Source organism: Natrinema saccharevitans (assembly GCF_001953745.1).
Classification (GTDB): Archaea; Halobacteriota; Halobacteria; order Halobacteriales; family Natrialbaceae; genus Natrinema; species Natrinema saccharevitans.
Genome location: NZ_LWLN01000001.1, coordinates 2,777,187 through 2,833,505, shown reverse-complemented (window position 1 = coordinate 2,833,505; position 56,319 = coordinate 2,777,187). Strand labels below are relative to the sequence as shown.

48 protein-coding genes, 6 tRNA genes, 4 rRNA genes, 1 other RNA gene and 1 pseudogene (2 of these 60 running past the window's edge) are annotated in these 56,319 nt (G+C 63.4%); 37 read left to right on the top strand and 23 right to left on the bottom strand.

Annotated elements, in window-relative coordinates:
* Positions 1-452: the start of a hydroxymethylglutaryl-CoA reductase (NADPH) gene (gene hmgA, locus A6E15_RS14445; RefSeq protein WP_076147200.1), read on the bottom strand. The gene continues 775 nt to the left of window position 1, outside the view; 452 of the gene's 1,227 nt are visible here — the first part of the coding sequence; it begins with the start codon at positions 450-452; the stop codon falls past the left edge of the window.
* Between the two features lie 51 nt (positions 453-503).
* Complete coding sequence (locus A6E15_RS14440; protein ID WP_076147198.1) at positions 504-896, bottom strand: hypothetical protein; 393 nt, start codon at positions 894-896, stop codon at positions 504-506.
* 157 nt (positions 897-1,053) lie between these two features.
* Between A6E15_RS14440 and A6E15_RS14435 the strand changes: the two genes are divergently transcribed.
* Positions 1,054-2,037, top strand: coding sequence for an LLM class flavin-dependent oxidoreductase (locus A6E15_RS14435; RefSeq protein ID WP_076147196.1), 984 nt, complete (start codon positions 1,054-1,056; stop codon positions 2,035-2,037).
* A gap of 123 nt (positions 2,038-2,160) precedes the next feature.
* Here the strand turns inward: A6E15_RS14435 and gfo6 are convergent, their stop codons facing one another.
* Positions 2,161-3,231 (bottom strand): D-xylose 1-dehydrogenase Gfo6, encoded by a 1,071-nt coding sequence (gene gfo6 / locus A6E15_RS14430; protein WP_076147194.1) that lies wholly within the window; start codon positions 3,229-3,231, stop codon positions 2,161-2,163.
* 204 nt (positions 3,232-3,435) lie between these two features.
* On the opposite strand from gfo6, the gene nadA reads away from it, so the two are divergent.
* The 4 genes from nadA to nadC all read left to right on the top strand — a co-directional run bounded on the left by nadA (position 3,436) and on the right by nadC (position 8,317).
* Positions 3,436-4,569 (top strand): quinolinate synthase NadA, encoded by a 1,134-nt coding sequence (gene nadA / locus A6E15_RS14425; RefSeq protein ID WP_076147192.1) that lies wholly within the window; start codon positions 3,436-3,438, stop codon positions 4,567-4,569.
* Between the two features lies 1 nt (position 4,570).
* A complete protein-coding gene (locus tag A6E15_RS14420) occupies positions 4,571-6,136 on the top strand; it encodes an L-aspartate oxidase (RefSeq protein ID WP_076147190.1) in 1,566 nt (521 codons plus the stop codon).
* A gap of 121 nt (positions 6,137-6,257) precedes the next feature.
* Positions 6,258-7,415: an MFS transporter gene (locus A6E15_RS14415; protein ID WP_076148377.1), complete on the top strand. Its 1,158-nt coding sequence runs from the start codon at positions 6,258-6,260 to the stop codon at positions 7,413-7,415.
* A gap of 86 nt (positions 7,416-7,501) precedes the next feature.
* The gene (nadC, locus tag A6E15_RS14410) at positions 7,502-8,317 is read left to right on the top strand and encodes a carboxylating nicotinate-nucleotide diphosphorylase (RefSeq protein WP_076147188.1); all 816 of its coding nucleotides are present in this window, start codon (positions 7,502-7,504) and stop codon (positions 8,315-8,317) included.
* Between the two features lie 7 nt (positions 8,318-8,324).
* Here nadC and A6E15_RS14405 read toward each other — a convergent pair whose 3' ends face one another.
* Positions 8,325-8,849, bottom strand: coding sequence for a DUF7529 family protein (locus tag A6E15_RS14405; protein WP_076147186.1), 525 nt, complete (start codon positions 8,847-8,849; stop codon positions 8,325-8,327).
* Positions 8,850-8,981: 132 nt separating this feature from the next.
* Between A6E15_RS14405 and A6E15_RS14400 the strand changes: the two genes are divergently transcribed.
* Entirely contained in the window at positions 8,982-9,251 is a 270-nt protein-coding gene (locus tag A6E15_RS14400) for a hypothetical protein (protein ID WP_076147184.1), read from the top strand.
* A gap of 27 nt (positions 9,252-9,278) precedes the next feature.
* On the opposite strand, the gene A6E15_RS14395 is transcribed toward A6E15_RS14400, so the two are convergent.
* The gene (locus A6E15_RS14395; protein WP_076147182.1) at positions 9,279-9,989 is read right to left on the bottom strand and encodes a lipoyl protein ligase domain-containing protein; all 711 of its coding nucleotides are present in this window, start codon (positions 9,987-9,989) and stop codon (positions 9,279-9,281) included.
* A gap of 57 nt (positions 9,990-10,046) precedes the next feature.
* On the opposite strand from A6E15_RS14395, the gene A6E15_RS14390 reads away from it, so the two are divergent.
* Together A6E15_RS14390 and A6E15_RS14385 are read left to right on the top strand one after the other, a co-directional pair.
* The gene (locus tag A6E15_RS14390; RefSeq protein ID WP_076147180.1) at positions 10,047-10,940 is read left to right on the top strand and encodes a hypothetical protein; all 894 of its coding nucleotides are present in this window, start codon (positions 10,047-10,049) and stop codon (positions 10,938-10,940) included.
* 99 nt (positions 10,941-11,039) lie between these two features.
* Complete coding sequence (locus A6E15_RS14385; RefSeq protein ID WP_076147178.1) at positions 11,040-11,531, top strand: PaaI family thioesterase; 492 nt, start codon at positions 11,040-11,042, stop codon at positions 11,529-11,531.
* A 61-nt stretch (positions 11,532-11,592) separates the two neighbouring features.
* Here A6E15_RS14385 and A6E15_RS14380 read toward each other — a convergent pair whose 3' ends face one another.
* From A6E15_RS14380 to A6E15_RS14375, 3 genes are all read right to left on the bottom strand, one after another.
* Positions 11,593-11,832: a hypothetical protein gene (locus A6E15_RS14380; protein ID WP_076147176.1), complete on the bottom strand. Its 240-nt coding sequence runs from the start codon at positions 11,830-11,832 to the stop codon at positions 11,593-11,595.
* 215 nt (positions 11,833-12,047) lie between these two features.
* Positions 12,048-12,212, bottom strand: coding sequence for a hypothetical protein (locus tag A6E15_RS21065; RefSeq protein WP_175607271.1), 165 nt, complete (start codon positions 12,210-12,212; stop codon positions 12,048-12,050).
* 142 nt (positions 12,213-12,354) lie between these two features.
* Entirely contained in the window at positions 12,355-12,927 is a 573-nt protein-coding gene (locus tag A6E15_RS14375; protein ID WP_076147174.1) for a cysteine hydrolase family protein, read from the bottom strand.
* A 317-nt stretch (positions 12,928-13,244) separates the two neighbouring features.
* Here A6E15_RS14375 and A6E15_RS14370 point away from each other — a divergent pair, with 317 nt between their 5' ends.
* From A6E15_RS14370 to A6E15_RS14360, 3 genes are all read left to right on the top strand, one after another.
* Positions 13,245-14,912 (top strand): Hvo_1808 family surface protein, encoded by a 1,668-nt coding sequence (locus tag A6E15_RS14370; protein WP_076147172.1) that lies wholly within the window; start codon positions 13,245-13,247, stop codon positions 14,910-14,912.
* A gap of 69 nt (positions 14,913-14,981) precedes the next feature.
* Positions 14,982-16,442 (top strand): Hvo_1808 family surface protein, encoded by a 1,461-nt coding sequence (locus tag A6E15_RS14365; RefSeq protein ID WP_076147171.1) that lies wholly within the window; start codon positions 14,982-14,984, stop codon positions 16,440-16,442.
* A gap of 38 nt (positions 16,443-16,480) precedes the next feature.
* Complete coding sequence (locus A6E15_RS14360; protein WP_076147169.1) at positions 16,481-17,644, top strand: nicotinate phosphoribosyltransferase; 1,164 nt, start codon at positions 16,481-16,483, stop codon at positions 17,642-17,644.
* Positions 17,645-17,706: 62 nt separating this feature from the next.
* Here A6E15_RS14360 and A6E15_RS14355 read toward each other — a convergent pair whose 3' ends face one another.
* Positions 17,707-18,306 carry a TIGR00296 family protein gene (locus A6E15_RS14355; RefSeq protein WP_066299859.1) on the bottom strand — a complete coding sequence of 200 codons (600 nt, stop codon included), beginning with the start codon at positions 18,304-18,306 and terminating at the stop codon, positions 17,707-17,709.
* 178 nt (positions 18,307-18,484) lie between these two features.
* Here A6E15_RS14355 and rnpB point away from each other — a divergent pair.
* Together rnpB and A6E15_RS14345 are read left to right on the top strand one after the other, a co-directional pair.
* An RNA gene (gene rnpB, locus A6E15_RS14350) (RNase P RNA component) lies at positions 18,485-18,972 on the top strand.
* Positions 18,973-19,052: 80 nt separating this feature from the next.
* The gene (locus A6E15_RS14345) at positions 19,053-19,448 is read left to right on the top strand and encodes a hypothetical protein (protein WP_076148375.1); all 396 of its coding nucleotides are present in this window, start codon (positions 19,053-19,055) and stop codon (positions 19,446-19,448) included.
* 373 nt (positions 19,449-19,821) lie between these two features.
* On the opposite strand, the gene A6E15_RS14340 is transcribed toward A6E15_RS14345, so the two are convergent.
* A tRNA-Arg gene (locus tag A6E15_RS14340) sits at positions 19,822-19,894 on the bottom strand.
* 277 nt (positions 19,895-20,171) lie between these two features.
* On the opposite strand from A6E15_RS14340, the gene A6E15_RS14335 reads away from it, so the two are divergent.
* The 3 genes from A6E15_RS14335 to A6E15_RS14325 all read left to right on the top strand — a co-directional run bounded on the left by A6E15_RS14335 (position 20,172) and on the right by A6E15_RS14325 (position 23,184).
* A complete protein-coding gene (locus A6E15_RS14335; protein WP_076147168.1) occupies positions 20,172-21,635 on the top strand; it encodes a single-stranded DNA binding protein in 1,464 nt (487 codons plus the stop codon).
* Between the two features lie 66 nt (positions 21,636-21,701).
* On the top strand, positions 21,702-22,133 hold the full coding sequence (locus tag A6E15_RS14330) for a histone family protein (protein WP_066299865.1): 432 nt from the start codon (positions 21,702-21,704) through the stop codon (positions 22,131-22,133).
* Positions 22,134-22,137: 4 nt separating this feature from the next.
* Complete coding sequence (locus A6E15_RS14325) at positions 22,138-23,184, top strand: histone deacetylase family protein (protein ID WP_076147166.1); 1,047 nt, start codon at positions 22,138-22,140, stop codon at positions 23,182-23,184.
* Between the two features lie 78 nt (positions 23,185-23,262).
* Here the strand turns inward: A6E15_RS14325 and cca are convergent, their stop codons facing one another.
* A complete protein-coding gene (gene cca / locus A6E15_RS14320; protein WP_076147164.1) occupies positions 23,263-24,663 on the bottom strand; it encodes a CCA tRNA nucleotidyltransferase in 1,401 nt (466 codons plus the stop codon).
* A gap of 95 nt (positions 24,664-24,758) precedes the next feature.
* Between cca and A6E15_RS14315 the strand changes: the two genes are divergently transcribed.
* The 8 genes from A6E15_RS14315 (at position 24,759) to rrf (A6E15_RS14280) (ending at position 32,171) form a co-directional block, all read left to right on the top strand.
* A tRNA-Asn gene (locus A6E15_RS14315) sits at positions 24,759-24,831 on the top strand.
* Between the two features lie 187 nt (positions 24,832-25,018).
* Positions 25,019-25,603 carry a MogA/MoaB family molybdenum cofactor biosynthesis protein gene (locus A6E15_RS14310; protein ID WP_076147162.1) on the top strand — a complete coding sequence of 195 codons (585 nt, stop codon included), beginning with the start codon at positions 25,019-25,021 and terminating at the stop codon, positions 25,601-25,603.
* 410 nt (positions 25,604-26,013) lie between these two features.
* A tRNA-Ile gene (locus tag A6E15_RS14305) sits at positions 26,014-26,088 on the top strand.
* A gap of 801 nt (positions 26,089-26,889) precedes the next feature.
* A 16S ribosomal RNA gene (locus A6E15_RS14300) occupies positions 26,890-28,362 on the top strand.
* Between the two features lie 152 nt (positions 28,363-28,514).
* A tRNA-Ala gene (locus A6E15_RS14295) sits at positions 28,515-28,586 on the top strand.
* Between the two features lie 222 nt (positions 28,587-28,808).
* Positions 28,809-31,730 (top strand): 23S ribosomal RNA (locus A6E15_RS14290).
* 128 nt (positions 31,731-31,858) lie between these two features.
* A 5S ribosomal RNA gene (rrf, locus tag A6E15_RS14285) occupies positions 31,859-31,980 on the top strand.
* A 69-nt stretch (positions 31,981-32,049) separates the two neighbouring features.
* Positions 32,050-32,171, top strand: a 5S ribosomal RNA gene (gene rrf / locus A6E15_RS14280).
* Together the 16S, 23S and 5S rRNA genes with 1 tRNA gene alongside form the textbook arrangement of a ribosomal RNA operon.
* Before the next feature lie 115 nt (positions 32,172-32,286).
* Here the strand turns inward: rrf (A6E15_RS14280) and A6E15_RS14275 are convergent.
* The 3 genes from A6E15_RS14275 to A6E15_RS14265 form a co-directional block, all read right to left on the bottom strand.
* Complete coding sequence (locus A6E15_RS14275) at positions 32,287-33,633, bottom strand: ribonuclease J (protein WP_076147161.1); 1,347 nt, start codon at positions 33,631-33,633, stop codon at positions 32,287-32,289.
* Positions 33,634-34,078: 445 nt separating this feature from the next.
* Positions 34,079-34,354, bottom strand: a complete 276-nt coding sequence (locus A6E15_RS14270) for a helix-turn-helix transcriptional regulator (protein ID WP_076147159.1) — start codon at positions 34,352-34,354, stop codon at positions 34,079-34,081.
* A gap of 326 nt (positions 34,355-34,680) precedes the next feature.
* On the bottom strand, positions 34,681-34,875 hold the full coding sequence (locus A6E15_RS14265; protein ID WP_006182670.1) for a cold-shock protein: 195 nt from the start codon (positions 34,873-34,875) through the stop codon (positions 34,681-34,683).
* A gap of 456 nt (positions 34,876-35,331) precedes the next feature.
* Here A6E15_RS14265 and A6E15_RS14260 point away from each other — a divergent pair, with 456 nt between their 5' ends.
* The 4 genes from A6E15_RS14260 (at position 35,332) to A6E15_RS14245 (ending at position 39,192) form a co-directional block, all read left to right on the top strand.
* Positions 35,332-36,057: a queuosine precursor transporter gene (locus tag A6E15_RS14260; RefSeq protein ID WP_076147157.1), complete on the top strand. Its 726-nt coding sequence runs from the start codon at positions 35,332-35,334 to the stop codon at positions 36,055-36,057.
* A gap of 89 nt (positions 36,058-36,146) precedes the next feature.
* A complete protein-coding gene (locus tag A6E15_RS14255) occupies positions 36,147-37,244 on the top strand; it encodes an aminopeptidase (protein ID WP_076147155.1) in 1,098 nt (365 codons plus the stop codon).
* Positions 37,245-37,565: 321 nt separating this feature from the next.
* Positions 37,566-38,180 (top strand): DUF309 domain-containing protein, encoded by a 615-nt coding sequence (locus A6E15_RS14250; RefSeq protein WP_076147153.1) that lies wholly within the window; start codon positions 37,566-37,568, stop codon positions 38,178-38,180.
* A 139-nt stretch (positions 38,181-38,319) separates the two neighbouring features.
* Positions 38,320-39,192 (top strand): LLM class F420-dependent oxidoreductase, encoded by an 873-nt coding sequence (locus A6E15_RS14245; protein WP_076147151.1) that lies wholly within the window; start codon positions 38,320-38,322, stop codon positions 39,190-39,192.
* A gap of 1 nt (position 39,193) precedes the next feature.
* On the opposite strand, the gene A6E15_RS14240 is transcribed toward A6E15_RS14245, so the two are convergent.
* From A6E15_RS14240 to A6E15_RS14230, 3 genes are all read right to left on the bottom strand, one after another.
* Positions 39,194-40,165: an aldo/keto reductase gene (locus A6E15_RS14240; protein WP_076147150.1), complete on the bottom strand. Its 972-nt coding sequence runs from the start codon at positions 40,163-40,165 to the stop codon at positions 39,194-39,196.
* 64 nt (positions 40,166-40,229) lie between these two features.
* Positions 40,230-41,003, bottom strand: coding sequence for an NAD-dependent glucose-6-phosphate dehydrogenase Azf (gene azf, locus A6E15_RS14235; protein WP_076147148.1), 774 nt, complete (start codon positions 41,001-41,003; stop codon positions 40,230-40,232).
* A gap of 85 nt (positions 41,004-41,088) precedes the next feature.
* On the bottom strand, positions 41,089-41,448 hold the full coding sequence (locus A6E15_RS14230; protein ID WP_076147146.1) for a dihydroneopterin aldolase family protein: 360 nt from the start codon (positions 41,446-41,448) through the stop codon (positions 41,089-41,091).
* Between the two features lie 273 nt (positions 41,449-41,721).
* On the opposite strand from A6E15_RS14230, the gene A6E15_RS14225 reads away from it, so the two are divergent.
* On the top strand, positions 41,722-42,174 hold the full coding sequence (locus A6E15_RS14225; protein WP_076147145.1) for a DUF5790 family protein: 453 nt from the start codon (positions 41,722-41,724) through the stop codon (positions 42,172-42,174).
* A 23-nt stretch (positions 42,175-42,197) separates the two neighbouring features.
* On the opposite strand, the gene A6E15_RS14220 is transcribed toward A6E15_RS14225, so the two are convergent.
* On the bottom strand, positions 42,198-42,935 hold the full coding sequence (locus tag A6E15_RS14220) for a creatininase family protein (protein WP_076147143.1): 738 nt from the start codon (positions 42,933-42,935) through the stop codon (positions 42,198-42,200).
* Positions 42,936-43,088: 153 nt separating this feature from the next.
* Here A6E15_RS14220 and A6E15_RS14215 point away from each other — a divergent pair, with 153 nt between their 5' ends.
* Together A6E15_RS14215 and A6E15_RS14210 are read left to right on the top strand one after the other, a co-directional pair.
* Positions 43,089-44,021: a phosphatase PAP2 family protein gene (locus tag A6E15_RS14215; RefSeq protein WP_076147141.1), complete on the top strand. Its 933-nt coding sequence runs from the start codon at positions 43,089-43,091 to the stop codon at positions 44,019-44,021.
* Positions 44,022-44,083: 62 nt separating this feature from the next.
* Positions 44,084-44,428, top strand: a complete 345-nt coding sequence (locus A6E15_RS14210; RefSeq protein WP_076147140.1) for a DUF5789 family protein — start codon at positions 44,084-44,086, stop codon at positions 44,426-44,428.
* An 82-nt stretch (positions 44,429-44,510) separates the two neighbouring features.
* Here the strand turns inward: A6E15_RS14210 and A6E15_RS14205 are convergent, their stop codons facing one another.
* Both A6E15_RS14205 and A6E15_RS22055 read right to left on the bottom strand, forming a co-directional pair.
* Entirely contained in the window at positions 44,511-46,445 is a 1,935-nt protein-coding gene (locus A6E15_RS14205) for an ABC transporter ATP-binding protein (RefSeq protein ID WP_076147139.1), read from the bottom strand.
* 54 nt (positions 46,446-46,499) lie between these two features.
* Positions 46,500-46,952, bottom strand: a pseudogene (locus tag A6E15_RS22055) (DUF192 domain-containing protein); the annotation flags it as partial.
* A gap of 395 nt (positions 46,953-47,347) precedes the next feature.
* On the opposite strand from A6E15_RS22055, the gene A6E15_RS14195 reads away from it, so the two are divergent.
* Positions 47,348-47,421: transfer RNA gene (locus A6E15_RS14195), tRNA-Val, on the top strand.
* A 333-nt stretch (positions 47,422-47,754) separates the two neighbouring features.
* Here the strand turns inward: A6E15_RS14195 and A6E15_RS14190 are convergent.
* Positions 47,755-48,201: a DUF7344 domain-containing protein gene (locus tag A6E15_RS14190; RefSeq protein WP_076147138.1), complete on the bottom strand. Its 447-nt coding sequence runs from the start codon at positions 48,199-48,201 to the stop codon at positions 47,755-47,757.
* 220 nt (positions 48,202-48,421) lie between these two features.
* Here A6E15_RS14190 and A6E15_RS14185 point away from each other — a divergent pair.
* The 3 genes from A6E15_RS14185 (at position 48,422) to A6E15_RS20455 (ending at position 52,041) form a co-directional block, all read left to right on the top strand.
* Positions 48,422-48,495, top strand: a tRNA-Phe gene (locus A6E15_RS14185).
* 84 nt (positions 48,496-48,579) lie between these two features.
* Positions 48,580-50,214, top strand: a complete 1,635-nt coding sequence (locus A6E15_RS14180) for a DUF7845 domain-containing protein (RefSeq protein ID WP_084177372.1) — start codon at positions 48,580-48,582, stop codon at positions 50,212-50,214.
* Positions 50,215-50,523: 309 nt separating this feature from the next.
* A complete protein-coding gene (locus A6E15_RS20455; protein ID WP_139326605.1) occupies positions 50,524-52,041 on the top strand; it encodes a hypothetical protein in 1,518 nt (505 codons plus the stop codon).
* Between the two features lie 127 nt (positions 52,042-52,168).
* Here A6E15_RS20455 and A6E15_RS14170 read toward each other — a convergent pair whose 3' ends face one another.
* Positions 52,169-52,756, bottom strand: a complete 588-nt coding sequence (locus A6E15_RS14170; RefSeq protein ID WP_076147134.1) for a tyrosine-type recombinase/integrase — start codon at positions 52,754-52,756, stop codon at positions 52,169-52,171.
* 324 nt (positions 52,757-53,080) lie between these two features.
* On the opposite strand from A6E15_RS14170, the gene A6E15_RS20450 reads away from it, so the two are divergent.
* Positions 53,081-53,941: a hypothetical protein gene (locus A6E15_RS20450; RefSeq protein ID WP_139326604.1), complete on the top strand. Its 861-nt coding sequence runs from the start codon at positions 53,081-53,083 to the stop codon at positions 53,939-53,941.
* Here A6E15_RS20450 and A6E15_RS20445 read toward each other — a convergent pair.
* Positions 53,922-54,587 carry a hypothetical protein gene (locus A6E15_RS20445; protein ID WP_139326603.1) on the bottom strand — a complete coding sequence of 222 codons (666 nt, stop codon included), beginning with the start codon at positions 54,585-54,587 and terminating at the stop codon, positions 53,922-53,924. The two genes, A6E15_RS20450 and A6E15_RS20445, sit on opposite strands and share 20 nt — an antisense overlap.
* A gap of 563 nt (positions 54,588-55,150) precedes the next feature.
* Here A6E15_RS20445 and A6E15_RS14165 point away from each other — a divergent pair.
* Positions 55,151-56,319: the 5' portion of an AAA family ATPase gene (locus A6E15_RS14165; RefSeq protein ID WP_076147132.1), read on the top strand. The gene runs 178 nt beyond the window's last position; 1,169 of the gene's 1,347 nt are visible here — the first part of the coding sequence; the start codon lies at positions 55,151-55,153; the stop codon falls past the right edge of the window.

The window sequence follows — 56,319 nt, the reverse complement described above, 5'->3', positions numbered from 1 at the left end:
TGAGAGACCCAGTCGACCGTCTCGGCCGCCTCGGCGACGCCCGCGACCCGAAACACCGGGGCGCGGGTCATCCCGTTTTTCGTCACGCGGGCGTCGGCACCGCCCGCGGACCGGATCACGCCCAGCCCGCGATTGACCGACGCCAGCAGCGCCCCCTCGGTCGTCGCCAGCGGCAGGTAGTGGTCGCCGTCGGCCGCGCCGCCCGACACGGGGACCGGCCCCACGACGCCCATCGGCACCTGTGCCGCGCCGATCATGTTCTCGATGTTCGGCTCCGCTCGCTCGGCGTCGAAGGCGTAGTCGCCGATCGCCTCGAGGTCGGTCCCCGACTCGCGTTCGACCAGCAGCCGCCGGGCCGCGGCCGCGGTGTCGTGGTCGGCGTGGTCTTCGAGTTCGTGAAGCCGGAGGTCCCCCTCCTGAACCCGGTCGGCGAGGGTCTCGGGATCTGTCATGGGTAGGCCGAGACGGGGCCGGCCCCTAACAGTTGCTGATTGGCCGCGGCTTCAGTCGGAGCCGAGATCGAGCGAGAGGTCGCCGCCAGCGGCGCGATACCCCGCGACCCCCTCGTAACAGACCAGCGCCAACAGCGCGCCGGTCCCGATCGTGGCGATGACGAGTTCCCGGAGCCCCTCGGCCTCGGCGGCGAACGAGACCGCGAACACGGCCGTCGCGAGCGCGGCGAACCGGAGCCTGCTTCGGGGGCTGATCGCCGTATCGGTGACCGCGAGATACAGCTGCGGGACGGCGACGGCGACGCCGGCGAACAGCAGTACCGCGATCACCGGCCCGTCACGAAGCGAGGTGCCGAACTGCCCCTCGAGGACGACCGAGACGGCGACCGCGAGGACGAACACCAGCAGCGAGCCGAAGAGAACGCGGCCTTCGCGATCGATCATACCGGGCGGTCAACGCGGAGCCGGGTCAACGTTGCGCTCGGTTGCAGTTTCGGCGACTGACGGCGTCGCAGTCGCGGGCGAGTCGGGTCCCGCACCGCCGACCCGCGGGACCGCTCGAGGGGGTCGATTTTTGTCGCTGGAGGGAAAGGACGGGAGCATGGACGTCGGACTCATGGTGACGGACTTCGGTGACACCGATCTCGCGGACGTGGCCGTCCGCGCGGAGGACAGCGGGTACGACGCCGTCTGGCTCGGCGAACTCTGGGGGACAAGCAGCGTCGTGCAGGCGACCGAGATCGCCTGTCGGACCGACGAGATCGACGTCGGGACCGCGATCGTGAACGTCTACTCGCGGACGCCGGCCGTCCTCGCGATGACCGCCGCCTCGCTCCAGGACGTCTCGGACGGTCGGTTCACGCTCGGCCTCGGAACGAGTACCGCGGCCGCCGTCGAGGGACTCCACGGCATGGCGTTCGACCGACCGGTGCGACGCGCCCACGAGACGATCGAACTGGTCCGCGAACTGACCGCGGGCACCGGCGATCCGGTCGACTACGAGGGCGAACTGCTCGAGTCGTCGGCGTTCCCGTCGATCGAGGTCTCGGTCCCGATCTACCACGCCGGGCTCGGCCCGGCCAACCGCCGGGTCGTCGGCCGACTCGCCGACGGCTGGATCCCGCACAACGTCCCGTTCTCGCGGCTCGAAACGGCCTTCGAGGAGGTCGCGGCGGCCGCGCGGGAGCGCGATCGCGATCCCGACGCGATCGAGATCGCGCCGTACGTGCCGTCGGCGGTCAGCGACGACCCCGACGAGGCTCGCGAGACGCTGCGCCGACACGTCGCCTACTACGTCGGCAGCGGTGAGGGGTACCGCCGGGCGGTCGCGACCGCGTTCCCCGACGAGGCTGACCGGGTCGCCGAGGCCTGGCGGGCGGGCGAGAAGAGCGCGGCGTCGGCCGCAGTGACCGACGCGATGCTTTCGGAGCTGGGGGTGGCCGGCACCCCCGAGACGGCTCGCGAGCGACTCCGGGACCTGGTCGCCGAGACCGGGATCGACCACCCGATCGTCGTCGTCCCCGAGCCCGCTTCCGACGACGTCGCCGAGGCGACGATTCGGGAACTCGCGCCCGACCGGCTGTAGACGGCTCGAGGGCGGGACGGACCTCCCGCGACTCGAGCGGTCGCGCGATCCGGCGGTCGACGCTGACCAGCGACCGCGAGGACCGCTATCTCGGACCGGCGACGGACGTCCGTCGTCGGTCCGCTACTCGAGCCCCACTCGACACCCGGTCTCGGCCGATTCGTAGGCGGCCTCGATGACGCGCAGGTCCGCCAGCCCGTCCGCGCCGTCGGGTTCGGGAGCGGTACCGGTCAGCACGCAGTAGCCGAAGTAGTCGAACTCCTCGCGGACCTCGTCGACCGAGGGGCCGGTGTACTCCATGCAGACGTCCCCGCTCTCGACGACCATCTCCTGTGGGACGACGCCGCCGAACGGCGACTCGATGTTGACCGTCCCGTCGGTGCCGATCAGCTCGAGCCGGCTGGTGGCGTGGGCGTCGAAACTGGCGGTACACGAGGCCGTCGCGTCCGTGTCGAACTCGAGCTGAACGGCGACGTGTTCGTCGACGGCCGCGAAGGGGTCGCCGCTCGAGTGCGTGGTCGCGTACACGCCCGTCGGCTCGCGATCGAGCAGGAACCGGATCGTGTTGAGCGGATAGACCCCGAGATCGACCAGCGCGCCGCCGCCGGCGAGGTCGGGATCGAGCCGCCACGTCTCGGGCCCCGCGGTCTCGAGCAGCGGGTTGGAGAAGCAGCCGTGGAGCTGGACGACGTCGCCGATGGCGCGCTCGCGGACGAGATCCCGCGTGCGCCGAACCGTCGGCTCGGTCTGGAGCCGGTAGGCCGTCATCAGGGTCACGCCGGTGTCGGCACAGGTGTCGACGACCTCGCGGGCGCGGTCGACGGTCGTCTCGAGGGGCTTCTCGCAGATGACGTGCTTGCCGCGGTCGGCCGCTGCGATCGCGTACCGTCCGTGGGTCGCGTTCGGGGTCGCGACGTAGACGGCGTCGTAGGCGGCCGCGTCCTCGCCCGCGAGGAAGGCGTCGTAGTCGACGACGGCCTCGACGTCGTAGGTCTCGGCGACGTCGCTGGCGTCGTCGGGGGAACTCGTCACCAGCGTCGTCGTCTCGCAGTACGTTCCCTCGGCGATCGCCGGCAGCGCGCGCCGGCGTGCGAAGCCGCCGACCCCGACGACGGCGAGTCGAACCGCGCCCGTCGCCGCCTCGCGCTCCCAGTCCCGTCGCGTGAAGTCCGCGAAGGCGTCCTCGAGTGCCATACCGTCGCTACGACGGCGAGCGAAAAGGCTCCAGTGTCCGGATCGCGGACTGTCTCGAACTCGCACCGATCGGTACCGCTGAACAACCGACGGCTCGTTTTCGATCGTTCCACCAGCCGATGGTATTCCCTCGGAACGCCATATCGAAGGAAAAAGTTATTCAATAATGCCCTCTGAGTTGTCGTTACTCACAGGTGACCCAGGATGGCTAACATGGAAACGGCGGAGCTGGAAACTGACCTGAGTTTGTTCAAATACGACAATCTGGAGCAGTTGCCGCCCCAGTATCGGGAGTTGTCGGAGTCGGAACGAACGGACCGGATCGAGGCGGCGCTTTCCGAGTTGGGCGACGACGTCGTGATTCTGGGGCACAACTACCAGCGACGCGAGATCGTCGAACACGCCGACTTCATCGGGGACTCCTACCAACTCTCGAAAGAAGCGGCGAACGCGGACGCCGAGTACGTGATCTTCGGCGGCGTGACGTTCATGGCCGAGAGCGCGGACATCATCACGGACGACGACCAGTCCGTGATCCTTCCGAGCATGGAGGCCTCCTGTCCGATGGCGGGAATGGCCGAGGCCCTGCAGGTCGACAGCGCGTGGGCCGAGATCACGGCGGCCGCGCCCGACGAGGAGATCATCCCGATCACCTACATGAACTCCTACGCGGACCTGAAGGCCTTCTGTGCGAGCCAGGGCGGGCTCGTCTGCACCTCCTCGAACGCCCACGAGGCCTTCGAGTACGCCTTCGACAGGGGCGACAAGGTCCTGTTCCTGCCAGACAAACACCTCGGGGAGAACACGGCCCACCGGCTGGGCATGGAAGACGAGATCGCCGAGTGGGACCCCTGGGATCCAGCGGGGAAAGACGCCGACGAGGTCGCGGAGAGCGACATCGTCCTCTGGGACGGCTACTGTCAGGTCCACGAGCGGTTCACCGCCGACCACATCGCCGAGATCCGCGCGGATCACCCCGACGCGAAGGTCGTCGTCCATCCCGAGTGTCGCCGCGAGGTCGTCGAGGCCGCCGATCGAGTCGGCTCGACGAGTACGATCTGCGAGACCGTCGAAAACGCCGACCCCGGCGAGACGTGGGCCATCGGCACCGAGATCCACCTCACGAACCACCTCCAGCGCTGGCACCCCGAGGTGAACGTCCTCCCGCTCTGTGGCGACGCCTGCATGGACTGCAACGCCATGCGCCAGATCGATCCGAACTACCTCACCTGGGTCCTCGAGGAGCTCGCTCGAGGCCGGGAACACAACGTGATCGAGGTCGCCCCCGAGGAGAAGGAACTCGCGGAAGTGGCGCTCGACCGCATGCTCGAGATCTGAGATGACCGAAACGGACACCAGCACGGCGACGACCGACGGCGAGGTCACGGACGTCCTCGTCGTCGGCAGCGGCATCGCGGGCTGTGCGGCCGCCCTGTCGGCCGCCCGGGAGGGCGCGGACGTACTGCTCCTGACGAAAGCGACCGAACCCGACGACGCCAGCACCGACTGGGCGCAAGGGGGAATTTCCACGACCCGTGGCGATCCCGACTCGCTCAAGGACGATATCATCGACGCCAGCGACGGCACCGCCGATCCCGACGCCGTCGACACGCTCGTCGAGAACGCGGCCGACGCCGTCGAGGACGTCCTCGTCGACACTCTCGAGGTCGACTTCGACGAGGGCGAGGACGGCGGCTTCGACTACACGCGCGAGGCGGCCCACTCCGAGTACCGCATCCTCCACGTCGACGCCGCCACCGGCACGCATATCCTGCGGCCGTTCCTCAACTATATCGACGATCACGAGCGCATCGAGGTCCGCCAGGACACGGCGGCGCTCGAGTTGATCACCGCCGAGGGCCGAATTCACGGCGTGGTAAGCGACGCGGAACCCGAGGGACACCCGATCTACGCCGGCGCGACGGTGCTGGCGACGGGCGGGATCGGCGCGCTCTACGGCCGATCGACGAATCCCGAGGGCGCGACCGGCGACGGGATCGCCATGGCCGCCCTCGCGGGGGCCGACGTCGAGGACATGGAGTACGTCCAGTTCCACCCGACGGCGTACGACGGCGACGACCCCTTCCTGCTCTCGGAAGCCCTGCGCGGCGAGGGCGCAGTGCTTCGCAACGGCGGTGTCTCCGAGTCTTTCGACTCGGAGGCTCGGAAGACGGAGTCTTCCGGTGGCGAGCGGTTCATGGAGGACTACCACCCGCAGGGCGATCTCGCACCCAGAGACGTCGTCGCTCGCGCCGTCGAAACGGAACGCGAGGAAACCGGCGCGGTCGTCCTCGACGTGAGCCCCCTCGAGTTCGAGGCGGAGTATCCCGCCATCGCCGAGAAGTGCCGGAATCGGGGCATCGAGGGCGACGAGATCCCCGTCGCGCCCTGCGAACACTTCCTGTGTGGCGGGATCGCCGTCGACGACCGCGGCCGCACGTCGCTCGACCGGCTCTACGCCGCCGGGGAGTGTGCCCGTACCGGCGTTCACGGCGCGAACCGGCTGGCCAGTACGAGCCTGCTCGAGGGGCTCGTCTGGGGATTGCGTGCGGGTGAAGATGCGACCGGATTCGATCCGGAGCCCGTCGAGGCGCCCGAACTCCGGAACCGCGATCCCGACCTGCCCGACCGGTTCGCCGCCGAGAAGTTCACTCGACTCACGCGGACGATGGACGAGTACCTCGGCCTCGAGCGCGACCCCGCGGAGATCGCCCGCGCGAGCGCCGTCCTCCGGCGGCTCAAGGGCGAGGTCGACGCCTACGTCCGCACCCGGACGACACGCAGCCTCTACGAACTGCGCAACGCAAGCGTCGTCGCGCTGTTGATCGCGCGCGCGGCGAGCGAGAACACAGAGTCGGTCGGCTGTCACTACGTCGTCGACGAGGAGCGACCGCCTCGAGCCTGACCGGACGAGGGGTCGCACGGGTCGACCACCGGCGGCCGTCGTCGACGAGTCGGACGGCCACTGCTACCAGTGCCCGTTCCGCTTTCGGAACCCTTGAAATCACCTGTGGAGAATGTCGAGCGTGGCCCGCGCTCGACTCTTCGCCTCCCTCTGTGGACTCGTCTTCTTCGTCAACCTCGCCAGAATCGTCTTCGCACCGCTGCTCGACGTGTTCATCGGTGAGTTCGCGATCGGCGAGGCGACGGCCGGCCTCATCGTGACGCTCGCGTGGGTCGGGAGCGCCTCGCCCCGACTGCCCACCGGGTGGCTGCTCACGAAGGTCCCGCGACACCACGTCGTGATCGCCGCCGGGACGATCCTCGCGGTCTCGTCCGGACTCGCCGCGACCGCGACGACGGTCCGTCACCTCATGATCGGCGCGTTCCTCATGGGGATCGCCTCCGGGGTGTACTTCGTCTCGGCGAACCCGCTGTTGAGCGAGCTGTACCCCACGCGGATCGGCCGCGTCATGGGTATCCACGGGGCCGCCAGCCAGCTCGCCGCGGTGGTCGCCGCCCCGTTCGTCGCGCTCGCCGTTCTCGTCGACTGGCGGCTCTCGCTGTGGGCGATCGCCGTTGGCGCGGCGGTCGTCACGGTCTACGCGTGGTACGCCGCGAGCGGGACCGAGATGCCGGCGGCGGGACGGGACGACCGCGACTTCGTCGCCGGCGCGCTCTCGGAGTGGCGGATCATCGTGACGGCGCTTGCCATCGTCGGCGCTGCGTCGTTCGTCTGGCAGGGCGTGTTCAACTTCTACGAACTCTACATGCAGTCGAAGGGGCTCTCCGACCGCGCCGCGGGGACGATGCTCACGGTCGTCTTCGCCGCCGGGGTGCCCGCGTTCTTCTTCGGCGGCGACCTGGCCGACCGGCTCCCGAAGGTCCCGTTCCTGCTCGGGATCGTCGGTGCCTTCGCCGCCTGCCTGCTCGCGCTCACCGCCGTCGACGGACTGGTCGTGCTGGTCGCGCTCTCGGCGGTCATCGGGTTCGTCATCCACACGCTGTTCCCGGCCACGGACACGTATCTCCTCGACACGCTCCCCGACTCCGCGCGCGGTAGCGCCTACGCCGTGTTCAGTTCCGCGTGGATGCTCACGCAGGCACTCGGCTCGTCCGCGCTGGGGCTGTTCATCGAGCGGGGGTACACCTACGACGCCGTCTTCGCCGCCGCGGCGCTCGTTCTCGCCGCCACGATCGCGGCCCTCGTCGCCCTCGAGCGGACGGGCCGGCTCCCCGAGTAGTCAGTGGATCGCGGCGAACCGGTCGGTCTCGAGTCCGAATCGCGCCGAGCGGATCGCTTTTTTGCCGGGCGCTCACAGACTCCCGTATGATCACCGACGCGCAGGTCGAACGCTGGCTCCGCGAGGACGTGGGCCACCACGACGTGACCAATCGTGTCCCCGGCGAGACGACCGGGCGACTCGTCGCGAAGGAGTCGGGCGTTGCCGCCGGCCTCGAGGCCGCCGAAGCCGTATTCGACTACCTCGACGTGACCGTGACCGACCGCCTCGAGGACGGAACCGAGATCGAACCCGGCGACGAACTCTGCCGGGTCGACGGACCGGCACGGGACGTGTTGCGGGGGGAACGCGTCGCCGTGAACCTCGCGGGCCACGCGTCGGGGATCGCGACGCGGACGCGCGAGGCAGTCACCGCCGCGCGGTCGGAAGCCGACGACGTCGCCGTCGCCGCGACCCGCAAGACTACCCCCGGCCTCCGCGGGGTCGAGAAACGGGCGGTCGTCGCGGGCGGCGGCGACACCCACCGGCTCGATCTCTCCCACATGGTCATGGTCAAGGACAACCACGTCGCCGAGCTTGGCCTCGAAGAAGCGATCGCTCACTTCGAGGAGCGAACGTCGTTCGCGACGAAACTCGACGTGGAGGTCGAGCGCGTCGCGGACGCCCCGCGTGCGGCCGCAGCGGGTGCCGATATCGTCCTGCTGGACAACATGACGCCCGACCGGACGCGGGACGCGGTCGCGGAACTCGCCGACTACGACGGCGTGCTGGCCGAGGCCAGCGGCGGGATCACCGTCGCGGACGTGCCCGACTACGCCGCCACCGGCGTCGACGTGATCTCGATGGGGTCGCTGACTCACTCGGCGCCGTCGCTGGATCTCTCCTTCCGAACCGGAACCTGACGCCCGCTTACTCCTCGCTCCAGGCCTGTACGTCCGACTCCTCGAGAAAGAGCGAGGGATCGTCGTGGGAGAAGGTCACCCGGCCCGCGACGGGGTCGGCCGCCACGTGAACCAGCAGTTCCGCCTCGAGCAGCGCGGTTTCGAAGACGGACCGACACGCCGTGATATCGTAAACCAGCGGGACGAGGACGGCCGTCTCGGTCTCCTCGTCGCGTTCGACCGCGAGCGCCACCCGCCGGTCGCCGTCCCCCTCCTCGAGGGGCCGGTAGTAGACGTCGGCCGCGGCAATCGTCACGTCGCCGTCCTCGATCAGGCCCTCGACGAGTTCGTACGCCGACTGCGAGACCGCGACGTCGAGTCCGGTTCGGTCGTCGCTCTCGACCGGCGAGACGTCGGCCGGTTCGAGGACGACGGCGTCCCACCCTTCCTCGCGGTACTCCTCGGCGATTTCGGCCGCGTCCTCGAGGAGGTCGTCCCAGGCGGCGTCCGTCCCCGCCGATCCGCCGGCCGACTCCGAGCCGTCCGCCGTCATCGCCGCCCCTCCGGTCGCGTTCGTGTCGTCATGCCTGGGGAAACGACACGGAGACGAAAAACGTTACCTCACTTCGGCAGCCGTCGTGTCGATCGGGGAATTATTACGAACCGGCGCGTCGAACCGACGCGTATGTCCGCCCGTGATGACTCGGGAAACGAGCGCAAACCGTTTCCGAGACGACTGGCCGAACTCGGCGTCTCGATCGTCGTCCTGACCGGCGTGACGGTCGTGGTCGGCTACGGCGGCTGGGCCGTCCTGACGCTGCTCGCGAAACTCGGCGGCCCCGACCCGAAGACGGCCGACGGGGACCCTCTCAGGGAACGGCTGCTGGCCTGGCCCGACCGGAACCGCGAGTTCATGCGAAACGACGGTCGGGGGGTCCTCCCGCTGAAACCGTAGCCAGACGCGGACGGTCGACTCGCTCCGTCACGGTCCGGACTGCACGTCGTCGACCGAACCGACAGTCGCATCGCCGACCAGCGCGTCCTCGAGCGCCGCCCGAACGGGGCCGGGATCGGCCGGCCCGCCCGCCCCCGTGACGGTACCGACCGACGCCGGCTCGAGCGAGAGGTCGAGGGCGTCGTAGACGCCTTCGAGAACGTCCGCGAGCGCCGACCGGTTCGCGACGAGGACGACGCCCGCGACGAGCGCGGCGTCCTGCCGGACCCGCTGGGCGATCCCGACGAGTTTCCGTCGCCCGCCCTCGGTCCCGTCCGCGGCCGACAGCGAGTGGGTCCCGGGACAGAACGCGTCGTCGGGCTCGCCCCTGACCGCGTCACAGCCCAGCCCCTCGAGCGCGCGCTCGACGGCGGCCGTGGCGCGCTCGTAGCGGTCGGTCGTCCCCCGCCGATACTCCTCGACCGGCTCCGCGCGGGCGAAAGCCAGCGTCGTCTCGCCGTCGTAGGCGACCGCCCGCCCGCCGACCGACCGCTCGATCGGCGGGAAGCCCCGGTCGTCGGCCGCCTCCCGGGCGCGGTCGTAGCCCTCGCGTTCGGCGTCCCGACGACCGAACGCGACCTGTCGGTGGGGAACCCAGACCCGGACGGCGGGTTCGTCGTCGGCGGCGCTCGCGAGCAGTCGCCGGGTCGCGTCGCGATCGGCGTCGATCGAGTCGGCCCGTCCGCGAAGCACGCGCATACCGGTCGTTCGACTCGGTGGGTCTAAACGGTCACGCCACCCAGCGTCGGACGATCGATGGTCGTCACGCTCCCCGCAGCAGTCCTGAACCAGTACGAGCGCGTCTCGCTGTACAACTCGCCGTACCCCGCCCACGACGGCGGCTGTGCGATCGATTGCTATCCCGGGACGCGTTCCGACGGGCGGACGACCGCCGCGCCGAGCCCGATCGCCGGCACCGTCCGGGAGACCCGCACCGTCCGCGCACCGCCGAAACCCTACGCGCCCGACCACGACCACCTGATCCTGCTCGAGCCCGCGGCCTCGAGCCCGCTGGCCGGCCTCACGGTTCGAATCCTCCACGTCGAGCCCGCCGTCGCGGCCGGCGATCGCGTCGAGCGGGGCGACTCGCTGGGACGGCTCGTCCGCGCGGGCTTTTTCGCACCGTGGGTCGACAATCACCTGCACGTCGGGTTCCGTGGGCCGGACCAGAACCCCTACCGGGCGTCGGGGTCGCTCCCGATCGAACTCGGGGTATCGGTCCGGCCGCTCGAGTGGGACGGCACCGGCCGGGTCGTCTCGACAGGGGCGACCTACGCGATCCTCGATTCGCCGGTGCATCCGAACCCCGGCGCGGAATTCGCCGGCGTCCAGGCCGACGATGGCGGCGTCCTCGACGGCGGACTTCCACACTACGACGGCGGCGGACTGCTCGAGCACGGCGAGTCCCTCGAGGTCGACGAGCCGACCGAAACCGTCGTCTCGCTGAACGGCGACCGACTCGGCGTCGCGACCGGCCGGACGATCGCGTGGGACGACGTGACCGTCACGGTAAACGACGAGCCGATCGCCGGGCTGTCGCTGTTCTGTGCCCGCGACGGCGCGTTCGGCGCGAAGTTGATCCGTCCCGACTTCCCCCTCGCGGTCGGTGCGGACGTTCGGGTGCGGGTCCGCTCGAGTGCCGAGTGCTGATCGGCGGCCGTCTCCGATCACCGGCCCACGAATCAACGGCGGACAACGGGGCGGCCTGGAAACGTAGCTGTCAAGAGCGTCGCCGAGCGACGGACGGTCATGACCGAAGACGCGCCGACGGAGGACATGCTCGAGGAGTTCGACGACCGGGAGAGCATGCTGCAGTACTTCCTCGACGAGAACCAGGAGTTCCTCTCGTGGCTCGGGACGAGCATCGACCACGTCGGCGACGGGACGATGACGATGTCGATCCCTTACGACGAGAAACTGACGAACACGCGGCCCAACGCCGCCGACGACGAACGGGCGGACATGCACGGCGGCGTCGCCGCGACGCTGATCGACACCGTCGGCGGGCTCTGCCTGCGGACGGCCATGGACGACCCCTTCGGCGCGCGGATCGCGACGATCAACCTGAACCTCAACTACCTCCGGCCGGCGACGGGGGATCTCGTGGCGACGGCGGACGTCGTCCGTGTCGGCGGCAGCGTCGGGGTCAGCGAGATCGTCGTCGAGAGTACGACGCCCGACGGGGAAGCCCACGAGGTCGCGATCGGGCAGGGCGCGTACCGGGTGTTCCGGAGCGACTGATCCCGGTTTCGACCGTCGGCTGTTCTCTCGCTCTTTCCGATCCGACTGCCGATCGGCGCGCCTACGAGTCGGCGGTCAGTATCCGCAGTCGGGCGACGAACGCGACGGTCACGAGCCCGAAGGCGAGCGCCGGCAGGACCGCACTCGCCGAGACGTAGTACCAGAAGGCGTACGCGCTGCCCGCCGCACCGAGCAGGTACACCGGCAGTAACCGCCGTTCGTTCATTCGGCTGCTCCCCCCGCCGTCGACCCGCCGCTCGAGCGGCCCGCGGTCGTCGCGAGCGCCGATCGAATTCCGCACATGCCCGTGCGTTCGACCGACTGTGGGAAACAGCTTCGGATCGGCGGCCGGCGGCCGATCTCCGTCCGCTCGAGGACGGTCGCGTTCTCGCCGGGAGCGATGAGCGGGTCCTCGGCTCTCGGCGGTGCAGCGGACTCGTACGGTGTACTATCCCGATCCCGGTGGGACTCAGAGCGGCTCGCGGTCCCACCGACAACGACGGACGGGAGACCGTATCAGCCGTCGGCGGATACCATCCGCAGCCGAACGACGAGATAACCCGCGACGACGGCGAACGCGCCGGCGTACAGCCACGTGCCGTTCGTCACGGCGTAGGTGAACGCGACGGCGTTGAGCGCGATGCCGATCAGATACAGCGGGCGCAGTCGCCGCCGGTTCACGTGCCATCACCGTCCGTCGCCGACTCGAGGGGCGGACCGTTCGACCCGCCGTCGAGTCGCGATCGCGCGTCTCTCATGGGTGTCCCTTGGACCGACGGCCGTGAAAAGGCGAGGGCCCGGGCGAGCAGCCGTCGACGGACGATCACGCGAACGCGATCTCCGCGCTCGGCTCGACCTCGCCGAACAGCCACGCGGCGTGATCCAGCGCGTACTCGCGGTGGCCGTCTTCGATCGCGCCGATGCAGTCCTCGAGCATGATCGGCCGGAAGTCCCGCAGCCCTGCGCTACCGCCGGTGTGGAGGACACAGACGTTCGCGAGCGTGCCACAGATCACCAGATCGCCGATCCCGCGGGCGTTCAGCCACCCCTCGAGTTCGGTGTTGTAAAAGGCGTCGTAGGTATGTTTCTCGATCACGTGATCCCCGTCTTCGACGGTCAGTTCGTCGACGATCTCTGCCTCCCAGGTGCCCTCGAGGACGTGTTCGCCCCACTGGTCGAACTCGTCGTAGTAGTGGGCGTCGTCGAACTGCTCCGGCGGGTGGACGTCGCGGGTGAAGATCACCTGCGTCCCGGCCTCGCGGGCGCGCTCGAGGAGATCGGCGATCGGCTCGATGACCGCCTCGCTGCCCGGCGCGTACAGCGAGCCGTCCGGATGACAGAACCCGTTTTGCATGTCGACGACCACGACTGCCGTGCGATTCGGCTCGAGTTGCATGGCTATGCCGACGGTACGTGCGGGATCGTGAAAACGTTCGTGCCGGTCTCGAGGGGGTCGTCGACCGCGATCGCCAGTGCGGCAGTCGGTCGGATTCGCCCCGCTCGATACCGACTGCGAGGTCTCCCGTCAGACGGACCGCTGTCGGTCAGTGCCGGTGGAACCGCGACCGCTCTGTAGTCCCACCGGGACGTCGGCACAGCAAACCGTATGAGACGGACGGCGATTCGTCCGACTGTCGCTCGCCGCGGGTGGGGCATGCGGCGTAACCATTGTCCTTTTTACATTCCTGTTCCAACGGATACCTATCACATCGTATGAGATCGACCTCCGCCCGTTCGTCCGTCGCCCTCTTCGCAGTCGTCCTCGCCGCAGTGTTGGTAACCGGCGGGATCGCCGGACCGGTCGTGGCGACGGCCCCGACCGCCGACTCGAGTACAGCGATCGACGCCTCGCCCGCCGCCGAGTCGCTCGCCGCCTCGAGCGCGGCGACGGGAACGCAAACCGATCGTCCCGCCGACCCCTCGACCGAGGACACCGTCGGCTACGTCGAGGGCTACTGGTACGACGACGAGCTGCCGGTCGACGACCGCGGTGACGCCGTCGTCGACGAGTCCGAACTCGACGCCGTCGTCTACCGGTCGATGGCCCGCGTCGAAAAGATCCGGAACCTGACCTTCGAGGAGGGCGTCGACGTCGACGTCGTCTCCCGCTCGGAGTACCGGGACACCAACGAGGAGCGGTTTACCAACGTCACCGATGCCGACCGTCTCGAGGGGAACGTCGGGTACGAGGCGCTGTTCATGGTCGACCGTGACACCGACGCGATCGACTCGATGCGGTCGGTCTACGGCGGTGCCGTCGCCGGCTACTACGATCCCGAAACCGACGAGATCGTCATCGTCTCGGACAACCCCGAGACGCCCGAACTGGACGAACTCACGCTCGGTCACGAACTCGTCCACGCCCTCCAGGATCAGCGGTTCGACCTCGAGTCGCTCGAGGGAACGACCCAGGACAGCGAAACCGCGAAAAACGGTCTCGTCGAGGGCGACGCCAGCTGGGTCGAAAACGAGTACGAGCGCCGGTGTGGTACCGACTGGGACTGTCTCACGCCCAGCGGTAGCGACGGGCAGGGCGACGTCGGCGACGTCAACTGGGGGATCTACTTCAGCATCTACCAGCCCTACAGCGACGGGCCCGCCTACGTCGACCACCTGCGCGAGCAGGGGCCGGGCTGGTCCGCGGTCAACGCCGCCTACGACGACCCGCCGACGACCACGTCGGCGGTGATCAACCCCGGAACCGAGCGCGAGCCGGCGACCGTCCCGGTGCCGGACCGCTCGAGCGAGGACTGGCGACAGCTCCAGGTCGACGGCGAGGTGGCAAACGACACCGTCGGCGAGGCGGGGGTGGTCGCGATGTTCGCCGCCGGCGCGGTCGACCGGAACCGCGAGTCGGTGATCAGCGCCGAGGACTTCTTCGGCGCCGACCTCGGGGAGTACGACTACGACCAGCCAGCCACCGACGGCTGGGCCGGCGACCAACTGGTCGTCTACACGAACGACGACGCCGACGCCGGCAGCGGCCCCGGAGCGGCCGGCGACGCCGGCTACGTGTGGCGAACGCAGTGGGACACGGCCGACGACACCGAACAGTTCGTCGACGCCTACGGGCAGTTGCTCGCGACCCACGGCGCGGAATCAGTCGATGGTCGCCAGGACACCGCCGTCATCGAGGACGGCGGCTACGCCGGCGCGTACTACCTCGAGCGAAACGGGACCACGGTGACGATCGTCCGCGCGCCGTCGGTCGCGGAACTGCCGAACGTCGAGGCCGGTGCCGCGCCGAAGGGCGACGGCGAACTGCTGACCCTCGAGGAGGGAGCCGAGACCGTTCCCGGCTTCGGCGTCGGGGTCGCGGCGATCGCGCTCGCGCTGGCGGCGGTCGTCGCCCGCGTCGCCGCCGGCCGCGGACGGAACTGACCTTCGCGCGAGTACCGATCCGGTTGCCCGACCGATGGCTCTTTGATCGCGTCGCCGAATAGCTACCCAATGCCTCGAGTGCGGCTGTTCGCCGTCCTCGCGCTCGTCGTCCTCTCGGGCTGTGCCGCGCCCGGCGCGTCCGACGGGTTCGACACCGACCGCGACCTCGGCTACGTCGACGGCTACGCCCACGACGACGTCTTCGCGTTCGAGACCGGCGACGGCCTCACCGAGTCCCAACTCGAGGCCGTCACGTACCGCTCGATGGCCCGGATCGAGGTCGTCCGCGGGCTCAAGTACGAACGCGACGTCGACATCGAGATCGTCTCCCGGGACGAGTACCGCGCGCAACGGGCGGCGAGCCGCGGGAACGGCTCGGCGTTCCGGAACGAGGTCTGGCGCGGTGCCTTCCTCGTCGACGGCGGGACCGACGTCGACCGGGTGTTCGACGACCTCTACGCCGATTCGATTCAGGGCTACTACGTGAACGATCGGATCGTTATCATCGCCGACGACACCGACGAGGTCCGGATCGATCGGCGGACGCTGGTCCACGAACTGACCCACGCCCTCCAGGATCAGCACTTCGGCATCGGTCGCGAGAGCGAGACGATCGACGGTCTGCGCGCCGAGAACGGCCTGCTCGAGGGGGAGGCGGGGTACGTCCCCACTCGGTACGATCGCCGCTGTAGCGGGGAGTGGCAGTGTCTGCCGGATCCACAGCCGCCGGCGGCCAGCGGCGAGGCGCTCACCCAGCGGTCGTTCACCGCCGGGCTCTTCCTCTCGATCTACGCCCCCTACGCCGCGGGACCGCCGTTCGCCGCCGATCTCCACGATCGGGGCGGCTGGGACGCGATCGATCGCGCCCACGACGACCCGCCCCGGAGTACCGCACAGTTGCTTCACCCCGAGCGGTATCCCGAGACCGAGCCGGTCGCCGTCGAGTTGGGAGACCGCTCGAGCGACGGCTGGGAGCCCGTCACGGACGGCGGCGAACCGCGGACGGAGACGATCGGCGAGGCGACGCTGTTCGCGACGCTGTGGGAAAACGGCGTCGTCGACCGGCCGCTCACCCGCGGTGCGGGCGCGCTATCGCCGTACAATTACACCCATCCGGCCACCGCGGGCTGGGCCGGCGACGGGTTACAGGTGTACCGGGCGACCGACGGCACCGACCGGACCGGGCACGTCTGGCGACTCGCGTGGGAGGATTCGGCCGACGCGCGCGAGTTCGCCGACGCCTATCGGCGACTCCTCGAGAACCGGGGAGCCGAACGAATCCGAGCCGCGGGTGAGGGCGTCTACCGCATTCCCGACGGCGAGTCGTTCGCCGGCACGTATCGCGTTACCGTCACCGGTGATCGCGTCGAGATCGTCGGCGCGCCGACCGTCGACGCCCTCGCGGCGATCCGTCCCGCGGAGGCGGACGCACGTGAGCCACCGGCGGCGCTCGAGGGGGCGAGCCGACCGCTGTCGGCCGGCCCGCCGGCCCCGACACCGGTGACGCCGGACCCCGTCGCGGCGCCGTAGACGGGCAGCTTTTTTGTCTCCCGCGGGAAACCGACGATATGTCAAATCCGTTCGGAACCGTTCTCCCCGAGGCGATTCTCGAGGGGGAGGCCACCGACGCTTACTTCGAGCGCACGCGAGCGACGCTCGAACACGCGGACAAGAACCCACACGTCGTCGCCGAAGTCACCGCCGACCAGTTTCCGACCGGCGAGTTCGACGTCTTCACCGGTGTGAAAGACGTCGCGACGCTGTTCGAGGGTCGCGACGTCGACGTCGACGCGCTCCCCGACGGCCAGCTGTTCGACGGCGGCCCCGTCTGCCGGATCGAAGGTCCCTACCTCGAGTTCGCCGAACTCGAGACCTCGCTGCTCGGATTCTGCTCACAGCCCAGCGGCTTCGCGACGGCCGCGCTCGAGGCGCGGCTGGCCGCGCCGGAGTCGCTCGTCCTCTCGTTCGGTGCGCGCCACGTCCACCCCTCGATCGCGTCGACGGTCGAGCGGGCCGCGCTGCTGGCCGGACTGGACGGCTTCTCCCACGTCGCGGCCGGCGAGATCCTGGACCGGGAGGCCGGCGGCACGATGCCCCACGCGCTCATGTTCTGTTTCGGCGAGGGCAACCAGGCCGACGCCTGGACCGCCTTCGACGAGGCCGTCGGCGCGGACGTGCCCCGCATCGCGCTGGTCGACACCTTCTGGGACGAGAAAAGCGAGAGCCTGCTGGCCGCCGAGACGCTCGGCGACGATCTCGACGGCGTCCGGATCGACACCACCGGATCCCGACGGGGCGACTTCCGACACATCATCCGCGAGGTCCGCTGGGAACTCGACGCCCGCGGCCACGAGGACGTCGACATCTTCTGTAGCGGCGGGCTCACACCCGACACGATCCGCGATCTACGTACCGTCGCCGACGGCTTCGGCGTCGGCAGCCACATCACGGGCGCCGATTCGGTCGATTTCAGCCTCGACATCGTCGAAATAGAGGGCGACCCGATCTCCAAACGGGGCAAGCTCTCGGGGGTCAAGGACGTCTATCGGACCGCTGACGGCGGCCACCACGTCGCACTGGCCGACCGCGACGGCCCCGACGAGGGCGAGTCGCTGCTCGAGCCGCTACTCCGGGACGGCGAGGTCGTCCGGGAGTTCGACCTCGAGGCGGCGACCGATCGCTGTCTGGCGGACGCCGCTGCCGTCGACTTCGACCCGGCACTCGAGGAGTAGTTCCGGGCGACAGCCGTCGCTTCGCGTTCGAGACGGATCGATCGTCGGAAAACGACGCGGCTCTATATCTCTTCGATGCTGCCGTCGGCCTCGCGCTCGCGGAAGACCTGGCCCTCGAACAGCGTCACGACGACGTCGTCGTTCTGCCAGGCCCCCGGTGCGAGCTTCGCCTTCCGACACGTGCGGTCGAGGTACTCGCGAGCGCTCCAGTCGTTCTCGACGGGCACCGTCGGGTAGAGCCAGCCGCCCTCGCCGCCGTCGATGGCGACGCCGTGGGTACCGAGTTCGAGGTCGGCCAGCGGATCGTCCGTCAGCAGGACGTTCTTGACCGTACAGACCGACACCGTGAGGTTCGGCAGCTCCGAGGGGCTGACCTCGGAGCCACAGGAGTCCTCGCTGGCGGCCTCGATCGCCGCGTCGACGATGACGTGGCCGAGCTGGTCGTCCGAGTGGTAGCCCCCCGCACAGCCCCGCAGGCTCCCCCGGCCGCGAGTCGACTCGAGGCGGACGAACGCGCCGGTCCGCTCGTAGAAGGCCTCGCGCATGCTGCCCGGTTGTTCTCGTTGCCCGTGTTGTACGTAAGATTCGACGGATTCGCGCGCGAGTTCGACCGCGCGAGCCCCGTCTTCGTAGGAGAGGTCGACGCCCTGTCGCTGGGACATACAGATGGACAAGGGGATAGTCGTCCTAAAACGCTTCCATTCGTCGCTGGGTGGTTTTTGAGTCCCCGACCGAGGGACTTATTCGCCCCACGAGCCTACGTCGAGTGGGAGAGAGAGCCCGGCCGCCGCGATGGTCGCACCGGCGACGGTACGACCACCTCACGTGAGCCATCCCCTCGGGATGTGTCACGCTATAACGTTGCCCGTCCCTCCGGGACGCGCAACGCTCGCGAGGAAAGTCCCCCCACCTGTTCGGGCAGGTGACCGGACGCAAGTCCGGAGCGGGAGACCGCTGGCTCTGGAACAGAAACGACACGTCTCGGCCCGACCGATGACGCGTGCGAACCCGACCGAGAGGAAGGGGAGTTGACCCGCAGAGGGTTGCGCGGTCCTCCGGACCGCGAAACGTGAGGCGGCGCGAGCCGCCGAACCGGCGAGCGGCAACCGCCGCGAGCCGCGTGCGGTCGTCAAACCGTGGTTCGAATCCGCGGGTCACGCTCGCCGTGATCGACCGCACACGGACGGCCGAGGACCGATGGAACGGCGAACCCTCACCGGTGCAAGTCCGCGCCGTGGTAGCCCGAACGCCCCGCGGCACCGCCGCGGACGGCGCGGACGCTCAGCCGAATGCCGGGCCGAACAGAAGGGGGCTTACTCCTCTCACCCAATTTTGTACTCGAGCGGCCGCTATCCTCGCAGAAACCTCCGACAAAAGTCATATATTCGCTGTCACGCTCGGTTCTAATATGAACAGCCGCGAAGTCGTCGTCTATCTCGGGGCCATACTGCTGGCGTTCGTGGGGGTACTCGTAGCTGGTTTTGTGGCGTATGTCCTCGAGTTCAACTCAGACATGGTGGAGATCGCAATGTTGCTCGTGTTCTACGGGATCGCACTCGGCGGCGGCCATCTGTACCTCGCGCTCCGAAACGGGGGCAGCGACGTGCCACCGTCTGTACGATGGCGATATCTCGCGGTTCTCATCATCCTCCTCGTCGCAGGTGCTGCACTCGCCGTTACCGGTGAGCAGACCATCGCAACGATCGAACTCAGGACAATCGGACGGGCCGTTATCGGCGTGATGATCGTCGGCTACGTCCTGACTGAAGCCGTCGACGGCTATCGGACGGTTCGCTCGAGTTGATTCGCCAATTTCCGCGGACACGTTTCATCGACATCAGCCGCTCGCTTCGCTCACGGTTTGGTGTCGGTAGATGCGTCCTGACGGAGTCCAACGCGAACGAAGTGAGCGTTGGGCACGTCAGGACCGAACGCAAGAGCGAGTGCTGAACGACGTGAAGCACTCGCGATAAGTGAGCGTCCTGACGGAGATTTGAACACGCCGAGACGTTCCGGGTCGCTCACGTCGTTCGCTCCCGGTCGTCGGCGCTTCGCGCCGACTGCTCGAGGAATCTTCGATCCCTCGCTGGCTGCGACTCGTCTGCTCAAATCTCCGTGTTGGTGTTTCCTTCAGCACAGACTGCTCGCTGCGCTCGCAGTGTTGTGCTGAAGAGAAACGTCCTGACGGAGATTTGAACTCCGGTCCCTGGCTCCGCAAGCCAAGAGGATAGTCCACTACCCTATCAGGACTCATCTCTTCATACCCCGGTGAACATTAAAGCCCTTTCGAAAGGCACCCGTCGTCGTCCCTGATTCACACGGTCTGGACGTGAAGATTTAAATACAGAACCGCGGCCAGTCGAGGGCGTGACTCCCCACTGGCATCCCCTCGAGCGAGCGGCCGACTGCGGCGGTTCGACGCGGCCGAAACCGCCCGACGGAACCGGATTTGTGACCGACGGCTCTCGTCGGAGCGGACGCCGAATGGATAACGCTTATGCGCGGGCTACCCATGCACGAGCATAGAATGAGCGACATCGAGGGCGTATACGAGGACCTCGAGGCCGACGTCTCCCTCGAGGAGTTTCGCGAGGCCGTCGAGGCGAAAGTCGAGCAGATGGGTGGGCTCGCGGACGAGGAGACGGCGGCGATGCTCATCGCTCACGAGATCGGCGAGAGCGAGGTCGGCGGAATCGCCGACATCGAGCCCGGCATGGAGGAGGCGAAGTTCGTCGCCAAGGTGATCTCGATCGGTGAGAAGCGCACCTTCGAACGTGACGGCGAGGACGAGGACGGCCAGGTCGTCAACGTCGAGGTCGCCGACGAGACCGGCTCGGTGCGGGCCGCCTTCTGGGACGACCACGCCGAAGCTGCGATCGGGGAACTCGAGGAGGGACAGGTCCTCCGGATCAAGGGCCGCCCCAAGGAGGGCTTTTCGGGCGTCGAGATCAGCGTCGACGACGTCGAACCGGACGAAGACACCGAGGTCGAGGTGCAGGTCTCGGACACCTACGCGATCGAGGACCTCTCGCTCGGCCTCTCGAACGTCAACCTCGTCGGCCTGCTGCTCGACACCGACAGCGTCCGCACCTTCGATCGCGACGACGGCTCCGAGGGGAAGGTCTCGAACCTCGTGCTGGGGGACTCGACCGGCCGGATCCGCGTCACGCTGTGGGACGAACGGGCCGACCTCGCGACCGAACTCGAGGCCGGGACGACCGTCGAGGTCGTCGACGGCTACGTCAAGGAACGCGACGGCCAACTCGAGTTACACGTCGGCAACCGCGGTGCGGTCGAGGAAGTCGACGAGGAGGTCGAATACGTCCCCGAGAGTACGCCGATCGAAGACGTCGAGATCGACCAGACGGTCGACCTCGCGGGCGTCGTCCGTTCGGCGGACCCCAAGCGGACCTTCGACCGCGACGACGGCTCGGAGGGTCAGGTTCGCAACATCCGCGTCCAGGACGCGACGGACGACATCCGCGTGGCGCTGTGGGGCGAGAAAGCCGACATCGATATCGGGCCCGGCGACGAGGTCGCGCTCGGCGACGTCGAGATCCAGGACGGCTGGCAGGACGACCTCGAGGCCTCCGCGGGCTGGCAGTCGACGGTGACGGTCCTCGAGTCCGACTCGGGGGCGGCCGGCGAGGGGGGTGCTGACAGCTCGAGCGACGAGAACGCCGGCCTGTCCGCGTTCGCCGGCGACGGGAGCGCGGCCGACGGTACCGGCACGACGGACTCGACCGGCGACGGCGATTCGGCGGCCGAAACCGCTGCCGCTGACGGCGCTGCCGCCGAATCCGGCGAGCCGGCCGACGGCGAAGAACTCGAGTTTACGGGCGTCGTCGTGCAGGCCGGCAGCCCGGTCGTTTTGGACGATGGAGAGACGACGATGAGCGTCGCGACCGACGTCGACGTCGGTCTCGGCGAAGAAGTAACCGCCCGAGGGGTCGTCCGCGACGGTCGTCTCGAGGCAAACGACGTGTTCTGAGGTCGCGAGCAACCTCATCGGCCGCCTAGGAAAAGCGTTAAGGGAGTTAGCTTCGCCTATGATTATATGAACGTCGAACTCCCGTTCGCCCCGGTGGATACGATCATCCGGCGGAACGCGGGCGATCTTCGGGTGAGTGCCGACGCGTCGAAGGAACTCGCAACGCGGATCCAGGAACACGGGAGCGACCTCGCGATCGACGCCGCCGAGGAGGCGACGGCGGACGGTCGCAAGACGCTGATGGCCCAGGACTTCGGCGTCGGGACGGTCGTCGACAAGGACGACCTCGAGTTGCCGGTCGCACCGGTCGACCGCATCGCGCGACTCGAGATCGACGACCGATATCGCGTCTCGATGGACGCCCGGGTGGCACTGGCCGACATCCTCGAGGACTACGCCGACAACGTCGCCCGCGCGGCGGCGATCCTCGCACGCCACGCCGACCGGCGAACGATCACCGACGACGACATCGAGACCTACTTCTCGTTGTTCGAGTGAGCAGATGCAGTTCGGCTACAGCGAGGTCTGTCTCGCACACGATCCCGGTTCGCGCCACCCCGAGTCGCCGGACCGGCTACGGGCGATCCGCAAGCGGCTCCAGAAGAAACACGGCGTCGAGTACGTCGAGGCCGACCCCTGCGACCTCGACGCGATGGCGACCGTCCACGAGCGCGACTACCTCGAGTCGGTCCGGGAGTTCTGTGCCGACGGCGGCGGCAGCTGGGATCCCGACACCACCGCCGTCGAGGAAACGTGGGACGCGGCCGCCCGAAGTGCGGGGCTGGCTTGCTGGGCCGCCGAAACGGCTCTCGAGGGCGCAACGGGCCGCGAAACACCCTTCTCGATCGGCCGTCCGCCGGGCCATCACGCGGTCTACGACAACGCGATGGGGTTTTGTTTCGTCAACAACGTCGCCGTCGCCGCCCAACACGCACTCGATCACGACGCCTACGACGTCGATCGGGTCGCGATCCTCGACTGGGACGTCCACCACGGCAACGGCACGCAGGACATCTTCTACGACCGCGGTGACGTCTTCTTCGTCTCGCTGCACGAACAGGGGCTCTATCCGGGCACCGGCGATATCGACGAGACCGGCGAGGGCGACGGCGAGGGGACGACGATGAATATCCCGATGCCGGCCGGCACCGACGACAGCGAGTATCTCGCCGCCGTCGACGGCCCGATTGCCGCCGCGCTCACCGACTTCGATCCCGATCTCCTGTTGACCAGCGCGGGCTTTGACGCCCACCGTCACGACCCCATCTCGCGGATCCGACTCTCGACGGAGGCCTACGCCCTGTTGAGCGACCGGGTTCGAACCCTCGCGGAAGAGACCGACGCCGCGCTCGCTTTTATCCTCGAAGGGGGCTACGGGCTTGACGTCCTCGCCGACAGCGTCGCGATGGTCCACGAGACCTTCGACGGCCGTGAACCGATCGAGCCCGACGACGAGCCCGACGACAACGCCGAATCGACCCTCGAAGATGTCCTCGAAGCACACGACCTCGATGTCGAACTGGACGACTGCTACTATAGTAGCTCTTGAAACGATTCACACACCGACACAACGCTGTCCTGCGATCGGGCGTGCATTGACTTTCAAGAGCTACTACAGCGCTCCGGCTCAGGGCCGGGGCTCGAAATAGGCTGCAAGTTCCGCCCCGAACTCTCCGAGCAACGCAGTGATGTCGTCACCGACCAGCACCTCGTAGCCGTCCTCGAGCGCCGTCTCGACGTGTGTTCCCAGCCCCACGTCGAAGAGCCGGTCGCTCTCGAGGAACTCGCGGGCGGTCGTAAACTCCCGCTCGCGCTCGGTGACGTACCGGTCGTCCTCGATGAACGGCCCGTACGCATCGGGATCGTCCGCGTAGGCGTCGTAGAATCCGTCGGCGTGATCGCGGACGTGGACCGGCGGCCCCTCGTGGCGCTCGACCCCGGGCCGCTCGCTCACCGCGAGTTCGACGAAAACGACGGCGGCCCCGTCGGCCATCGCCGTCGCGCGGAAGACGTCGAACTCGCGATCGTCGAGCCCTCGCGTGATCCCGTCCAGGGACTTCCGGAGTTGCGGATAGAGTTGGTCCTCGACGAGGTCAGGGGCGTCGAAGCGAACGGCGACGGGGGTCGTCCCCCGGCGCTCGAGGTGGCCGCGCAGTTCCGTTTCGGTCAGCGGCTCGGTCGTCTCCGGTTCGAACCACGCCGGCCGCGGCGACTCGAGGAACGCCCGGGCGTAGTGCTGGAACCGGGCGACGTTCGCCGCCGAACAGACGGCGGCGACGTTGCGCTCGGGATCGGTCGGATCGATAACGGCTAGCGGATCGTCGAACGCCTTCGTCCCGTGATCCTCGGGATCGAGTTCCACCGGCGGCCGCCAGTCCGCTGCGACCTCGAGCAATGGTCGGAAGCCGCCGTACTCGCAGACGAGCAGTTCCGTGAGATAGCCGCTGAACCCGCGCGTTCGGAGGTCGCTCCCGTAGACCCCGATCCCCTTGAGGAACTGCTTCGTGAGCCGAACGTCTCCGGCAAGCTCGTCGTCGAGCCGTCGCTTGAGGTATTGGGTATGAAACGGCGTGCGGTCGACGGCCGATCGAATCTCCGTCGCGGACTCGAGCCGGAAACAGGGGACCACGTCGACGTCGAACCCCTCGACCTCGCCCTTGACGTAGGGGTGTTCGGCGTACTCCTCGTGGCCCGACGGCAGCGTCTCGTGACCGACCGCGAGGCCGTACTCCTCGAGAGTCTCGCGGTCGAGTTCCGACGGAAACCGAACGAAGATGTCGATATCGCGGTCGCCGGCGATCCAGGTGTTCCGGGCGGTCGAGCCGACCTGTAAAACGTCGGCCCCGTCACAGCGCTCGGTCGCCGCGGCCTCGGCGCGGTCGATTAGTCGCTCTGCGACCTCGCGAAGCCGCGTCCGTTCCGCCTCGTCGGGGGTCACGCGATCACGAACCTCGGCGAGTACCGCCTCGAGATCGCGGTTACCGTCTCCATCCTCGGGCCCGTCGCGGTCGGCGTCCTCCTCGCTCATCGACCGAGCGTACTCGAGCGGTGCGTGAAAGGGTGTCGAACCCGATGCAGGCAAAACGAAAGCCCTATCAAATACACCCGATTATCGGAGGATAAGCCGAAGTAGCTCAGATGGTAGAGCACCTCGCTGTTAACGAGGTTGTCCCAGGTTCGAGTCCTGGCTTCGGCGTCTTCTCCCGACGCTACATTCGATAGCTCCGTCCTTTTGTTTCCGTCCTCAGTTACCGATCGATGGACGGCGCATGTACTTCCCCAACCGACACGCTCCACTGCTCACAGTAGCCGCTCCGAGGCCGGTCGCGTTCGACCCCGCTTTCGGGGGAGGGATTAACCACCTTCGCCAGTGATGTGTAGCCATGACCACCGATCACGACGAGCGCCGGAGTACTGACGACCACGGTCACGACGTCATCGACCCGCTTCACGTCGGCATCGTTACCGTCTCGAGTTCGCGCGCGCGCGAAGACGACCCTGACGATCCGGGCGGCGACACCATCCAGGACTGTTTCGAGGCCGATGACCACGAGGTCCGAGCGCGACTGCTGGTTCGAGACGACTACTCGGCGATCAAAACCGCCGTCCGGCAACTGGTCGCCCGTCAGGACATCGACGTCGTCTGTACCACCGGCGGGACCGGCGTCACCGTCGACGATGTCTCGCCGGAGGCGACATCGTCCCTGTTCGAACGCGAACTGCCCGGCTTCGGCGAACTGTTCCGTTCGCTCTCTTGGGACGAAGTCGGCACGCGAGCGATGGCATCGCGCGCGACCGCGGGCATCGCGGTCGACACGCCGGTCTTCTGTCTGCCCGGCAGCAAAAGCGCCTGCGAAACTGCCTGCGAGGAACTGATCGTCCCCGAAACACCGCACCTCGCGGGGCTGGCGACGCGTCACCGTTCCGGGACGAGCGACCAGACGCTCGCGGAGTATCGGGACGAGTAGCCGGCCCATGTTCGCCGGCAGTTCCGACGCGCCGTCGACTCGAAACCGGCAGCGACCGCACGTTCCGTGGCGAACTGCTCGAGCCCCGCCTAGAGTAGCTGACACTATTTCCAGCGGTCGCAACGCTATCTCCGCTCGGGTGTCCTATGGCTTGCAGTGGCTACTACAGCCGTTATTGACGCCACGTCCGTTGGTCCGATTTCGATGTGCCCCCACCTCGACTCCATCGCCGAACTTGACCCCCAAGCGCGTGTGCGGGGATCCGCGAATCCCACAGTCGGGTGGACCTCGAGGCCGAGCTGACCGACGCAGAACTCGACGCGCTGACGGCGTCGTCGGGTCCCATACCCTTCTCTCGAGCGGACCAGACAGCAAACGTTAATTAGCGCGCGCGATTGGTCCCGATCGAAGGGCCCTTAGCTCAGTCTGGTAAGAGCGCTCGGCTCATAACCGAGTGGTCGATGGTTCGAATCCGTCAGGGCCCATTCGCGGAACGCCCGAACTGTGGCCGAAAGCGATTCGGCTTTGGGGGTGCCCTGAACAGGTCGAACAGATCGTTTTCTATTTTGAACGAACGAGTCGCTGAACCGAAGGCTAGGCGTCGGATATTGTCGTGGCTACCGGCTACCGACAGCATCGAGTTTCCGGACTGCGAGGGGGTTGCAACGTTCCCAAACTGCCCTCGATTCAGTACGATAGTCGGCCACTGGCTCGAGGCGAGCTACGGTCACTTGGTATCCACTCATATCTTATGCAGCGCTTTGACTTCGGCGATGGCAGAGCATTTCAACTGGCACACGACCCGCGGAGCGTTGCGAGCTAACGCGAGCGGGCCGGAGCAGGCTGATGAGGAATGCGAGTGGTCTACGATGTTCGAACCGGCACTTGCCATATGAAACTGTCATATCGGGGGGATAATTGGAATATCGTCAGGCAATCGTGTGTGGTACTCCCTCTCTGTGAAATATCGGTTCGCAGGCCTTAAGTAGTAACCAGCGATTGTGAATATATACGAAGAAGGAGGCGGCGTGCGTAACTCACTCCGCCACCGCGGATGGCTCGAGTCCGAAGGGATTATGTACCCCAGACGGCGTACGAATACATCCGAAGGAAATGAGGATTCCACCCCTGCGGTCCGCCGTACAGATGGGATCTGATGTTAGCCTTGGTAGTTCGGTGACGCCCGATCGGTCACACGACCGGCGTCAGCGAACGTGGACCCATGTGTGAGTGTGTACCAACATTCACCGCCAACAGACTCTCCCCAACTGGGGAGATCAAATAGCATTCCGGTTGATCCTGCCGGAGGTCATTGCTATTGGAGTCCGATTTAGCCATGCTAGTTGCACGAGTTCAGACTCGTAGCAGATAGCTCAGTAACACGTGGCCAAACTACCCTATGGATCCGAATAACCTCGGGAAACTGAGGCTAATTCGGGATACGATTCACGACCTGGAGTGGTGTGAATCCGAAACGCTCCGGCGCCATAGGATGTGGCTGCGGCCGATTAGGTAGACGGTGGGGTAACGGCCCACCGTGCCCATAATCGGTACGGGTTGTGAGAGCAAGAGCCCGGAGACGGTATCTGAGACAAGATACCGGGCCCTACGGGGCGCAGCAGGCGCGAAACCTTTACACTGCACGCGAGTGCGATAGGGGGACTCCAAGTGCGAGGGCATATAGTCCTCGCTTTTTGCGACCGTAAGGAGGTCGCGGAATAAGTGCTGGGCAAGACCGGTGCCAGCCGCCGCGGTAATACCGGCAGCACGAGTGATGACCGCTATTATTGGGCCTAAAGCGTCCGTAGCTGGCCGTGCAAGTCCATCGGGAAATCCGCGCGCTCAACGCGCGGGCGTCCGGTGGAAACTGCACGGCTTGGGACCGGAAGACCAGAGGGGTACGTCCGGGGTAGGAGTGAAATCCCGTAATCCTGGACGGACCACCGGTGGCGAAAGCGCCTCTGGAAGACGGATCCGACGGTGAGGGACGAAAGCTCGGGTCACGAACCGGATTAGATACCCGGGTAGTCCGAGCTGTAAACGATGTCTGCTAGGTGTGGCACAGGCTACGAGCCTGTGCTGTGCCGCAGGGAAGCCGCGAAGCAGACCGCCTGGGAAGTACGTCCGCAAGGATGAAACTTAAAGGAATTGGCGGGGGAGCACTACAACCGGAGGAGCCTGCGGTTTAATTGGACTCAACGCCGGACATCTCACCAGCATCGACAATGTGCAGTGAAGGTCAGGTTGATGACCTTACCGGAGCCATTGAGAGGAGGTGCATGGCCGCCGTCAGCTCGTACCGTGAGGCGTCCTGTTAAGTCAGGCAACGAGCGAGACCCGCACTCCTAATTGCCAGCAACACCTAGCGGTGGTTGGGTACATTAGGAGGACTGCCAGTGCCAAACTGGAGGAAGGAACGGGCAACGGTAGGTCAGTATGCCCCGAATGTGCTGGGCGACACGCGGGCTACAATGGCCGAGACAGTGGGATGCAACCCCGAGAGGGGGCGCTAATCTCCGAAACTCGGTCGTAGTTCGGATTGAGGGCTGAAACTCGCCCTCATGAAGCTGGATTCGGTAGTAATCGCGCCTCAGAAGGGCGCGGTGAATACGTCCCTGCTCCTTGCACACACCGCCCGTCAAAGCACCCGAGTGGGGTCCGGATGAGGCCGACGCAACGCCGGTCGAATCTGGGCTCCGCAAGGGGGCTTAAGTCGTAACAAGGTAGCCGTAGGGGAATCTGCGGCTGGATCACCTCCACAGACCGGGACCGGGGCGTCGCCCCGGCCCAAAAGTCGTGGCGCGTAGCGCCACGCAGTCCACGTTCGATCGACCCACGTCGTGGCCGATCGGGCACCTTTGAACTACCAAGGCTAACACCTACTCCCGCTGTCCGCCTTTGTGGCGGACGTGGGCCCATAGCTCAGTGGTAGAGTGCCTCCTTTGCAAGGAGGATGCCCAGGGTTCGAATCCCTGTGGGTCCATGGCTCGGGTTGGACCGAATCGTGCCCCTTAAGTGGGGCAGACGATTTCGGTCTAATCCGAACGAACCGATGCACCACCCCGCGAAAGCGTGGGTGGGAAGGGTCAATGCAGGCCGGCCGTCTACCGGCGTGCAGATGAGACCGTGTGTACGTGTAGTCCAGGCGTCCACTGGACCCGTTCCCGGGTCACGATGTTGCGACTCTGTCGCAACGCCGATCCGATGAACGTGGCTACTGTGCCAGCTGGTGGATCGCTCGGCTTGAGAGCTGACGAAGGACGTGCCAAGCTGCGATAAGCCTATGGGAGCCGCACGGAGGCGAAGAACATAGGATCTCCGAATGGGAATCCCCACCGCAATTGCTTCGCGCAATGGGGAACGTCGGGAATTGAAACATCTTAGTACCGACAGGAAAAGAAAGCAAACGCGATGTCGTTAGTATTGGCGAAAGAACGCGATACAGTCCAAACCGAAGCCCTCACGGGCAATGTGGTGTTCGGACTGACGATCACTTCCCGAACGGCGACGCGAAGTCTCTTGGAATAGAGCACGAGACAGGGTGACAGTCCCGTACCGTCGGCAAGTAAGGAACGAGTCAGTTCCAGAGTATCGGGGGTTGGATATCCCTCGTGAATATCGCGGGCATCGACCGCGAAGACTAAACACTCCTCAAGACCGATAGCGAACAAGTAGCGTGAGCGAACGCTGAAAAGCACCCCACGAAGGGAGGTGCAATAGGGCGTGAAATCAGTTGGCGATGGAGCGACAGGGCACACAAGGTCCCGGACGAAATGAATCAGGTGCGAACCTGTAGTAAAAAGTTTGGGAAGCCGGTGTTCTGTCGTACGTTTTGAAAAACGAACCAGGGAGTGTGCCTGTTTGACGAGTCTAACTCGCTCATCGAGGAAGGCGAAGGGAAACCGACATGGCCGCAGTGCGTTGCACGAGGGCCGCCGTGTTCAAGCGCGGGGAGTCAAACGGGCACGACCCGAAACCGGACGATCTAGGCGTGGGCAAGGCGAAGCGTGCCGAAAGGCACGTGGAGGCCTGTTAGAGTTGGTGTCCTACAATACCCTCTCGTGACCTACGTCTAGGGGTGAAAGGCCCATCGAGTCCGGAAACAGCTGGTTCCAACCGAAAGATGTCGAAGCATCACCTCTGCCGAGGTAGTTCGTGGGGTAGAGCGACGGATTGGGGGACCGCACTCCGAGAGGAGTGTGCCCCCCTGTCCAACTCCGAACCTACGAACGCCGCTCGACGCAGGGAGTCCGGTGCACGGGGTAAGCCTGTGTACCGTGAGGGAGACAACCCAGAGCTGGGTTAAGGTCCCCAAGTGTAGACTAAGTGCGATCGAAGGTGGTCTCAAGCCCTAGACAGCCGGGAGGTGAGCTTAGAAGCAGCTACCCTCTAAGAAAAGCGTAACAGCTTACCGGCCGAGGTTTGAGGCGCCCAAAATGATCGGGGCTCAAGTCTACCACCGAGACCTAGCAGCACCACTTAGACTGGTGATCTCGTAGGTTGGCGTTCTGTTCGGGTGGAAGCACGGCTGAGAAGTCGTGTGGACCGTTCAGTAACGAAAATCCTGGTCATAGTAGCAGCGTTAGTCGGGTTAGAACCCCGACGGCCGAACGAGTAAGGGTTCCTCAGCAATGCTGATCAGCTGAGGGTTAGCCGGTCCTAAGTCAGCCCGTAAGTCGAAGCTGACAACAGGGAAATAGGTTAATATTCCTATGCCAGTGTGTACTCAAAGCCAACGCTTTGGGGCCGCCTCTGCCGGGCTTTCGCCCGGTCGAACTATCGAAGTTCGTGGAAGCCGTAATGGCACGAAGCGACCGAATGGTAGGATAGCGCAAGAGAGGTCAACCTAGAGCCCGTGAAAAGGCGAGCACACTGTCCGTACCGAGATCCGACACAGGTACTCGTGGCGGCGAAAGCCAAGGTCTGTCGGGAGCAACCGACGTTAGGGAATTCGGCAAGTTAGTCCCGTACGTTCGCAATAAGGGATGCCTGCCCTGCAATGGGGCAGGTCGCAGTGACTCGGGCGCTCCGACTGTCTAGTAACAACATAGGTGACCGCAAATCCGCAAGGACTCGTACGGTCACTGAATCCTGCCCAGTGCAGGTATCTGAACACCCCGTACAAGGGGACGAAGGACCTGTTAACGGCGGGGGTAACTATGACCCTCTTAAGGTAGCGTAGTACCTTGCCGCTTCAGTAGCGGCTTGCATGAATGGATCAACGAGAGCGCCACTGTCCCAACGTTGGGCCCGGTGAACTGTACGTTCCAGTGCGGAGTCTGGAGACCCCCAAGGGGAAGCGAAGACCCTATAGAGCTTTACTGCAGGCTGTCACTGAGACGTGGTCGCCATTGTGCAGCATAGGTAGGAGGCGGTACACAGGTACCCGCGCTAGCGGGCCACCGAGCCAGCATTGAAATACTACCCGATGGTGACTGCGACTCTCACTCCTGGCGGAGGACACTGGTAGCCGGGCAGTTTGACTGGGGCGGTACGCGCCTGAAAAGATATCGGGCGCGCCCCAAGATTTCCTCATCCGCGTCGGAGACGCGGAACAGAGCGCAAGAGCAAACGGAAGTCTGACAGTGTCCGGCACAACGACGGACGCTGACGCGAAAGCGTGGTCTAGCGAACCAATTAGGCTGCTTGATGCGGCCAATTGCTGACAGAAAAGCTACCTTAGGGATAACAGAGTCGTCACCCGCAAGAGCACATATCGACCGGGTGGCTTGCTACCTCGATGTCGGTTCCCTCCATCCTGCCCGTGCAGAAGCGGGCAAGGGTGAGGTTGTTCGCCTATTAAAGGAGGTCGTGAGCTGGGTTTAGACCGTCGTGAGACAGGTCGGCTGCTATCTATTGGGGGTGTAACGGTATCTGACGGGAACGATCGTATAGTACGAGAGGAACTACGATTGGGTGCCACTCGTGTACCAGCTGTCCGAAAGGGCACGTGCTGGGCAGCGACGCACCACGGGGTAAGAGCTGAACGCATCTAAGCTCGAAACCCACCTGAAAAAGAGATACCACGGAGGCCACTCGTAGAAGACGAGATCGATAGACTCGGGGTGTACGCACCAAGGCAACGAGGTGTTGAGCCCGCGAGCACTAATCGGCCAAGCCACACACTCATACACTACATCGCATTGGATCCGTGACGCGCGAACGGGTCCGGACGCAAACTGGACTACACGTACACTCGGTCTTGGACAGACACCGATTAGGGTTTGACGACGGTTCGAGTCCGTCGGTCGGCGTTACGGCGGCCATAGCGGCGAGGTGCCTCCCGTACCCATCCCGAACACGGAAGATAAGCTCGCCTGCGTTTCGGTCAGTACTGGAGTGGGCGACCCTCTGGGAACCCCGATTCGCCGCCTCCATTCATATCGGCCGATACGGCCGATCTCCCGACAGTGGTCTGACGGCGGTTCGATTCCGCCGGTCGGCATTACAGCGGCCACAGTGGCGAGGTACCTCCCGTACCCATCCCGAACACGGAAGATAAGCTCGCCTACGTTTCGGTCAGTACTGGAGTGGGCGACCCTCTGGGAACCCCGATTCGCCGCTCCCACTCATACTGTAACCCACACAGCAACTGCTGTGTGGGTTTTCGTATTTATTCACCAGCGAGCCTCGTCGCTAGTCGCTATTTCGGTCGAAAGAAAAATAGCCGTAGTCGCTTCGGCCTAGACTAACTGAATGACGTTTCCGTTCGAAGTGACGTGGAGATCACGTCCGAGCTTGTATCCGCGATTGGATGCCAGATCGACGTATCCGGAGAAGCCGCTCATGTCTTGGTGGGCCGGAATCACGTGTTCGGGCTGCAGCGCATCGAGCATCTCGTAGTGGCCTTCCTGACAGAGGTGTCCCGAGACGTGGATATCGTCGTAGATGCGCGCGCCCTGCATGCGGAGGAGTTTCTCGGCCTGATAACGCTGGCCCTCGTTTGTCGGCTCCGGGATCACGCGGGCCGAGAAGACGACCTTGTCGCCGTCTTCCAGTTCGTAGGGCGTCTCGCCGCGGCCCATGCGGGTGAGGGTCGCGCGCGGCTCGCCTTGATGCCCAGTAACGACTGGGAGGAAGTTCTCCTTGCCCTCGTTCATGATCCGCTCGAAGGTCTGCTCGATGGATTGGCGGTAGCCGACCATCTCGACGTCGGAGGGGAAGTCGATCCCGATCTGTTTCGCAGTACCGGAATACGTCTCCATCGAGCGGCCCAGCAGGATCGGCTGTCGGCCGATATCTCGGGCGAACTCGATGAGCGACTTCACCCGGGCGATGTGACTCGAGAACGTCGTCGCGACGATGCCGCCGTTGTAGTCCTCCATGCTGTAGAGGACGTCGCGCAGGTGTTCGCGGGCGACGCTCTCGGAGGGTGTTCGGCCCTTCTTGTTCGCGTTGGTACAGTCCTCGATGTAGGCGAGGACGCCCTCGCCCTCACGGCCGATCTCGCGGAATCGCTCCATGTCGATCGGATCGCCGATGACGGGGGTGTGGTCCATGCGCTTGTCCAGTCCGTAGACGACGGCACCTTCGGGGGTATGGAGGACCGGGTTGATCGCGTCGACGATGGAGTGGGTGACGTTGACGAACTCGAGATCGAGGACGCCGCTGTCGCCGATCGACGTCGTCTCGCCGGGATCCATCGCGATCAGTTCGTTGTCGGCGTCGAACTTGCCTTCCTCCTCGAGTTCGCCTTTGACCAGTTCGAGCGTGAACGGGGAGGCGATGATGGGGGCGTCGTACCGGTGTGCGAGTTTGCTGATCGCACCGATGTGGTCGAGGTGGCCGTGGGTCGGTACGATCGCCTGCACGTCGCCCTCGAGATCGCTCATGATCCGGTCGTCGGGGATGGCACCCATGTCGATCAGATCGAGACTGTGCATCCCTTCGGTTCGGATGTTGTCGTGAATGAGTACCTTCGACAGGTTCAGACCCATGTCGAAGATCACGATGTCGTCGCCAGCGCGGACAGCCGTCATCTGTCGGCCGACTTCCTCGTAACCGCCGATCGTCGCAATTTCGATTTCCATTGGTGGGACCGATCAGAGCAGTCCTGTGGACAGTCACGCGGCCAGAACGGCCGCCGGACGGATATGCTGCACGGCGAGAACCGGCTTGGATCACGTCTCGGGCGGCCGAATCGATGTCCGGCCTCGACTGCGCCACGGACAGCGCCTTTTTCGGATAGTATAGCAACGGCTCTCCCGACGTAAGTAGCCCCGGGTTTCAGCGAGCAAGGGAGCGATCGATCGGGGTCCGTTCGAGACGGGAACCGGTGACAGTGGGAGTTGGAAGCCGGAGACGTGACGGGGGAGCTATCACGCGTGTCTAGGTCGCGACTCGCAGCGGCGCTGACTGGGCCGAGCGGGGCGGTCGGAGACGAGGGGCTGTTCGGTACTCGTGGAGTCGGCGGTTGCCGACGTGGTGGGCCTCTTGGTGTCGGCCACGTGCAACTCGAGCGGTGGTCGGCCGAGACTAATCGGTGATATACTGTTGTTCCCATTCGCGGCGTTGTTCGATGGCTTGCCGGCCGTGGTCGCTGATCTCGTAGTAGTTCGTTCGGCGATCGAGTTGGCCCTTCTCGACGAGGTCTTTGTTGACGAGTGTATCGAGGTTCGGATACAACCGTCCGTGGTTGATCTCGCTGTTGTAGTACGTCTCGACTTCGTCTTTGACGTCTTGGCCGGACGGCTGATCGGCCCCCGCGATTACGTACAGAAGGTCTCGTTGAAACCCAGTCAGATCGTCCATTGTGTACTCGGGTGGACGAACGGGAATCCGACTATTTGTTATCGATTTCGTATCAACCGTTCCACAGTCGTTTCGGGTAACTAACTGAGACTCTCGAAGTGATGATTCCGATTTCACTCGGTAACGACTGACTATGTCGAGGGATCGAGCAGGACGGCTCCGACCGCGTCGACGAACGGGAGTGTCTCGGAGCGGGGACGCGAGCGCTCCGGATCCGTTAGAGGACGAGTCTCGTCGCGAGGGGAGAGCGCAGTCGCTCGAGGTGTCTGCGTTCCGAAGAATGGTGTTCGAACTGTGAAACCCGTTACCGAACGCAAGTAGCCGTATTACAGGCGGGTGACGTTGGTGGCGCGGGGGCCCTTGGGGGCCTGTTCGATGTCGAATTCGATCTCTGTGCCTTCTTCGAGGTCCGGACCGCCAACGTCTTCCATGTGGAAGAAAACGTCATCGTCCGCGTCGTCAGTCTCGATGAAACCGTAGCCGCCTGTGTCGTTGAAGAAATCAACGTTTCCTTTCGCCATTGCAATTCCAGAGAGATCCGCGATGCGTATAACAGTTGTGCAATTATTCCGCCATCGAAAGGAAAATAATGTGCTACAATGTGGGACGGGTGATAAACGAATAGCCGAGAAACGGGTGAAACTGTTTTTCTCGAGGAGGCGTAAAGCGAAATTGGACCGGAACCGCCGGAACGGCTCGAGAATCGGGTTCGATCCGGCACTATGCCCGTCGTCGCTCGTTAGATCCGGCCCGAGCGTTCGTGATACCGTCGATATCGCTAGGCCTGATTCGAATCGGGGTGACCGTCCGTCAAGAACGCCTTCAGGTCGCTTTCGTCTCGAGGACGTGCGTTCGACGGGTGATCGAACAGTGAACGCAGATCGCCGCCGGTGAATCCGATCGCCGTTCGAGGTGACGGACGAGGTCGCGGCGGCGAAGTAGCATCGTTTAGGTGAGTCCGACGGATACGCGGCGGCATGAGCCAGGAACGATCCGCGGGCGTCCCAACGGCCGCCCAGGTCGCGTTGATCGGCCTCTTCGTGACGGCGCTGGTGACCGCACAGTTGACCGCTTCGAAGGTGTTGGCCTTCGAACTCCCCATCGCGCTCCCGATTACCGGGGCACAACTCGCGTTGCCGGGGGCCGCGCTCGCCTACGCACTGACGTTTCTCGCGAGCGACTGTTTCACCGAACTGTACGGTCGCCGCGCCGCACAGGTGGTCGTCAACGTGGGTTTTCTCCTGAACTTCGTCGTCCTCGCGCTGGTCTGGTCGACGATTGCCGCGCCGGCGGCCCCCACGAGCGTCGATCCGGGCGCGTTCGAGACCGCGCTGGGGGCGTCGACGAACGTGGTACTGGGGAGCCTCCTGGCCTACGTCGTCAGTCAGAACTGGGACGTTCTCGTCTTCCATCGGATCCGCGAGTACACCGGCCCCGAGAAGCTCTGGCTTCGGAACATCGGGTCGACGGCGACCAGTCAGGCGATCGACACCGTCATCTTCGTCGTCGTCGCGTTCGCCGTTGCACCCGCCGTCCTCGGCGTCGGTACGGTCCTCAAGCCCGACCTCCTGCTCTCGTTGATCGCCGGGCAGTACCTGCTGAAGCTCGCGATCGCCCTCCTGGACACCCCGATCGTCTACGCTATCGTCTCGCTCGTGCGCTCGCACGAGGAGATCCCGGCCGAGGATGCAAGTACCGCCTGATCGCTCACGGCTCGCAGTCACTCTCTCACAGCCCCGGAGTTTTCGGTCCGAACGGGGAGCGTTTAGTAGCCCGCTCGAGAGGGGAGCGTATGGACGAACGGGTCCGCGAACACGCCGAGGTACTGGTCGACTGGAGCGCGCGAGTCGAGGCGGGCGACGACGTGGTCGTCTCGGTCGGGCCGGACGCCCACGAACTGGCCGTAGCCGTCGCCGAGAAACTCGGCGAGCGGGGCGCAAACCTGCTCGCGACGTACAGTTCGGGCGAGATCACGCGCGCCTATCTGCAGGCCCACGACGACGCGTTCGACGAGAACCCCGCCCACGAACTCGCACTCGTGGAGAACGCCGACGTCTACCTCTCGCTGGGCGGCGGGCGAAACACGAGCGCGACGGCGGACGTGCCGGGCGAGCGCCGGCGGGCGTACACCGAGGCCAGAAGCGAGATCCGGGAGACGCGACTAGGGACCCGCTGGGTGTCGACGGTCCAGCCGACGCGCTCGCTGGCCCAGCAGGCCAATATGGCCTACGAGGAGTATCGGGACTTCGCCTACGACGCAATCTTGCGGGACTGGGAGTCGCTGGCCGACGAGATGGCCCAGTTGAAGGATCTCCTCGACGCGGGTTCGGAGGTCCGACTCGTCTCGAGCGATACCGATCTCACGATGTCGATCGAGGGCCGAACGGCGGTCAACAGCGCCGCTTCCGTGGCCTACGACTCCCACAACTTGCCCAGCGGCGAGGTCTTCACCGCGCCGTACGCGACCGAGGGCGAGGTGACCTTCGACGTGCCGATGACGATCCGGGGCGAGTCCGTCCGGAACGTCCGCCTCGCCTTCGAGGACGGCGCGGTCGTCGACTACGACGCCGAACAGGGCGGCGACGTGATCGGCGACGTCCTCGAGACGGACGACGGCGCGCGCCGGCTGGGCGAACTCGGGATCGGGATGAACCGCGGCATCGACCGCTACACGGACAACATCCTCTTCGACGAGAAGATGGGCGATACCGTCCACCTGGCGCTGGGTCGGGCGTACGACGCCTGTCTCCCCGACGGCGAACCGGGCAACGACTCGGCGGTCCACGTCGACCTGATCACCGACGTCGACGAGGACTCCCGCCTCGAGATCGACGGCGAGGTCGTCCAGCGAAACGGCGTCTTTCGGTTCGAGGACGGGTTCGATGCCTGAGACGAAACGCGCGAGATGACGGGCCGTAGGGAGTGCTTACGATCCTCGAGCGCGCTCGGAAACGCCGGAAGCCGTCCCATACTAATCCGTACGGTACCACTCGCACCGAATACCGCCCCACCGGTGGCGGCCAGTAACCGGTTGGGATCACACGTCCCGGAATCGACCCGCCCACAGTCGTCTGCCCGCCCTGCCGGAGGCGGTTGCGCGCCGGCGGGGCGGCGGGATCGTTCGCTCCCGGAACGGTCCCGGTCTCCCCGCTGGAGTATCCGGCGTCACCGTTTTCGTCACGCTCTCGAGTATCGAGCCCTAACCACGGCTATGCGTGACCACCTTCGAGCGGGAGCGGCGATCTTCAACGCCGGCCACTACCACGCCGCTCACGACGCCTGGGAGGACCGCTGGCTCGACCTCGAGTCCGGCAGCCACGACGAGCGGTTGCTCCACGGTCTCATCCAGTACAGCGGGGCGGTCCACCACGCCGGTGAACACAACTGGGAGGGTGCGGTCGGCCTCGCCGAGAGCGGCGGCGAGTACCTCGCGGGGCTGCCCGCGGACTATCGCGATCTGGGGCTCGATTCGATCCGAACCGCGCTGTCCGAACTCGCGGCCGATCCCGAACGGATCGAGCGAGGACCGCCGGTCCCGATCGAACACGAGGGGGACACCCCCTCGCCCTCGGGGCTCGCGTTCGAGCCGACGGCGATCGCGGCGGTCGTCTTCGCCGAGGAGTTCGGCTACGACCCGGAGCCGGTCGCACGGGCACGGGAGTACGCCGAAGCGGCCCTCGCGGCCGGCGAGGACGACAGTCGGTTCATCACGCTGGTGTTCGATTTCGTCCGAGAAGACGAGCATCGGGGAATCATCTATCAGCGCCTGACTGACCACGTCGGCCGGCGGCGGGCCCGCGAGGAGGACGTCGAGGAACTGTTCTGATCGAGCGTCGGCACTCGACGCTCGGCCGGGGTTCGTCACGCGTTCGTTCGGAGCCTCTCGTTGTCCTGTCGATGGACCGATAGCCGCCGTCGTTCGCCGACGGCCGGAGCTTCAAGTTCGCCCCGTCCGAACGCCGGGTATGGAAATTGGTGCCGTGTTACCACAACTCGAGATCGGTCACGACCCGGAGACGATCGCCGACTACGCACGGCGAGTCGAGTCATCGGGGTACGAACACCTGCTGGCCTACGATCACGTTCTCGGCGTGAATCCGGACCGGGAGGGGTGGGACGGTCCCTACGACTACGAGAGTACGTTCCACGAGCCGCTGACGACCTATTCCTATCTGGCCGGACAGACGGCGGAATTGACCTTCATTACCGGGATTCTGGTCCTCCCGCAACGCCAGACGGCGCTCGTCGCGAAACAGGCCGCCCAGCTGGACCGGTTTACCGACGGGCGGTTCCGGATGGGGGTCGGCGTCGGCTGGAACGAGCCCGAGTACGTCGGGCTCGGCCAGGACTTCTCTCGACGGGGACAACGCATCGAGGAACAGGTCGAGGTCCTGCGGTCCCTGTGGACCGACGAACTCGTCGAGTTCGACGGGGAGTTCCACGAGATTCCCGACGCCGGCATCCGGCCGCTACCAGTCCAGCGACCGATCCCGCTCTGGATGGGCGGGATGGCCGAGCCGGTCAAGCGACGGGTCGCGCGGCTCGCGGACGGCTGGTTACCCCAGTTTCAGCCCGGTGACGACGCCGAGGCCCATCTCGCGGACCTCGCCGAGTACGCCGAGGAGGCGGGCCGGGATCCCGACGACATCGGACTCGGCGGTCGGATGTACGCCGTGCCCGACGAGGAAGACGAGTGGATCGAGCGCGCACAGGCCTGGCGGGAGCTGGGGGCCGACTACCTCTCGATCACGACGATGTATCAGGGCCTCGAGGGGGCGGAGCATACGGCCCACCTCGAGCGGGTCGCCGAGGTACTGGACGAGACCGATCTGTTATAGCTTATTCGTGCCCGGCTACCGGTAATGGCTCGTAGGGCTCCTCGAGATACGCCACGTCCGACTCCGAGAGATCGATCTCGAGGGCCTCGACGGCGTCCTCTAAGTGTTCGACGCTGGTCGTGCCGACGATCGGCGCGTCGACCCAGTCCTTGTGCAACAGCCAGGCCAGCGAGATCTGGGCCATCGAGACGCCCCGGTCGGCGGCCAGTTCCCCGATCCGTTCGTTGATCTTCTCGCCGCCGCCCTGGAGATAGGACATCTGCTCGAGGTACTGGTCGGTCCGTCCCCGCGTGGTCGACTCGATCTCCTCGTGGGGGCGGGTCGCGACGCCGCGGGCCAGCGGCGACCACGGGATCACGCCGATGTCTTCCTTGTCACAAAGCGGCAGCATCTCGCGTTCCTCCTCGCGATAGAGGACGTTGTAGTGGTTCTGCATCGTCGCGAACCGCTCGAGGCCGAGCGTGTCGCTGGTCCGGAGGGCATCGGCGAACTGGTGGGCCCACATCGAGGAGGTGCCGATGTAGCGCACCCGCCCGCGTCGGACGGCGTCGTCCAGCGCCCGCAGGGTCTCGTCGATCGGCGTCTCGTAGTCCCAGCGGTGGGTCTGGTAGAGGTCGATGGTGTCCATCCCGAGCCGCTCTAAGCTGGCCTCGAGTTCCTGTTCGATGGCTTTGCGGGAGAGGCCGCTGGCGTTCGGGTTGTCGGGGTCCATCTCGCCGAAGACCTTCGTCGCGACGACATGCGAGTCGCGGTCGTAGCCCGCGAGCGCGTCGCCGAGGATCTCCTCGGACTCGCCCGTGGAGTAGACGTTCGCGGTGTCGAAGAAGTTGATACCGAGATCGATCGCGCGGTCGATCAGCGCCTCGCTCTCCTCGGGGTCGAGCATCCACTCCCGCCCCGTGCCGAAACTCATGCAACCGAGACAGATTCGACTGACCGTCATACCAGTCGAGCCGAGCGTCGTATACTCCATAGGGTTCGCTCCGATGGGAACCGACTAAAAATCGGGGCTCGGCCGAATCGATTGCCGGCTCCGGTCAGGCGTCCGGCTCGACGACCCGCTCCTCGCCGTCGTAGTACGCGGAGTTGTCCTGCGGGTCGTAGCCAAGCGCCTCTCGAGCGCGCGCGATCGAGTAGTACTTGCGGTCGTTGTCGGAGATGCCGTAGACGATCTCGTAGTCGTAGTCCGCACGAATGCAGCGGTCGAACAGGTGCGCGCAGTCGCGGTAGGAGAGCCACATCGCCTGTCCGCGCTCGTAGCCGATCGGCGGGTGACCCTGCGTGAGGTTCCCGATGCGAACGCAGGCGACCGAGAGGTCGTGTTCGTCGTGATAGTACCGACCCAGCGTCTCGCCAGCAGCCTTAGAGACGCCGTAGAGGTTGCTCGGTCGAGGCAGTTCGGTCCCGTCGAGCAGGTAGTCGTCGTGTTCGCGATACATCTCGGGCGTTCGCTCGTCGGTTTCGTAGTTACCGACGGCGTGGTTCGAGGAGGCGAAGACGACTTTTTCGACGTCGGCGTCGACGGCTGCCTCGAAGACCGTCTGCGTCCCGTCGATGTTGTTCGTCAGGACGCTGTTCCACGGCGCTTCCGGCCGCGGATCGCCCGCGAGATGGATTACGACGTCGATGCCGTCCATCGCCTCCCGGACGGTCTCGGCGTCGGTGATATCCGCGACGACGAACTCGCCCGGCTGGTCGTCGGTCGACGGCTCCCGATCCAGTAATCGCCACTCGTAGTCGTCCGCGAGGCCGCCGAGGATGGCGCTTCCGACCCGCCCCGCAGCCCCGGTGAGCAGGACTGACTGTACCATTCGTTCGGTGGAAGGGAAAGCGTCGATAAGTACCATGCGGTTTGCCGGGCATGCGCTCGGTGATGTCACACGCCCGTCGACCGCCTCACTCTCGAACCGACTCGAGTCGCATCAGCGGATAGCCGTCTTCCATCGCCATGCGGGTGACGACTGTACAGCCCTCGTAGTCGACGACGATCTCGACCTCGAGGAACCGCCCCGTCAGTTCGGTGTAGTCGGCCGTCGACTCGGCGAGTTCGGCCTCGAGTTCGGCGGTTCGGACGTCGACGGTGACCGCGCGACAGTGGGGCTGGTTCTCGATCGATTCCTCCATCGCCGTGGCGAGGTCTGGCGCGCTCTCAGGTGAAACGGGCGTGCCGGCGAACTGGTGATACAGCGAGCCGAACTTGATGCCGGCCTCGAAACAGGCCGTCTCGGCGTCGGTCGGCGTTTCGTCTGCTGGCATGAATGAACGCTCGCCGGCGGTCGGGAAGGGGATTCCGATGTGACTGGAGCCACGATCTCGGTGTCCCGGTCACGCGGCTCGCGTCTGCCCGTCCGTCCGGAGCGATCGTCGGTCCGCTGTCCCGAACGGGCCGGACTCGAGCGGTCCGACCGAAGCCAGAGGACCTCCCTTTCGAAATCGCGTCGCCGTTCGACCGCTATCGATCCGCTCGCGACCGATTTCACTTTCACTTTCGGGCTATCTTTTAACCCCGGTGGCCGCAAAGACGGTGACATGAGCCAAGCGACGCTCGGCGACGACGAGGAACTGTTCGGGGAAGCCGCCAACGAGATGCGCGAGGACGTCGAGTCCTCGCTCGCGGACGCCTGGTCGGCCCTGCCCGACGCCGACGACGTCTGGGAGACCGACGCGGACAACGTGTTGGGCGCGCTCAACGGGCTCAACTCCGCGCTGGAGGTCGGCGACGCCGAGGACCACCTCCGCGACGCGAAGAAGTGGTTCACGATGGGCCAACGCGCCGACGCCTTCGACGACGCCGACGACCTCGAGGCCGACATCGAGGCCCTCGAGGACGCGATGACGGATATCGCCGAGGCCGGCGAACAGGTCGGCGAACTCACCTCGACGATTCCGGCGCTTCGGGGAACACTGCAGGACGCCGGTCCCGCGGACGACGCAGACGACGAGTCGGCCGACGCCGGGGACGACGCGGAAGACGAGGAGTAATCGGTCGCCGCCCCCATCGCTCCCTATCGGTCCGCCGGCCGCGAGACGTCGCGTTCGGCGACTGCCTCGAGGAGGCGGGCCAGCGCGTCGCCGGCGAGATCGAGCAGTTCCGCGCCGCGAGCAGCGTCGCCCTCGGTCGGATCACCGACGACTCCGTTCTCCGTAAATTCGGCCGCGTCGTAGGCCAGATTAGCGTGACTCGTCCACTCGCCCCAGCCGTCGGCAGCGCCGTCTCTGGCCTCGACGATGCGCTCTTCCCGGATCGAGTCGGGATCGCAGTGGCGTAGCAGGGCCGTCTCGAGGGGGCCGCCGTGGCCCATGTCGGCGCTGTGGTCGTCGACGGCCTCGAACCAGGTGAAGGGAACGACGTAGGCGTCGCCGTCTCGCGTCAGTTGGCCGCCGACTTCCCGGAGGGCGTCGACGTTGCCGCCGTGGCCGTTGACGATGACGACGCGATCGAAGCCGTGGTCGGCGAGGCTCGCGACGGCCTCGCCGACGTAGTCCCGAAACGTGTCCGCGGAGACCCACATCGTGCCCGGGAACTGGCGGTGTTCCTCGGCGACACCGACCGGGATCGCCGGGGCGCGGACGACCTTGCGTTCACAGCGGTCGACCCCGGCGTCGGCGACCGCCTCGGCGGTCGCCACGTCCGTCCCGAGTGGGGCGTGTGGCCCGTGCTGTTCCGTGCTCCCGACGGGAACGACCGCGAGGTCGGTCTCGAGATCCCGAACGTCCGTCCACGTCGCCGTCGTGAGATCCATGGCGGAGTATGCCGACCCCGGAGATATGAAACCCGCGATGGAAGCGTAGTCGACCGCTGTCGCGGGGAGCGTGACGCGGCGCTCGAGGCGAAAAAGACCGGCCTGCAAGTTCCCGGGCGAGCGTTATCCGCGGTGCCGTGAAAGGCCGCTCGTGTGTTCAGCGGTGCCCGCGTTCTCGACGGTATCCGCGATCTCGTCCCCGACTGGGGCGTGGTCCTCGCCGCGGTCGCGACCCAGCTCGGCGACGGCTGGTGGCTCCTCGCGCTCGGACTCGGCGCGTCGTGGGCGATCGCGTGGCGACGGCCACGTCATCCCGATCATCGGTCCGGAGCCGGCCGTCCCACTAGTCGGGCCGACGGTCCCTGGATCCTCGCGGTCATCGTCGGCGGGCTGGCGGTGATGACGACGTTGAAACACTTTTTCGCGTTGCCGCGTCCCGACCTCGCGACGGTCGAGCCGGCGTTTCTCCCGCGGTTGCTCGAGCCGCTGTACTACTCGGTCGCCACCGCCGGCGGCTACGGTTTTCCCAGCGGCCACGCGGTCGGCGCGACCGTCACCTACGGCCTGTTCGCGCTGGTCCTCGAGGCCGGAACCCGCCGACTCCGCCTCGCGGTCGCCGCTTCGCTCGTCGCCGTCGTCTCGGCCACCCGGCTCGTCCTCGGCGTTCACTACCCGCTCGACGTCGTTGCGGGGGTCGTCGTCGGCGGTGCGTATCTCGCCGTCGCGTGGTGGCTCCTCGAGCGGTCGCCGTTCGACCGAACGATCACCGCATCGGGGCTCGCACTGACGCTGGCCGGAGTGGCGGCGCTCGCGAGCGGGGGTGCGGACAGCGCCGTCGGGTACGTCGCGCTCGTCGCCGGCGCGCTCACAGGGTGGGTCGGCGGTCGGGCGCTCCCGATGCCCGCGACCGGACGGTATCACACGGGCGTCCTGTTGCTCGCGGTCGGGGCGCTGACGACCGTCGGTGTCTCCCTCTTCGACGGCCGGCCGCGACTGATCGCGTCGGCGACGCTGCTCGGTCTTCTGGCGGGAGTCCCGACGGCCGTGATTTCGGGCTCGAGGGTGGGCGGGCCGGCATCGAACTGACCCGTCACATCACGGCGAACGCAGGCCCAACCCGTTTGCGTCGGCGACTCCTTCGCCGACGTATGCCCGACGACAGCCGCGAACTCGGCCTCGAGCTCGGCGACTTACAGGAGACCCTCGAGAGCGAGTCGTACCCGATCGGCCACGACGAACTGCTCGCGAAACACGGCGACGAAACGATCGAGATGAGCGGAAACACGACGACGCTCGCGGACCTCATCGGCCCGCTCGGCGAGGACGAGTACCGTGACTACGAGGCGGTCGAGGGAGCGATCGTGAACATGGTCGGCGACGAGGCGATCGGACGGAAAAACTACAGCGACCGGACCCCGCCCGCCGCGGGCGAAGAAAGACAGGACGAGGGAGGGCCGAACCAGGACGACCAGGACGGACAGGAATCGTTTTAGCTCAACCGGACTGCTGTCCGTCAGTCCCGACGCGATCGCGGGCCGTCGCGATCGCTCCGCGACCCAGTGACAGCAGACCGTCTCAGTCGTCGCCGGCTTCGGTCCGGGCCTGTCGGCGCTGGGCGCGCTCGATAAACTCCTGGGGTAACTCGTCGATCTCGCCGGCCTGCACGCCCCAGAGGTGGGAGTAGAGGCCGCCGTTTTCCAGCAGTTCCTCGTGGGTGCCCCGTTCGACGATCTCGCCGCCCTCGAGGACCAGCACCTGATCGGCGTCCTTGATCGTCGAGAGCCGGTGGGCGATGGCGAAGGTGGTCCGGTCCTCCGCGAGATCGTCGATCGAGCGCTGGATGAGCATCTCCGTCTCGGTGTCGACGTCGCTGGTCGCCTCGTCCAAGACGAGGATATCCGGGTCCTTGAGGATCGCGCGGGCGATCGAGAGCCGCTGGCGCTGGCCGCCGGAGAGTTTGACGCCGCGCTCGCCGACCTCGGTGTCGTACCCCTCGGGCAGGTTGGTGATGAACTCGTGGGCCTCGGCCATCTTCGCGGCCTCGATCACGGCCTCGCGGTCGGCGTCGAAGGTGCCGTATTTGATGTTCTCCTCGACGCTGCCGTAGAAGAGGAACGTGTCCTGGCTGACGTAGCCCAGCGACTCGCGCAGACTCCGCAGGGTCACGTCCTGTACCCGCTGGCCGTCGACGCGGATCTCACCCTCGTCGACATCGTACATCCGCAAGAGGAGCTTCAGCACCGTCGACTTGCCGGCCCCGGTGGGACCGACCAGTGCGAGCGTCTCGCCGCCCTCGACGGTGAAGTCGATGTCCTCGAGGATCGTCTCCTCGTCGTAGCCGAAGGAAACCTCGTCGTACTCGACCCGGCCCTCGGTCACCTCGAGATCGGGGGCGTCGGGCTCTTCCCCGACCCGGTTGGGTTCGTCCATCAGCCCGAAGATACGGGCGCTCGAGGCGCGGGCCCGCTGGTACATGTTGATGATCTGTCCGAACTGGGCCATCGGCCAGATGAAACGCTGGGTGTAGAGGATGAAGACGACGAACATCCCCGTCGAGAGGTCGCCGGTGAACGGTCCCGGTGGTCCCTGCGTGACCCAGAGGCCGCCGACCAGGAAGGTGATGACGAAGCCGATCCCCGCGAGGACCCGCAGCCCGGGGAAGAACTTGATCCGGGTGCGGATCGCCCCCCAGTTGGCGTCGAAGTACTCCCGGGAGACGTCCTCGACGCGGTCGGATTCGTAGGACTCGGTCGTGCTGGACTTGATGACCTGAATGCCGCCGAGGTTGTTCTCGAGCCGGGAGTTGACCTTGCCGACGGTCGAGCGCACCTGGGCGTACTTGGGCTGGATGGTCTGGATGAACAGGTAGGTGAAGACGGCGATCAGCGGCACCGGAAGCAGTGCGACCAGCGCGAGTTGCCAGTTGATCGCGAGCAACAATCCGCCGATCCCGACCACCATCACGAGCAACCGAAAGAGGGAGTTCATCCCGTCGTTCAAGAACTTCTCGAGGCGGTTGACGTCGTTAGAGAGGATCGACATCATCTCCCCGGTCTGTTTGTCGGCGAAAAAACCCATGTCGAGGCGTTGCATCTCGTCGTAGGTGTCGGTCCGAACGTCGTGTTGGACGTTCTGGGCGAACGTGTTGAACCCCCAGTTTCGGGTCCAGTGAAAGACCGCCGAGAGGAGAAACGCGCTCGCGATGATCCCGATCGTCAACCAGAACTGGGCCATCCGGCCGTCGGGAACGTGCGGTCCGACGAGTCCGCCGCCGACCGGGAACGCCTCGGCGTAGGGGACCTCTTGCCGAATCACGGCGTCGATCGCGACCCCGAGCATGAGCGCGGGCAGCAGGTCCAGAATCCGGGCGAAGAAGCTCGCGATGACCCCGACGATCGCGGCGCCCGTGTAGTTCGACCCGTACTCCCGGAACAACCGCTTCATCGGGTTCTCGATCTCCTCGCGTTGTTCCTCGAAGGGATCGTCCTCGTCCCAATCGACGCCACTCATTGCACACGGCTCCGGGATCGCCGGCAATAAGGGTTACCTACGAATCGAAACACGTCAGGGGCGGACGGCCGCCGTCGGGGCCGAGTCGGGATCGACGAGCGCCCACCGCTCGAGCGCGTCGAAGCCGGGGGTAACCTCGAAGATAGCCGTCTCGGCCGACTCGAGGTCGATCTCGACCCGATCGCCGACCTCGATCCCGGTCTCGTTCGCGTAGCCGCGGGGCACCTCGAGGACCCACTTCCCGCGACCCGAGTACTCGAGGTCGTTACCGTCCTCGCCGGGCTCGGGCGCTCGGGCGTGGTGAATCCGGGTGATCTCTCGGTCGGCGTCGATGAAGATGATGTCGATGTCGAAGTCCATCTCGCGCATCACGTAGGTCAGCTCCTGCTCCCGATTGTGGACGAACAGCATGCCGTTGCCCCGCTCGAGGGAGTCGTGATCGCTCAGGCCGGTGTAGCGTTCCGAGCGATCGTCGGCGACCTCGACGTCGACGGCGGCTTTGGGTTCGGTGCCGGCTCGGTCAGCGGTTCCACCGTCGCCGGTACCGGTACTCGAGTCGGCGTCAGCGTCCCTACCCGCGTCGCCGCCATCACCATCGGCGGCGTCGCCGCCGTCAGTCCCACCGCTGGAGTCGTTCCCATCGTTGGCTCCGGTTGCAGTGCCGGCTCCGGTATCCGATCGCGTGGTCGACTCCTCGTCGGCCCCGTCGTCGAAGATCCGAACTTCGCCCTCGTCGGGCCCCCACGGAACCGAGACGAAGCCGGCTTGCACGAGGACGGCACCGATGATCGAGACGGCGGCGATCACCAGCAGCCCCTTCCAGACGGACTCGAGCGCCATGCACGATTTCTGTGGGGCCAGAGAGTAAAGGTTATTCGGACGGACCCACTCGTCTCGGGTGCGGGCTCGTGGTCTAGCTGGTCATGACGCGGCCTTTACAAGGCCGAGGTCGGTGGTTCGAACCCGCCCGAGCCCACTTCCTGCTGCGAGCAACTTCGCGAGCAGCAGGTACGTGGACCGAGGGCGGTTCGAACCCTGCAAGTCGCAGCGCGAACGAAGTGAGCGACCGTCTTGCTTCGGTTCGAACCCGCCCGAGCCCACGGTACCGACTCGAGCGAATCCGAACTCGACGGCCCGCGGCTCGCCTCGTACCCGCCGCTGTCGGCGGACAGTTCCAGCGCCACGCGGATCGCTTTCGGACAGCGATACCGATTGTCAACCGAAACGTATGCGACGGGAACCAGCTGCTCCAAAAGACCCGGTGAACGCGGGGTAACGACCTCGAGTCAACGTCGGCCGCAGTCTGGTGTTACTGTTTGAGCCGGGCGACGTTCTCGCGGATCTGACCGAGCAAGCCCTCGCCCGACTCGGTCTGGAGGGCCGCATGCAGCGTCGAGTTCTCCGGTTCGTCTTTGACGACGATCCGGAGGTACGGCTCGAGCTGCTCGAAGTTGTCCGCGAGGACGACGGTGTGGTTGTCCTCGTCGTGGTCGACGACGCCGGCGTCGTCCAGTTTCGGGACGTGACACTGGACCGACGACACGTAGACGCTCTTGTACTCGTTTTTGGCGACCTCGTCCGGCGGGACGTCGTGTTCCCAGCCTGCGACCGTCTCGGCCAGCGTCGAGAGTTCGATCGGGTCCTCCCGCCCGCGAAGGGCATAGAGGAGGTAGCGACGCCGGCGGTTCGCTAACAGCTCGAGAATCGTGTTGGCGTCGAGTTCGTGGGCCTCCTGACTCGAGGTAAGGGCTCCCATAACACGATATTACCTCCCGAGGCGGAAAAGGGTGTCTTGAATATCCGAAATTCCAACAAACACCGGTAATGGCACATGGAGTCGCATGTATCGACTCCATTACTCGCGAATCACTATCGTACTCGAGTGGTCCGGTCGCCGGCAGGCCATCTGTAAGCCGTTCTGAACGACGATCGCGATTCGAAATCCTTTTTTATACGATGGACGGAGAAAGAGATGCGCCGCCTTAGCTCAGACTGGGAGAGCACTCGACTGAAGATCGAGCTGTCCCCGGTTCAAATCCGGGAGGCGGCATGACCTTCTCGGTTTACATGCCGTAACCACAAACCCCCTACTCAGTGGTCTCTATGCCGTCGTTCGCAAGGGGGGTGAGCGCGGGTGCAGCTGATCGAGACCGCGCCGCACGAGTTCGCGGCTCACTTCCTCTTCGACGAGTACGGTCTCGATCCGTTCTTCGCGTGCGACCGACGGATCAAGGACGGCGACGGGAGCCAGCGCGCGGAGTTCGAATTCGCGGGCGAGTCATGGCAAGTGACGCTCTCCTATCGAGACTCCGGCCTTGAACATCCCGGCGAGCAGCTTCCGACTGGCACTGACTTCCGACTCGCGGAGATGCGCGAGTTCGATCTCAGTGTCGAGAGCAGCGAAGACTTCGTCGGCGAGCGGTCGTTCCATGCTCATATCGCGCCGCGATGGCAGGGGATGCGAAGCGAGGGCGGTAACGAAATCAGCGTCCCCGACGATCTCGACGAAGGAGTGAATCTCCATGTCCAAGGCTCGAATATCGAATTCGATCGCTATCACCCACTGATCCAGCACGCGGCGCGCGCGGTCGGAATCAACAGTCGGTACTTCGACGAGCTACACGACTTTTCGACGATCCTTGATGCCGAGCGATACGTACGCATCGACAAGAATGAGAGCGGCCCAGTGCATGCACGGGACGGTCCGATAGCCCAACTGGGTCACTTGCTCGAGAATGACCGTACAGGGCGACGCAAACTCGTCCAGTACGACAGCGATGAGAACGCTCGAGATCGCCCCGGATACTATCACACGGCGACTCTCGGCCCACGACGTGTCCGTGAGGCGTTTCCATCGCACGAGCTACCGAAGGAGGTGAAGCACTACTACGCGCAGCAGGCGGTGAGCCTGGACAACAGCCGCTCAATCGCGCATCCGAAAGTCGGTGTATCCTACCAACGATCGTTCTGGAAGGAGCAACTCGATGCGTCTCCAGCGGATATCGAACGCCTCAATCGCGAACTCGAGGAGACACTTCTCAGCGTCCTCGCGGAAGCCGGTCTTCCGCTTCGATCGGGGGCCGGAACCTACGTCGACGATGCGTACTTCGTGGCCGACGACTCTGATCGCGACCGCGATATCATCGAATTGGACTTCACGCAGATCAAGCACCGTCAAGAGTCGGTCGTCATCAAGCACCTCGCAGATGGGATCGCCCCGACGGCGTGGGAATCCCTCGAGGTTCTCGTCACGGACGGTGGCGAGGTGAGTCCACAGGATATTGCTGACGAGACGGGTCGCCATCCGGGGAGTGTCCGTAGGGCCCTAAACAGAATTCCGGAGCTGGTCGAGCGGGAGTATGGACGGGTCTCTCTTCGATCGAAGTACATCGCGGATCTCGTCCACGACGCAGTGAAAGAAGCCAAGGAAGCGACGAGACGAGCTGCGGAAGCCGGTGCCAAGGCGATCGAAGCGGCCGAACGCGGACTCGATCAATCGACGAGCGCGTTCATCGCATGGGCCGCAAAACACGATATCGATGTCCGAGATCGGGATGGGGAAGAACTTCGGCTGGAGTTCGGTGTCGTAGACGATATCAAGCGAAAGATCCGGGAAGGTTACGAGCTGTGGACTGCTGCCGATATGCCCGAGGATCGGTACCGGATGGCCAAGATCCAATACGAGAAAGAGATCGACTCTGGCCTCCGGTCGATCGATAAGACCGAGACGAAATCCTTTGCCTCAGTAGCGTGGCATCACCTCGGCTGAACCTGCCTCGGTAGTGGCAACACTATCTAGCGCGGCGATTTCGCAGCAAACTCTGCTTCTTTCTGCATAGCTCGGTGTTCCACCCCCAGGGGTACGGCACGGAGAGGCAGGAATGTGTTTTGCTGAAGTCCCCCTTAGGGACACACCTAAAAGCTAATGCGACAGTTCCTATAATGCTGCTTTCTATATCTCGATGCGATTAATCAACGCTCGAGGGCCGGATCTTCGAACCTCTTACCTTTTTTCTGTGGTGGAGATTTCCTCCCTCTGGTCAACACCTATTTTAAATTCACACTACCAACGGTCGCTATGGCTAAAATGTCGGAAGAGAATATGCCATCTAATACAGAGGATATCACTCGGTTTGACTTCGTACAAGAGCGAGCAGATCAATTCCAATCAGTAGCTGACGATGCGCGAAGTTTATTGAGGACAAATTTTCTCATCATTGGGTTCTTTCTCCCAATCATTGGGTCACTGTTCTCTGGTCAGTTATCTCCAGAGAAAGTATTTAATAACGCTTATACGCAGGTTGGTCTGGTTGTGTGGGTACTATCAACACTGCTCTTGTCTTCTATCTACCATCGAGCACGCGTTGTTGCTAAGGCGCACTTTGACCCAGTTGAGGCAGAGATACTGGGTGATATTCCAGAAGATAAGCGACGCTATCGAATCCATGATACGATAGAGAAGTATAGTAGTTCAATTGACAACCTTAATTTGTTTATATCAGGGAGTACACTTCTCACATTAATTGTAACGACTCTTTTTGCACTTGGAATGCTGCTCCCGTATCTCGCCATCATTCCACAGTTCGACGCACTAATTGTTGTTGGCGCAGTTCTCAGCGTTGCCGCTTTGATTACTATTAGCTACCGTCTCAGAGGATATCTCTCGAGCATCAGTAGACTATTCGCTCATAACAAAAGCAACTGGAACGATCTCACGAAGCCACGTCAAGACTTATTGAAGAAAATTTATGTCGCAGTGGGAACTGACCCGTTCGAACTATCTGATCTGCCATTAAAACACAACAGGTCGACGCGGTCAGGAACGTTGTCTTCCACCACAATTGATGAGTCCCATCTACTGCTGCAGGATGTTTTTGATAATAAAATCAGTGAATATCTACTCGAACAGATGGTCGAAGAGGGTTATTTTGAGAAGACTGGTGATACCAATGCACCGACCATCAGACCGCCACATACCTACAAGGAGTTCAAGATTAACGAAATAAAGGACGAACTCGGGACAGCGATTGATAGACTAGGACGGGAGCTCGATAGCAATGTTGAAGCTCGGAGTACGGCTGCAGATGAACTCAGTTCACGTCCAAACGAAGTGCTAAACGAACTTCGTACCGGCGACGAGCTTGAACAAATCAAACGCTACAACCGAGTCATTAATCGATTACAAAATGAGGGGTTCGAACTCGCGTCCCGTCCCTTTGAGTTTACCTCAGAGGAAGTGACATACATTCCCACAGAATTGGCCGAGCAAGCATACGAAAAGATAGAGATGGAACAACGAACAAGGGAATATGACCGTAAGAGGGCTGAAAAGCGAGAACAAGCTCGGAGAGCAGAGAATACGTATGAATCTGAGGTCATTGAACCTCCGAATGAATATGGTGAGATGCAGGTGCTTATATATGACATGTTCTCCCAAAGCCATGAGCATAAATACCTCAACATCGACGAAGCAGACGTTTCAGAGGCCGAGCGTGAGCGATTGAGGGAGCTTGAAAGTGGAGAAAAAATCAAACTTCGAATAGAACATCATCCCCGAGATAGTGGAGAATATATCGCTTCTATTGGTGGCCCATAATAGACACAAATATGATCCTTAGATAGCATAGAAGTAACAGCGATAAGTATACACCTATGGTGAGCAGTCACCTCAGGATGGATTGGCCTAATAAATCGCGTTCGGATAGGGCTACACGTGGAGGTTTTTATAGCCAGCTGACTTTGCCGCGTTCACGTTGCTGTGCTTCGGGGCTGTAGCTACCTCGATAATGCTCCAGGAAGGTTTCGAGATCGTTCCATCCGCCCCAGTCACAGACTAAAAGCGGATCAACATCATCGGAAGCGAGTGCAGTCGCCCAGGTCCGGCGGAGATCGTGGAAGCCGAGGTGATCCCATCCAGCATCGCCTGTCTCCTCATGCAACTGGTCGGCAGTCGATCGAACCCACCGCCGGAGTGACCGCGTACTTGTAATCTCGACGAGTGACGAGCTGGTTGGCGCGTCGCGCACGTCGTCGACCGTGCGGATGGTCGTCGCAAGATCGCGCGGGACCGGCGTCTCTCGGAACTTATCGCCCTTGCCGTGCCAGACACGGAGCATCGTTCCGGCGTCAGTATCGACGATATCCTCCGGCGCAATATCGAGGACTTCGTGTGAGCGGAGGCCGCACCGCGCCCCGAGTGCGAACGCGATCCGCTGCTGGGTATCGTCGGACGCCTCGAGAAATTGTTCTACTTCGTTCTGGCTAAGCCAGACCTTCATGTCGTCGCGGTTCTCGTGCTGTTGGAGATTCATGCGTCCGGGTTGCCTGCATTCCGGACAAAAACCGCCAGCAATCTAGTTCTTTCGGTGGTCCTCGAGGGGGAGATCGGAGTGATTTTGTCCGACTCTGTCTGACTTCTCGGACACAACTCTTGTGATAACTACGTATGCTTATTGACCAGCAAGCGTTCTATCAGGTTCGAACGGGGTTTGTAGGGTCGTGCTGAATACAGAGCGCATATAGCACGATTAGCTTGAAATACGAGATTGCTTCTTCAGACAGTAACGTGTAGGCGATAAAGTGATACTGATGTATCTACCATATTCATCTGAGTAGAACGACCTATACTGAAAAACATGAGAGAATCTGAGAATTGGATAATACGAGAAAACTATCAAGAGGCTCATCTACTACACAATAATGGATACATCAAAGTTGATAAAGGAGGCACACATTGGTCAATCAATGTCTGGACTACTAATGGTGACGGAGATCTTTATCAAAAAGAATCACCATCAGAGAATACTAATATATTAGATTACACTCAAAAATACAGAAAAAAAGTTGAAAATGCTGGGGGGTTTACTCAAGTCCAAGTCTCTCGTAAACCTCACGAGATCTACAAAAGCAGATTAGAGTTTCTACAAAGTTCATCGACTAATTTGGTTGAAATTGATAAACAACCGGTTGTTGCTTTCCATTTATTTTGCTCAAAAGAAGACCAACCCCTTGTCAATACCGTCTCTGAATTACCAAATGATTCTATGGTAATTCAAAATCCAACATCTACGATCACAAATAGCGGTGAAAAGTATTTTATTAAAACAAGTAATCTATTTGAAAATATGGAATACATCTGTATATCTCGACACGGATGGATTGAATTAGTAGATTCTACGTACTCAGATTGGAGGTTTCCTATTGAACGCCTCCGAGATGATGTCATTAATTTCTCATCAGCTGGTTTGTCATATCTATCCGAGTTTGATCCAGAAGGCCCAGTACAGCTCTATGTTACCTTACTTGGATTTGGTAGTGTAGAACTTGCGGGGTCATATGCGGGCACGAATAGCTATCCAATAATTCCTAAAAATATTGAAGGCGGATATCTGACCGAATATGACACAGGAAAAAATATAACTACAGAAAAAATTTCATCAGGCCTTTTAATCACTAACAAGGGAAAAGAAATCTGGATCACCTCATCAAAAGACTAAGAAAATCTTTTTCAAGTTCTTGATCCATACTATTAATTGCCGTATCAAAGTTAGCTGTATCTTCCAGATCTAATTCCCTAGTTTCTTTGAATCCAATTAATCTTTGTTCCCCCAAGCGGGTCTCCTCAAGTATTTCTAGAAATAATTCTTCAGAACAAATATGTAATAATAGCTGGAGTGCTGAGCGCTCATGCGTCAGAATCATTTCATTATAGCGTTTATTATCCCAACTCTTCCCGTTTGCACGAATTGCTTCCCTATCATTGAGTTCCTGGTTAATCAGTTCCAATTTATTATAATGCTCTCTCAATAATATTTTATTGTCATCCCCCAAATTGTTTAAAAATCCGCTATTTTTCATCGCAGCATAAGCAGAAGTGTCGAACTCTATACTAGTAGATGTCATATTTGGATCTCGATAGCGAGGACTCATCTTATTCATGCCTGTCTCACGTGAAACGATATTATCTATCAAGTCAACGCCTAGATCGGTGACTTTTTTCTTATTTTCGTAAATTTCTTCTCTAACTCCTGTAGCGTATCTTAGTTTATTTATTCTATTTTGTGCAAATATGGTTAGAATAACACTAAAAGTAGCCACTACACTACCTGTAGCTATAGGAATAATTAGACCTGATTGAACCATTTTAGTAGGAGACTATGGATTCATAGTGTAAGAAGATTACTAAGGAACCGGTAATCCGCCCAAAGTATCTTAAATCTTATGACACACGTGTTTCCACAAAGTACGGAACTGCGAATATTTTGACGAATAACAAGGATTACGTCGTCAATCCAGGCAGAATACACATCTCAGGTTTTGTCTCTTCGAAAGGACGGATCACCTATTTGATCGTCGATGGGACGGTCTGCTGAACTCATCCTCTATATTCAGCAGGTCGTTTCTGACGCCTATCCGAGAGATAAGCAGCTGCTCCGGTAACGCCTTCGCCTGTACTTACCGCTGGTTCACGATCTCCTATCCGACTTTCTCCGAGTTCTCGGACACTGCTTGACCGACTGTCATGGAATTCTTGAACGCGATTAGTGGTATTGATGCTTGTCAAGTGCTGAAAGCATAGGATGGGTTCAGTACGATGGCTACGTTCGTTTCGCATCAAATTGATTAAGCCTACCGCTCATTGAACTTGCCTAGCGTGAAAGGAGGGACAGGAATAAAACGTGTGCCGGAGAAACGACCTATAACGCATGGTCCGGCTCACTAAACTTGATGTCAAGGGATTCAAGGGTATCCAGTCAACCTCAATAGAGCCGGGTAAACTAAACATCATCACTGGCCGGAACAACGCCGGAAAAACATCCCTTCTGGAAGCTATCGCGGTGTTATCAGACCCTACTACTTTAGAGAACTTTGAAGATCGCGCTACGGCAGTAATCAACAAACAAAGAGGGGAGACTTCGCTACATGGCGAATATTGGCGTGAACAACTCTCGTTCGAGCAATATGATGAGGAGGGGAACCCAAGTAACCCACTTACTCAGTCAGTAAAAATCCGCCAAGCTAGCGACGAGGAAGTCTATGAAGCAGCAATCAGGAAAATCAGTCAGGAAATACCAGAAGAAACAGCCCAGTTAAGGCTATTCCCACTCCACCGTGGCAATTTGCAACTTAGTCAGGATGCACGTAGGAGCGATCGTCCAGATGAGATGGCCCTCGCAAAGATTCTAAATGAAGTACTTACAGATTCGCTGCTGTCGATACCTGAGGAAAAAATAATCGACCTTCTTTCGGATGACGTTCTGGCTGTCAAGATTGAAGACCAACAACGGTATCTATTTTCTGCTAGCAAGAGTTATCAAGAGGTCATCCGTCAGATTGTAGAAAGTGCTACTGAGACTCTACTTGATGATGAACGAATCGTCAATGAAACGCCCGGGGAAGAGTCCGAATCTCAAGCCCTCTTCCGTCTAACTAGCTCCGTATTTTCAAACAGGCACTCTAAAAGAGTACAGCTTTTTGGTGGATCTTTCCCGACAGTCAGTGGTATTCATTACCTCAATGAAATTCCTACAAAAGCAGAGGAGATCAATTACGAAGATAATCCTATTCGAGTAAGCAGGGTTGAAAATTACCTTCAGGAACATGATCTTGTAGATTCTCTGGAGGATTTCTCATTCACTGACCTTGTGTTTAAAAATAAGGAGGGGGCACCATATGATGTCCCATTTGAGTTTATGGGTGATGGTTTCAAAACAATTGTTGGCATTCTCTGGGAACTGTTTGATGAATCTAATGACGGTGATGTTCTCTTAATCGAAGAACCGGAACAGCATATGCATCCAGGGTATATAGAACAACTAACACGTACCTTAATCCAGATTTCGAGGGAAGAAGAACTACAATTATTTATCACAAC

Bases quoted from the DNA above. Each gene is read 5' to 3' on its own strand.
- A6E15_RS14310 (WP_076147162.1), top strand. From the start codon at position 25,019: ATGACCACCGATCACGACGAGCGCCGGAGTACTGACGACCACGGTCAC.
- A6E15_RS14420 (WP_076147190.1), top strand. From the start codon at position 4,571: ATGACCGAAACGGACACCAGCACGGCGACGACCGACGGCGAGGTCACG.
- A6E15_RS14210 (WP_076147140.1), top strand. From the start codon at position 44,084: ATGCCCGACGACAGCCGCGAACTCGGCCTCGAGCTCGGCGACTTACAG.
- A6E15_RS14440 (WP_076147198.1), bottom strand. From the start codon at position 896: ATGATCGATCGCGAAGGCCGCGTTCTCTTCGGCTCGCTGCTGGTGTTC.
- A6E15_RS14400 (WP_076147184.1), top strand. From the start codon at position 8,982: ATGTCCGCCCGTGATGACTCGGGAAACGAGCGCAAACCGTTTCCGAGA.
- A6E15_RS14355 (WP_066299859.1), bottom strand. From the start codon at position 18,306: ATGTCCCAGCGACAGGGCGTCGACCTCTCCTACGAAGACGGGGCTCGC.
- A6E15_RS14435 (WP_076147196.1), top strand. From the start codon at position 1,054: ATGGACGTCGGACTCATGGTGACGGACTTCGGTGACACCGATCTCGCG.
- A6E15_RS14330 (WP_066299865.1), top strand. From the start codon at position 21,702: ATGAACGTCGAACTCCCGTTCGCCCCGGTGGATACGATCATCCGGCGG.
- A6E15_RS14345 (WP_076148375.1), top strand. From the start codon at position 19,053: ATGAACAGCCGCGAAGTCGTCGTCTATCTCGGGGCCATACTGCTGGCG.
- gfo6 (WP_076147194.1), bottom strand. From the start codon at position 3,231: ATGGCACTCGAGGACGCCTTCGCGGACTTCACGCGACGGGACTGGGAG.
- A6E15_RS14170 (WP_076147134.1), bottom strand. From the start codon at position 52,756: ATGAATCTCCAACAGCACGAGAACCGCGACGACATGAAGGTCTGGCTT.
- A6E15_RS14270 (WP_076147159.1), bottom strand. From the start codon at position 34,354: ATGGACGATCTGACTGGGTTTCAACGAGACCTTCTGTACGTAATCGCG.
- A6E15_RS14250 (WP_076147153.1), top strand. From the start codon at position 37,566: ATGCGTGACCACCTTCGAGCGGGAGCGGCGATCTTCAACGCCGGCCAC.
- A6E15_RS20445 (WP_139326603.1), bottom strand. From the start codon at position 54,587: ATGGTTCAATCAGGTCTAATTATTCCTATAGCTACAGGTAGTGTAGTG.
- azf (WP_076147148.1), bottom strand. From the start codon at position 41,003: ATGGTACAGTCAGTCCTGCTCACCGGGGCTGCGGGGCGGGTCGGAAGC.
- A6E15_RS14335 (WP_076147168.1), top strand. From the start codon at position 20,172: ATGAGCGACATCGAGGGCGTATACGAGGACCTCGAGGCCGACGTCTCC.
- A6E15_RS14390 (WP_076147180.1), top strand. From the start codon at position 10,047: ATGGTCGTCACGCTCCCCGCAGCAGTCCTGAACCAGTACGAGCGCGTC.
- nadA (WP_076147192.1), top strand. From the start codon at position 3,436: ATGGCTAACATGGAAACGGCGGAGCTGGAAACTGACCTGAGTTTGTTC.
- A6E15_RS14255 (WP_076147155.1), top strand. From the start codon at position 36,147: ATGGACGAACGGGTCCGCGAACACGCCGAGGTACTGGTCGACTGGAGC.
- A6E15_RS20455 (WP_139326605.1), top strand. From the start codon at position 50,524: ATGGCTAAAATGTCGGAAGAGAATATGCCATCTAATACAGAGGATATC.
- A6E15_RS14325 (WP_076147166.1), top strand. From the start codon at position 22,138: ATGCAGTTCGGCTACAGCGAGGTCTGTCTCGCACACGATCCCGGTTCG.
- A6E15_RS14405 (WP_076147186.1), bottom strand. From the start codon at position 8,849: ATGACGGCGGACGGCTCGGAGTCGGCCGGCGGATCGGCGGGGACGGAC.
- cca (WP_076147164.1), bottom strand. From the start codon at position 24,663: ATGAGCGAGGAGGACGCCGACCGCGACGGGCCCGAGGATGGAGACGGT.
- A6E15_RS14395 (WP_076147182.1), bottom strand. From the start codon at position 9,989: ATGCGCGTGCTTCGCGGACGGGCCGACTCGATCGACGCCGATCGCGAC.
- A6E15_RS14190 (WP_076147138.1), bottom strand. From the start codon at position 48,201: ATGGGAGCCCTTACCTCGAGTCAGGAGGCCCACGAACTCGACGCCAAC.
- nadC (WP_076147188.1), top strand. From the start codon at position 7,502: ATGATCACCGACGCGCAGGTCGAACGCTGGCTCCGCGAGGACGTGGGC.
- A6E15_RS14220 (WP_076147143.1), bottom strand. From the start codon at position 42,935: ATGGATCTCACGACGGCGACGTGGACGGACGTTCGGGATCTCGAGACC.
- A6E15_RS14245 (WP_076147151.1), top strand. From the start codon at position 38,320: ATGGAAATTGGTGCCGTGTTACCACAACTCGAGATCGGTCACGACCCG.
- A6E15_RS14240 (WP_076147150.1), bottom strand. From the start codon at position 40,165: ATGGAGTATACGACGCTCGGCTCGACTGGTATGACGGTCAGTCGAATC.
- A6E15_RS14205 (WP_076147139.1), bottom strand. From the start codon at position 46,445: ATGAGTGGCGTCGATTGGGACGAGGACGATCCCTTCGAGGAACAACGC.
- A6E15_RS14370 (WP_076147172.1), top strand. From the start codon at position 13,245: ATGAGATCGACCTCCGCCCGTTCGTCCGTCGCCCTCTTCGCAGTCGTC.
- A6E15_RS14230 (WP_076147146.1), bottom strand. From the start codon at position 41,448: ATGCCAGCAGACGAAACGCCGACCGACGCCGAGACGGCCTGTTTCGAG.
- A6E15_RS14360 (WP_076147169.1), top strand. From the start codon at position 16,481: ATGTCAAATCCGTTCGGAACCGTTCTCCCCGAGGCGATTCTCGAGGGG.
- A6E15_RS14385 (WP_076147178.1), top strand. From the start codon at position 11,040: ATGACCGAAGACGCGCCGACGGAGGACATGCTCGAGGAGTTCGACGAC.
- A6E15_RS14225 (WP_076147145.1), top strand. From the start codon at position 41,722: ATGAGCCAAGCGACGCTCGGCGACGACGAGGAACTGTTCGGGGAAGCC.
- A6E15_RS14275 (WP_076147161.1), bottom strand. From the start codon at position 33,633: ATGGAAATCGAAATTGCGACGATCGGCGGTTACGAGGAAGTCGGCCGA.
- A6E15_RS20450 (WP_139326604.1), top strand. From the start codon at position 53,081: ATGAGAGAATCTGAGAATTGGATAATACGAGAAAACTATCAAGAGGCT.
- A6E15_RS14265 (WP_006182670.1), bottom strand. From the start codon at position 34,875: ATGGCGAAAGGAAACGTTGATTTCTTCAACGACACAGGCGGCTACGGT.
- A6E15_RS14375 (WP_076147174.1), bottom strand. From the start codon at position 12,927: ATGCAACTCGAGCCGAATCGCACGGCAGTCGTGGTCGTCGACATGCAA.
- A6E15_RS14260 (WP_076147157.1), top strand. From the start codon at position 35,332: ATGAGCCAGGAACGATCCGCGGGCGTCCCAACGGCCGCCCAGGTCGCG.
- A6E15_RS14365 (WP_076147171.1), top strand. From the start codon at position 14,982: ATGCCTCGAGTGCGGCTGTTCGCCGTCCTCGCGCTCGTCGTCCTCTCG.